Here is a 57,671-nt window from a genome sequence, read left to right on the forward strand (position 1 = left end):
CGGGTTTAACGTTCTTAAAGATGCGTGACTTAGTACCATCTTCGCCATATTTTTCATTCAAAAAAGTGTATTGGATTGATTGATCTAATAATTCAAAATTCATTGTAATTTACCTTTCTTAGTAAGAATTGTTTGCTTTTTGTAATCGGCTGGCGCGCTCAGTTGTCTTACACTATTACTAACGAATTGAACTGGCAAAGTGTATCACTTTAATTAAAATAATTTTTTAAGTAAGAAAATAGCCGTCCGTATCAAGGTATGGACGACTATTTAATTTCTAAATGAATTTTTAAAGCAATTATCCTTAGGACTTACGCACTGGGATTCGCTGCGCCAACTGAGCAAATTGTTGAATCGACAATTGCTCTGGTCGCACCTTGGTTTCTAGGCCTAATTCGGCAAATACCTGTGCGCGCTCAGTAGCTACTGGAAGTAACGGCTTTAGATTATTATTCAAGGTTTTACGCCTTTGGGCAAAACACATTTTAACCACCCAATTAAAATGCTCTGCATCCCCAATAGCTGGTTTATCCACAAGCGGTGTTAAAACCACCACACTAGAGTCAACTTGCGGTATGGGAATAAAGGAGCTACTTTTGACCGATAAGGCAATTTCAACCTGCATCTGTGTTTGAACCGCAATCGTTAATGGCCCATAGGCCTTAGTACCCGGCTTAGCACACAAGCGTTCTGCCACTTCTTTTTGCATCATTAAGGTTAAACTAACAAACTTTAGCTTGGCTTTATTCAAAAAGAAAATAATTGGCGTAGTAATGTAATATGGTAGATTTGCAACTACTTTAATTGGTTTGGTTAAATCGAAGAAATCTCCCAAGTCTGCTGCAAAATCAGCTTGCAAGATATCCTTCATCATTAATTCAAAGCGCTCAGCAATTGGCTCACCATTAACCTCTTTGGGCAATTCATTTTGCAAGATTTCAGGTAAGTTATCATCGACCTCATAAGCAAAAACTTTGGCGCCAGCCATCAGTAGTTGCTCTGTTAACGACCCAATGCCTGGTCCAATCTCAATTACTTGGTCATCAGGCTGAATGTCTGCTGCTTCAACAATTCCCTTGATTGCAGTTAAATCGACCAAGAAATTTTGTCCTAGACTTTTCTTAGCCCGCATAAAATAACGGTTAATAATTGCCTGCGTTCTCACTGGTGAACCAATTGGTATTTCATTACTCATTTTTAATCTCCTCAATTGCCTGCTTGAGTTCTGTCAAAGTAATCCCAAAGGTTTGCAAACGTTTGTAGAATTGTTTGGCATTACCATAACCAATTCGCAATTTAACCCCCACTTGTTCACGCAGCTTACGTGAGTTGGCACCACTAGCCAACCCTAGCTGAGCATAATCTTTGCGAGTTAGATCACTAGGAATATCTTGGGCTTCATGCAAATCCCTCAGTGCTTTAGTTAGAACTTCTTTAGACGCATGCTCAACTCCCAAAGAATTTCCCCGTTTTTGTGGTACTCCTTCTTTGCGAGTAATAAAGGCTTGCTTAGCAGAAGGCACTGCTTGAGTAACAATTCGGCGAATTCGTTCACCATTTAAATCGGGATCAGTAAAGACGATGATTTCACGTTTTGGCGCTAACGCCTTTAATTCCGTTAAGACTTCCTCAGGTACATCAGAGCCATTGGTCTCAATCGTTTCAATTCCCGGAAAAAATTGCTTCAACCTAATCGTGTCATCCTTGCCTTCAACAACCACCACTGCATTAAAATGTTTTTTAATTAAGCCCATAAACTCTCTCTGTATTCATATAAGTTGCCTGGGCAACTTCCGCTAAAGGTAAATCCTTTATTTCAGCAATCGCGCGTGCCACATAGTAAACGTTGGCTGGTTCATTTTGCTTGCCGCGATATGGCTTGGGCGTTAAATATGGTGCATCTGTTTCTACCAATAGTCGATCAAGCGGCGTCTGTTTTACCGCTTCATGAACTTCCACAGCTTTTGTAAAGGAAGCCACACCTGAATAAGAAAAATAAACATTTAAATCTAAGAACTTATTCAGCCACTCTACATTGCCATTGAAGCTATGTAAAACTGCTCCATATTCAAGATTGCTGCGACGTAAAATCTCATAACAATCGGTAAAAGCATCACGCGTATGAATATCTACCGGTAATTTTAACTCATGTGCAAGTTCAACCTGCCTTGCAAAGACTTTTCTTTGTTGATCGCGGGGACTTTCATCCCAATAATAATCTAACCCAATCTCGCCTAAAGCTACTACACCAGGAATTTGCAGCTGTTCAATCAGCTGATCTTCTGCCTGTTGATCGTAGTCTTTAGCAACATCTGGACAGTAACCGACCATTGCATAAACGTTATCAAATCGCTGACTTAAATCAATTGCTCGTCGATTAAAATCTGGATCCTGACCAACACAGATTAGCCGAGTAACACCCAATTTTTGTGCCCGTTCAAGATAAAATTCTTCTTGACCGCGAAACGGTTCATCTTGCAAATGTGTATGATTATCAATCAGTTCCATTAAGCTAACTCGGCCCCAACTTCATGTTCATCGCCAACTAGTGCTAGCTTAACTTGACCGTCTTTTTCACTTGATAAGAGCATACCTTGGCTAATGTGACCAAGCATCTTACGCGGCTTCAAATTAGTAACAGCTAACACTTTACGGTTCAGTAGTTCACTGGCATCAGGATAATATTTGCGAATGCCACTTAAGATTTGTCGTTCCTCGCCATCACCAAAATCGAGTTGGAATTGCAGTAACTTATTTGAACCTTTAACTGGTTCAACTGCCAAAATCTTCCCCACTCTAATCTTCACTTTATCAAAATCATCAATCGTAATTTCCGGATCATGACTTTGTTTTTGACTGCGACTTTGCTTTTTAGGCTTAGCCTTAGCCATTTCAGCCTTAATATACTTAACTTCTTCTTCAGGTTTTAATCGTGGATAAATCGGTGTTGGCTTGTCTGTTACCTGGACATTCCAAGCAAAATTGCCAAAAGCTAACACTTTTTGCTCAGCATTATTCCAATCTAAGCCTAATTGCTTGAACATCTCAACTGGTGTTCTCGTCATAATTGGCGCAATTAATAGTGCAACTAACCGTAAACTCTCGGCTAAGTTGGACATTACTCGTGACAACTCTTGCGTCTTGCCAGCTTTATTTAGCGACCACGGCATCGTTTCATCAATGTACTTGTTAGCCCGACCAATAAACTTCCAGATAACATCAATTGCTTGCGTAAAGTAGAGTTTATCCATATTCTTTTGGTATTCAGCAATCGTTTCGCCAGCTGCGTCAGCTAGCGCTTGTCCCAATTTGTCTTGTTCTTGGGCAATTGGGGCGACATGTCCTGCTTCATACTGATTAATCATTGAAACTGTTCGATTAAGTAAGTTGCCTAGGTCATTAGCCAAGTCAAAGTTGACCCGCTCAACGAAGTCTTCTGGAGTAAAGACCCCATCTGAACCAAATGGCAAAGCCCGCATTAAATAGTACCGCAAGGCATCAACACCATAACGACTGGTAATTGATTCCGGATAAACCGCATTACCTTTTGATTTCGACATTTTGCCGTCTTTCATCAAGACCCAGCCATGACCAATCACGTGCTTTGGCAATGGCAAATCAAGTGCCATTAACATAATTGGCCAATAAATTGTGTGAAAACGTACAATTTCTTTACCAACTAAATGAACATCAGCTGGCCAATATTTTTTGAATAATGAGTCATCATCTGAGCCATATCCTAGGGCAGTAATATAGTTAGATAAAGCATCAATCCAGACATAAACCACATGCTTAGGATCGCTTGGTACAGGAATTCCCCAAGACACAGTAGTCCTGGTAACTGATAGATCCTCAAGTCCAGGTTTAATAAAGTTATTGACCATTTCTTTTTCACGAGAATGTGGCAAAATAAATTCAGGATGATCTTGATAATATTGGTAAAGACGATCCGCATATTTGCTCATTTTGAAGAAATAAGATGGTTCTTTAACTAATTGCACGTCATGACCCGATGGAGCCTTGCCACCAATTACATTGCCAGCATCATCTTTATAAACTTCTGCTAGTTGTGATTCAGTAAAATATTCTTCGTCTTCTACTGAGTACCAACCAGTATATTCACCTAAATAAATATCGCCTTGTTTTAGTAAACGCTCAAAGATTTTTTGGACACCTTTGACATGTTCTTCATCAGTCGTCCGGATAAACTTATCATAAGAAATATCTAGACTTTCCCACAATGTCTTATAGGTTTTAACCATGTTATCCACAAATTCTTGCGGCTTAACACCTTGCTTTTCAGCCTTTTGTTCAATCTTGAGACCATGTTCATCTGTCCCAGTCAAAAAGAAGGTATCGTAGCCCTGACTCCGTTTATAACGAGCAATTACATCAGCAGCAATTGTTGTATAAGCATTACCAATTGTCAATCGGCCAGACGGATAATAAATTGGGGTTGTTACATAAAAAGTTTTTTGCTCAGCCATATTTGTCTCCTTAAGAAATTTTGGTTTTTCATTCCATTATACTACACTAAAAAAGCAGCAGAACTGGATTATTAACTTTTTGAGTAGCTTTTCACTCAATAAATAGTTGATCAAAATAACTTTGAATTTTAATTTTACTTTCGGTAAACTAACAATAGAAGTTGCTAAGATGGTGCTGTTTCAATCAGAAGGTCGTGGTGCTTATGTACTAAATCTTCATGAAAGGAACAGTAAGTATTCTAATAAATACTTTTTTCGCAATTGGTGCGGCAATTATTTTTGGTTTTTATTTGTTGACTGAGATTACCAATTCAATGACTGAATTAGTAATAGCAGCAGACAAATTGCTAAGAGCAATTGTTAAACTGATTAAAGTAATTAAGAAATTAATTGCAAAGAAATAACCATCTTGCTATGGAAGGCGATGGTTTTATTTCTTAAATAAAATTGTTGTCAGTCACCATCTTTGATGGCTTCTTAGAAGAGAGTTATGCGACAACATAACTCTCTTTTCATTTACATGATAACACATTTTTCATGCAGAATTAAATCTTAAAAATTTTTGGCTTTTATTTATTAACTGCGATCATAAATTCAATGACTGAATTTATAACATCAGCGGACAAATTGCTAAACTGATTGAAGTAATTAAAGAATTAATTGCAAAGAAATAACCATCTTGCTTTGACCGGCGATGGTTTATTTCTCTAAATAATTATAAGGTTAGCCACCATCTTTGATGGCTTATTAAAAGAAAGTTATGTTAGAGCATATCTCTCCATTTCTATTTTATCACGATTCACTAAAGAAATAAAAAATTATTTTTCATTCGCTACTTTTTATTCCCATTCAATCGTTGATGGCGGCTTACTCGTCACATCGTAAACTACGCGGTTGATGTTCGGAACTTCATCGACTATGCGCGTTGAGATTTTTTGTAAAACATCCCAAGGTAAATGCGCAAAATCCGCGGTCATTCCATCAACCGAAGTAACTGCACGAATCCCAATCGTATAATCGTATGTTCGACCATCACCCATGACGCCAACTGACTTAATGCCTGGCAGCACTGTGAAGTATTGCCAGACTTCCTGCTCCAAGTCCGCCTTTTTAATTTCATCTCGCAAAACCGCATCACTATCGCGAACAATTTTTAATTTATCCTCCGTAACCTCGCCCAAGACACGAATTCCTAGACCTGGTCCCGGAAATGGCTGCCGCCAGACTAAATCATGTGGAATACCTAGTTTTTCCCCTAATTCACGAACCTCATCTTTAAATAACTTGCGCAATGGCTCAATCAATTTAAAGTGCATGTCTTCTGGCAAACCACCCACATTATGGTGGGATTTAATCGTCTGTGCAGTGTTAGTCCCGCTCTCAATCACATCAGTATACAGCGTGCCTTGTGCTAAGAAGTCAACTTCCTGCATTTTTTGTGCTTCTTGGTTAAAGACTTCAATAAATTCATTACCGATAATTTTCCGCTTTTGTTCAGGATCAGTTACCCCTTTTAACTTGGTCAAAAAACGTTCTTGAGCATTCACACGGATAATGTTCACGCCTAAATCTTGGTTCAAAGCCGCCATGACTTCGTCGCCTTCATTTTTGCGCAGCATTCCGTGATCAACAAAAATAGCAGTTAGTTGGTCGCCAATCGCTTTGTGGAGCAGCGTTGCAGTCACACTCGAATCAACTCCGCCCGACAAACCTAAGATGACTTTTTTATCCCCAACTTCGGCTCTAATCTGTTCAACTTGCATTTCGATAAAATCGTCCATTGTCCAGTTGGCCTTAGCCTGACAAACTTTAAACGCAAAGTTGCGCAGAATATCTAAGCCATACTGCGTGTTGCGCACTTCAGCGTGAAATTGAATTCCGTAAAATTGTTCTGCCTCATTGGCAATGGCAGCAATTGGGCAATTCTTACTTGAGGCTACCGTCTTAAAACCTGCTGGTGCTTCAGTCACCAAATCGCCGTGACTCATCCAGACAAATTCTTTGGCAGGCAGATTATCAAACAAAATCGAATTAGGGTCTTCCACCTGAATATCCGCACGACCATATTCGGAATTAGCTGCTTTTTCAACCTTGCCATCCAAATAATGCGACATTAGCTGCATTCCGTAGCAAATTCCCAAAATAGGAATTCCTAATTTAAAGATTGCTGGATCAACATTAAGCGCACCTTCATCATAGATACTGTTAGGACCACCAGAAAAAATAATCCCTTTAGGATTAATTTGTTTGATCTTTTCCATGCTAATATCATGCGGTAAAAGTTCAGAATAAATACCAAAATCGCGCAAACGGCGCGTAATTAGTTGATTATATTGACTGCCAAAGTCCAGCACGATTATTTCGTCAAAATCTGCCATTGCTTTTTTCACGCTGCACACCCTTTTCATTTTCTAAACGACATATCTAAATTAATTCAACTGTACTAAGAATTAAGCTAACGGTCAACCTTTTTTTCATCCAGCAACAGATTTTAACGAATTATATCTTATAAGTTGTCCCAATAATTCGTTTTTTTGAAAATTTTATTCTTGCACAAGTTCATCTGCTTTGTTAGAATGCGTTCATCAAGTAAATATTGATCTGTATATTGTCGTAATCAGGGCGGCAGTTTCTACTCAGAACCGTAAATTCTGAACTATGGGTCAAGTAGCAATTTGGGCAGTTAAGCTGACTGCTTTAAGGGCTTCTTTGACCGTTTTTAGGTGAAAGAAGCCCTTATTTTTTTCAAGGAGGAAATTGTGAAGTTATTAGAAGATCGCATTCGGCGTGATGGTGAAGTTTTACCCGGTAATGTCCTAAAAATCAATTCATTTTTAAATCATCAGGTTGATCCCGAACTAATGATGGCAGTCGGACAAGAATTCGCCCGCCTTTTTCAAGATAGCGGCATTACCAAAGTCTTAACTTGCGAAGCATCTGGGATTGCTCCCGGCATCATGGCCGCTTTTGAACTCCGCGTTCCCATGGTCTTTGCCCGCAAAAAGAAGCCGTCCACTCTCAATGACGCTGTCTACTGGGCAGATGTGTTCTCCTATACCAAAAAAGTAACTAACAAAATTTGCGTTGAACAAAAATTCCTCAGTAAAGATGATAATCTACTAATCGTCGATGACTTTTTAGCTCATGGTGAAGCTGTCAAAGGGCTAATTAGTGTGGCCGAGCAGGCCCATACCAATGTTGCCGGAGTAGGCGTTGTAGTTGCGAAAAGTTTCCAAGGTGGCAGCGACTGGGTCAAAGACCATGGTTATCGGCTGGAAGCCCTCGCTAACATTACTAACTTTACAGACGGCAAAGTAGTATTTGCGGGTGAAGCATAATGGCGCAAACAGAAGTCAGCCATCAAAAAGCCGCCGTTTTAGGATTACAACACCTATTGGCCATGTATTCTGGAGCCGTGGCTGTTCCTTTATTAATCGGTACTGCCCTCAAGTTCTCTGCCAGCCAAATGACTTATCTAGTTTCGATCGATATTTTCATGTGTGGCTTGGCGACACTTTTGCAGTTACTGACTAACAAGTTCTTTGGCATTGGTTTTCCAGTAATCTTGGGTTGTGCGATCCAAGCTGTAGCCCCCTTGCAGATGATTGGTCAAAAGTTCTCCATCAATGACATGTATGGCGCAATTATTGTGGCGGGGATTTTCGTAGTGCTAATCGCGGGAATTTTTGCTAAAATCAAACGCTTCTTTCCACCTGTGGTAACCGGAACGCTAATTACTACTATTGGCTTAACGCTAATTCCAGTTGCGATCGAGAATATGGGTGGCGGCAACGCTAGTGCTAAAGACTTCGGGAGTGGCCAAAATTTGCTATTAGCCTTTGTGACTATGATTATTATTCTAGCATTTGAAATCTGGGCTAAAGGCTTTTTGCAATCAATCTCCGTCCTAATCGGTCTGATCGCCGGTACCATCATTGCCGCCTGCATGGGCTTAGTATCTTTTGAACCTGTCTTTGATGCTTCATGGTTTCACTTACCGCAATTGTTCTACTTTGGCGTGCCCAAATTCGAGTGGTCATCAAGTATAACCATGATTATTATTGCGCTAGTTTCTATGGTTGAATCAACTGGTGTTTTCTTTGCTACTGGAGATTTAATACACCATAATCTAACCGAAACTGATCTCAAAAAGGGTTACCGCGCAGAAGGCCTTGCCCAAATCTTTGGCGGCTTATTTAATGCCTTTCCTTACACCACCTTTTCACAAAATGTTGGTCTGCTGCAACTGTCTGGAATTAAAACCAAACGTCCAATTTATTGGGCTGCAGGTCTACTGATGACAATGGGCCTCTTACCTAAAATCGGTGCGCTAGTTACGATTATCCCGACTGCAGTTTTAGGTGGCGCAATGATTGTAATGTTTACTATGATTGCTGTACAAGGAATGAAGACCTTAACTAAAGTTGACTTGAGTAATAATAACAACGTATTAATTATTGCCATTTCGATTGGACTTGGCTTAGGAGTAACCATTTATCCACAGCTTTTCCAAAACTTACCTGATACAGTGCAACTTTTTCTGTCTAACGGGATTGTGATTACTAGTCTGTCGGCTACAATTCTAAATGTTTTGCTCAATCATCAGACAACTTCAAATTAATCACAAAGCAACTTCAAACCGAAGTTGCTTTTTTTCAATACTTGGCAATTTTAGTTTGCTAGTTAGTGCCTTTTTTTAATACAATAGTAGATAAAGCAAAAAGAGAGGTAAAATTTATGAAACAAACAGAATGTACCACAATTTTAGTTGGTAAAAATGCTTCAATTGACGGTTCAACCATGATTGCCAGAAGCGAAGATGGCGGTCGAACAATTATTCCAGAGAGCTTTGAAGTAGTAACACCTGAAAAGCAACCCAAGCATTATGAAAGTGTGATTAGCCACCAAAAGATCGATGACGAAGATCTTTTAGCTAATCCGCTGCGTTACACTAGTGCACCCGACGTTTCTGGAGAGAGCGGAATCTGGGCAGCAGCTGGGATTAATTCTGACAATGTTGCTATGACCGCTACTGAAACCATCACTACTAATTCCCGCATTCAAGGGATTGATCCACTAACTACTGAAGGTGGTCTTGGCGAAGAAGACTTTGTTACCTTGACCTTACCATACCTGCACTGTGCCCACGATGGCGTTAAACGCGTCGGCTACTTATTAGAAAAATATGGCACCTATGAAATGAACGGCATGGCTTTTGCTGACAACGACGAAGTCTGGTACCTTGAAACTATTGGCGGACATCATTGGATTGCTCGCCGCATTCCAGATGATGCTTATGTTGTTGCACCCAACCGTTTAAATATCGACGAATTTCACTTTGGTCAAGACGGTTACGAAGCAGACAGCGGCTTAGAAGGTTTAATTGCCAAATATCAACTAAATCCTGACCGTGAAGGTTACAACATGCGTCACATTTTTGGTAGTTCAACCATTAAGGACGCTCACTACAACAACCCACGTGCTTGGTTTGTTCACAATTATTTTGATCCAAACTTTGGTAGTGAGCCAAGTGACCAAGAACAACCATTTATTTGCTATGCTAATCGTAAAATTAGTATCGAAGATATTGAATGGATCGAGAGTTCACACTACCAAGACACTCCTTATGATGTATATGGTTCAGAAGGGACTGAAGCCCAGAAGAAGGCCTTTCGTCCAATCGGTTTAAACCGTAATTTTGAAACCCATATTTTGCAAGTCAGAAATAATGTTCCTAGTGAAGTTGCAGGCGTACAGTGGTTAGCCTTTGGTCCAAATACATTCAATTGTATGGTGCCTTTCTATACTAATGTAGAAACTACCCCAGCTTGTTTCCAAACTGGCCCTAAGTTTGACTTAAAACAAATCTTTTGGCTGAATAAATTGACTGCCCAACTTGGTGATACCAACTTTAAGGTCTATGGTGAATTAGAAAATGATTTTGAGCAAAAATCACAAGCACAATGCCATATGGTGCAACACCAGACTGATGACAAGGCAGCCACTTTAACTGGCAAAGAATTGCAAGCTGCATTAACTGCAGCTAACGAGCAAATGGCTGACCAAGTTTACAACAATACTGTCGAACTACTCGGCAATATGGTTGATGAAGGTCACGGCTTAATGACACTGAAATACGATTTACTCGATTAATTAATGATAAAAATAAAACCGCTCAGATTAATTCCTGAGTGGCTTTTTTAATGCGAAAAATAACTTTTTAGATGTATTATCGATAACAACTTCATTATAACTAAAAAATGTCTGTTACTTAGATTGTTTTAAATATTTATTTTTATCCTTTGCTTAACCTTATTAAATTGACATAAATTCTATCTTTACTTTTTGATTAGTCGCTTGGGCAATTTCACTCAACAACTTTGTAGAAGCATTCATAGAACCACTCTCAATTCGCGCAATTGTAGATTGCGGCTTACCCACTAACTTTGCAAATTCTCTTTGACTTAAGCCAAGACTGTTTCGCAAATCTCTTACTTGTACAGCAACTTCAAGGTTCATATTATCCTGAACTGCTTCTTTGGCAAATTCAGAATCGCGCATACTTCGTTCACGCGCATACTCATCAATTTTACTCATTATTTTTACCTCTTCCAAAATCATTTCTTCTATTCTTAGCCTTACTTATTTCCTTAGTAGGTGTTTTTTGATCCTTTTTAGTAAAGCCATGCATTATAACATAATGATTATTTTCAAAATGAAAATAAATTGCTCTTTGAATGTTCGAGGAATATTGGCTACGAATTTCAAACAAATTACTTTCTAATTTCTTAACCCATTTTTGACGGCTAGCTATTGTAACCCATAAAATTCAATATTATTAATCATTGCATACAACTTAGCCGCTTCTTTAGCTGGTAAACTGTCTAAAAATGATTTGAATTCTTGCCAATCATAGTAATCAAATTCAATTTTCTTCATAGACATATGATAGCATGCTTGCTATCATATGGCAAAATTACTCTATGCAGTTAACCTAAAATCTAAAAAAGCTTGAAGCACCTTAGCTTCAAGCATTTTTTTGTATTAATTATTTTTCTATTACATCTTGAATGGTGACATCTGCACCAAGCTGCTGCATCTTGGTCTCAACCCGATCATAGCCACGCAAAATATTATCTGCGTTGTTGATCACAGTTGTACCATCTGCCATTAAACCAGCAATCATCAAACAAGCACCAGCCCGAATTTCACCAGCCGAAACTGTCGCACCATGTAATTGGTGTGATGGATGAACTAAAATAATGCCATCTTCAGCCTTAATATCCGCACCCATCTTGCATAACTGCTCTATATGACCAGTTCGCTTAGGATAAACTTGATCAATAATGACGCCTTCACCAGCTTTAGCAGACAACAACAACGGAGTTACAGGTTGCTGTAAATCTGTCGCAAAGCCAGGATAGGAATCAGTCTTGATCTGAATCATCCTAAGATCCCCTGCCGGATAAACATAAACTGAATCCTCATCCGCATCAAGCACAACGCCCATCTCTTCAACTTTTGCAAGGTAAGAATCAAGGTGTTCCTCAATAATATTATGAATTCGCACACCATTACCGATACACCCTGCCAAAGCAATGTAAGTACCTGCTTCAATGCGGTCAGGAATAATGGTATGTGGTGTCTGCGCTTTAAGCTGGGCCACGCCCTCAATGCGAATGGAGTCAGTGCCAGCACCACGAATTTGAGCACCCATATTATTCAAAAAAGTCGCCAAATCAATTATTTCTGGTTCTTTAGCCGCATTATCAATAATAGTTTGTCCATGGGCCGTTACGCTGGCCATGATAATATTCATTGTCGCCCCCACAGACGGCATTTTCAGATGAATAGTTGCTCCATGTAGTCCATCTTTAGGAGCAGTAAGTATTATTTGATCATTTTCATTTTTTACACATGCACCCAGAGCTTCAAAGCCCTTAACATGCTGGTCGATGGGGCGAGGTCCAATATCATCCCCACCAGGAAAGCCCACAACAGCCTTGCCAAAACGACCAAGAAGTGCCCCCATAAAATAATATGAGGCACGTAAACTCTTGATCTTACCACTTGGTAGTGGACTCATCTTAATGTTTTCTGGATCAATGCACAAAGTCGTCCCGTTGAATTCACAAACGACATCCATTTCACTCAACAAATCCATTAAGTTGTCGACATCAGCAATCCTTGGAACACCTTCCAAAGTTACCTTTGTCCGTGACAAAATTGATGCTGGAATTAGCGCCACAGTTGAATTCTTCGCGCCACCAATCCAGACATCTCCTTGTAGGGGCTTTCCACCATGAATTATCATTTGCTTCATTGGCGAAAAAATCCTTTTCTAATTTCGATTAGTCATAATAATGTTAAAGGAATTTTACAGAAAAGACAAGAGAAGACCACTATTGTCCCTATTAAAAAATTAAAATTTATTACTATGTTAATTTTTATTAAAACTTCTTAACTGGTAAATCACTAGCTGCGCCAATGAAGGAGCGGAACAAACCCTCTGCCTTTTGTGGTCTACTTAAAAACTCTGGGTGATATTGAGCAGCCACAAAGAATTTATTTTGCGGAATTTCAATGATTTCAACCAAATGATTATCAGGCGAAACACCAGAAAAGATCATACCAGCTTTTTCAAAAGCATCACGATATTCATTATTAAATTCGTAGCGGTGACGATGACGCTCTTGAATAACCTCTTGGTTATCATAAGCTGCCGCGGTCTTAGTGCCCTTTTTCAGTGCTGCTGGATAAAGTCCCAAACGCAAAGTACCGCCAAGGTTTTCTTCATCACGCTTATCAGCCATAATATCAATTACATTATGCTTAGTATTCGGATCAACTTCGGTTGTGTTAGCATCTTGCAAGCCTAAAACATTGCGAGCAAATTCAACGGTTGCCATTTGCATCCCTAAACAGATACCTAAGTATGGCAAGTCATGTTCACGAGCATACTTAATTGCGATAACCATGCCCTCTAAACCACGTGAACCAAAACCACCAGGTACAATTAAGCCAGCAGAATCCTTTAGATAATCAGCAATGTTATCTTCAGTAATATCCTCTGCTTGGACTTTATTAACCTCAATTTTACTATCATATAGATAACCCGCATGTTGCAAGGCATCAGTTACTGAAATATAAGCATCTTCTAGTTCAACATATTTACCAACTAACGTTATCTTAGTAGTATGATGTAAGTTCTTAGCACGTTCATCGAGCTTCGTCCATTCACGCATATCAGCTGTTTGCTTAGGACTAGTAATATGTAAAAAGTCACATACCTTTTGATCCATGCCTTGATCTTGAAAAGAAAGTGGCAAATCAAATAGCGATGGCGCGTCAATTGATTCAATGATTCGGTCAACTGGTACATCAGTAAAAGTTGAAATCTTGTCTTTCAATTCTTGCGCAACTGGCTTCTCAGCACGCAACACTAGCATGTTAGGTTGAATTCCAATACTGCGTAGTTCAGCTACAGAGTGCTGAGTTGGCTTAGTTTTCATTTCTTTAGCAGCATGTAAATATGGAACTAAGGTACAGTGAATGTACATTACATTTTCTTCGCCAACTTCGCGTCGCATCTGTCTAATTGCTTCCATAAATGGTGTCGATTCAATATCGCCAACTGTCCCGCCAATTTCAGAAATAACTACATCTGAATCAGTAGTCAGACCAGCACGCATGATCTTTTGTTTAATCATATCCGTAATATGCGGGATGACCTGAACCGTAGCACCGTGATAATCACCACGGCGTTCTTTTTCCAAAACTTCTTTATAAATCTTACCAGTCGTTACATTAGAATACTTACTAGTGCGCACATCGACAATTCGTTCGTAATGTCCTAAATCAAGATCAGCTTCTGTACCGTCATCGGTTACAAAAACCTCACCATGTTGATAGGGATTCATGGTACCTGGATCGATATTAATATACGGATCAAACTTTTGCATTGTTACTTTTAGTCCGCGATTTTTTAGTAGACGGCCTAAACTTGACCCTGTAATTCCTTTACCAAGAGACGATACCACGCCACCAGTAACGAAGATATATTTTGTCATTAGCCAAACTCCTTTTTAAGAAAATACAGAAAAATAATCAAAAATAAAAAAAGCTCCCATAAAGGGAGCATAGTTGCACATAAGGTGCCCAAGTAAAATACTAGCGATTTTTAACACCAATGTCAAGCTAATTATTCTTCTTCGCCGTCGTCATCTTCATCATCATCTAATTCAGATAATTGACCTTCAATTCCATCCGGCAATTCTTCTTCATCAGGTTCATCATCGATATCGGCTTCAGCATCAAAGTCATCAGCATCATCACTAGCAACAGCATCCAGATCTTCATCTTCTGGATCATCGTTATCATAGTCGATAATATCATCACTGCCAGTAGCATCGGCTAAGAAAGCATTAACCTTTTGATGGTGAGTTCTGGTATCTTCTTGATCTTCATCTTCTGGGTGGTTAACCTCTTCATCAACAGATTCATATGGAAACCATGACCGCAAAGCCCAGATATTCTCCCCCATTGAGATGAATTCACCATTGGTGTTCATATCTGTATAAAATTGTGGCAGACGTTCACGAATCTCTTCGTCACTTTCACCTAAGAAGTTCTGTACCGCATTAACAATATCGGCAAAGGCCATTCTTTTGTTATTATCTTCTAAAATCGCGCGAGCAACTTCGATCATCGATAATTCGTTACGATTTTTATCTTTAAAGTCGTTTAATCCCACAGTTGCATTCCTCTCTTTTAACAATCATTCTTATTTTACTAGGCGTTTAGCTAAAAAGCAACGTGACAGTATAGTTACCTATTAAGTATAGTCCACTAAAGAGGTCATATTCAATCTGAAGTTCTTTAGTAGCAGCATTTTTAGTGAAAAATTTAAGTAATTTGGTCTTACTAGTTAAATCCGTCTGATACCCAGCAGCAATCATTTTACAAGCTTTCGTCTCATAGCTATTGAAATGCAGCAATGAATAGTTTTGCTCATCTTGACTACGCTTAATGATGACATCATCTGCTTTAATAACTAGCTTAACAACGGTTGTCGCATCTTCTTGATAAGTTACCCTAGTAATCCCATTTTGCTGCGTCAATTGACCATTTGCTTGATGAGTAAAAGTTTCTGTTTCTTCTGCCTGCCTAATTGTACTTGTAAAAGTTACCTTAATGTCACTCATTTGCGCTAAAACCCCATCCATCTTAAACATTTAGCTAATTATTTGTTATAATTTTAGTTAGATAAGACTATTTTAACCGATATCTACTTAAAAATTAATGGGCAAGTTCGAGGAATTTCTAATGGCAAGATTTAGCAGCAAAAAATTAGACAAAGAAGTTGTATTACGTGATCCAGTTTACGGCTATATTCATATCGAAGATCAAGTCATCCTTGATTTACTCAAAACCAAAGAATTCCAACGGATGCGGCGAATTAAGCAATTAGGGCCGATCAGCTTTGTTTTTCCTGGGGCAACTCATACTCGTTTTGAACATAATTTGGGCGTATATGAATTAGTTAGACGGATTTGTGATATTTTCGCCAAAAAATATCCGACTCGTACTAGTGGAGATGGTCTTTGGGACGATAATAATCGCTTACTAGTTGAATGCGCAGGAATGTTGCATGATATTGGACATGGTCCTTATTCACATACTTTTGAGCACCTATTCGGCACTGACCATGAAAAAATCGGTCAAAAGATCATTACTGATCCAACTACTGAAATTAATCAAGTTCTTAAACGAGTTGCCCCCAACTTTCCAGAATTAGTTGCCAGTGTGATTGCCAAGACCTATCCTAATGCCCAAGTAGTCAAAATGATTTCTAGCCAAGCCGACGCGGATCGCATGGATTACCTTGAACGGGATGCTTATTATACAGGCGTTAGTTACGGTGAGTTTGATTTATCGCGAATTTTACAAGAAATCCGACCATATAACAACGGAATTTGTTTTACCAAAAGTGGGATGCATGCAGTCGAAGACTATATTGCCTCACGTTACCAAATGTATCAACAAGTTTACTTTCATCGGGTAGGTCGCTCGATGGAAGTCATCTTACAACACTTACTTGAGCGCGCCAAAATTATTTATAAGCATGGTGGTCTGGCAGTAACGCCTAGTTTAGGACACTTTTTGGCCGGCAATTGGACATTGGATGATTATCTCAAACTAGATGACGGCGTTATGGAAACTAATTTTTCATTATGGACAGAATCTACAGATCCAATTTTAGCAGATTTAGCCAATCGCTATTTGTTCCGTAAACCATTGTCTAGTGTGTGTATTAATCAGGAAACTAAAAACTTATTACCGAAACTAAAGGATTTAATTAAACAAGTTGGCTTTGATCCCAATTACTATACGGCAACCAATTCTGCTTTTGACGAACCTTATGATGCATACAAACCCACGGGTAAAAATGCTAATAGCCAAATTGAGATCATGCTACAGGACGGTCAGTTAATCGAATTATCCCAATTAAGTCCACTAGTTCGAGCACTTAATGGTACTTTACAGGGTGATGAGCGTTTCTTTTTTCCTAAAACTATGTTATCTAATAGTGATGAACCACAAATCTTTGACCCACTCTACCAACAATTCCAACGCTACGTTAAAAATGGCGCTCTGCGATATTTACGTAAGCCCAAAAAATAATAGAATCTTTATCCTGCTACAAAAGATACCGTTGGTACACTTTACGGCAGGATATTTTGATTATAAAAAAGCAGCACTTTAAGCAGGATTGCTTAAAGTACCGCGAATTAGTTTTTTTATTAAGTGGATTTAGCAAATTAACTAAAGAACTTATTTAAAATTCCTTAGCAGCTTTCTCCTTGATGGTGTCAGCTGAGTGTTGCAATTGTTGTTCTTCATCAGTAGTCAATGGCAATGTAACTTTTTCAACAATTCCATCTCGACCAACAACTGCAGGATAAGACATATAAGTGTCATACTTTTCTAAGTAATTAGAAACTGGCAATTCAGTTCTTGAATCACTTTCTACTACTTCAACCAAATGAACAGCAGCTGCTGCAATCCCAAAATTAGTGTATTGCTTACCAGCATAAACAGTATAACCACCCTGCTTGATCTCTTCATTAATATCAGACAATTGCCAATTCTTCGCTTGGGCGATTTCTGTCATTGACTGCTCTAATACCTTAACCGTTGACCAAGCCGTGAACTGTGAATTACCATGTTCACCCAAAGTAAAGCCTTGAACAGAGCGTGGATCAACATTCATCCGCTTACCAACTGCTCGTTTCATTCTTGCGGTATCAAGCAAGGTTCCTGTACCAAAAACATGATCTTTTGGTAGTCCCGTTACTTCTTGATATAGACTAGTAATTACGTCAACCGGATTAGAAATACAAATAATGATGCCGTCAAAGCCGCTTGCTTTAATCTTAGCTGCCGCATCACTGACATGTTCCTTATTATATTTAAGTTCACCAAAGCGATCTTTAGCAGACAAAGACACATCACCAACTGCACTGACAATAATTTCCGCATCTTTAAGCGCTGAATAATCATTGACAGTTATATTAGCATGATGATGCAAATTAGCCATGGCGTCTTCAAAGTCCAACGCATCAGCGTTAGCCTTGTCTTCTTTTTCATCAATTAAAACTAAATCATCAACTAAGCCAGCAACAATTAACTGATGAGCAACTGTCGCACCAACATGTCCATCACCAATAACGCCAATTTTATGAGTCATGATTATTCTCCTCCTAAATTTAACAGTTAAATTTCAACTACAATAACAGTATAATTATTAATATAAGTTTCATTATAAACTAAATTTTACTAAAAATAAATTTAATTTTAAAAAAATATTATAAAGAAGGAAATATGGAAACTCAGAGTGAAGCTGATGTTGGCGACTACTTAAAGGTATTCGCTTGCACTGCTGTGATGTTACAATCAATTTTATCATTTATTTTAAACAGTAATTTAACTAAAAGTACTCAAATTACCATTGGCCTAATCTTTAACCTAGTTAAATTCACTGCTCCTGCATTTATTTTTGGCATTCTTTATACGTCAATTAGAACTAGCCAAAAGCAATTACAATTTAATTACCACTCATACCTTAGCCAGCAATTGCATAACCTGTTTATCCCAACTATCTTGTGGACATGCTGGTATCTACTCGTAATGCCGCAATTGCAGCAACATGGCCAGTTTACTAACTGGCAAACTTGGCTGAAGCAATTTTTCAGTGGTAATGCTGCTCCACATTTATGGTACAGCTGTATGATGCTTCAATTTATAATTTTTTATCCATTATTCTTAAAACTGATAACTTGGGTCAACCACTCAAGCAAAAAATGCAGTTTAGTTATTAGTCTAGCAATTATTGGTCAGCTTTTATGGTTAGTAATCTATAGGCAACTAGTTTTTCAAGGTAATACTGTAAGTTCGTGGTATTGGCTTGATCGGTTAGGAATCAGCTTCTTGATTTATGGAATTTTGGGTAGTTTAGCAGGCCATTTTAGGCAACAGTTCTCTCAGCTAATAAAACGGTTTAGTCCAGTCATAATCTTAGTTTGGATCATCGCATATTGGTGGATCAATCACCAATTACTTCAATATGGCATGCCAATCAAACTTGAACACGCGACATATTATCAAGTATCAACGACCCTTTATGATCTCGCAACGATTTGCCTAATTGCATTACTGGCCTTCAATCAGATTAGCCACAGCCGTCCTTGGCTTAGACTAATCCATTTCTTAGCAACCTATGCCTATCGCGCATTTTTAGGACATATTTTTTGGTTAGAACTTTTATGGTTAAATTTAGAGAAAATATTTTCTAAGCTTAATCCATTACTTAATATTCTTATCTTAACAATCTTAACTTGGCTGCTATCTTTTGCATGTGCAATTATGCTCCATGTAATTTCTCAAAAAATAAAGATAGTTTTACAGTTAAATTAACAAAAACAGCCACTATGCTTTATTAACGTAAAAGCCGTATACTAAATTCTAGGAGGTACTCTAAATGAAACAAGTTAAAATTGGTAATTCAAATTTTAAAGGTTCAGCAATTGCCCTTGGCATTATGCGCATGAATAAATTAACAATTGCTGAAGCAGTTAAAGCCTTAGAAACAGCCCAAGAAGTTGGCATTAATTACATTGATTCAGCTGATATATATGGTCATGGTCAAGCCGAAACGGTATTTGGTGAAGCTTTTAAAAAGTCCTCATTAAAGCGAGACGATTTTTACATTCAATCAAAGACTGGAATTGTTGAAGATCCTAACTTAAATTACAAGACAACTAGATATGACTTTTCTAAAAAGCATATCATAGCAGCAGTTGATGGCATATTAGAACGAATGCAAATTGACTATTTAGATAGTCTATTGTTGCATCGCCCAGATGCACTGATGGATCCTGCAGAAATTAGCGCAGCTTTCGACGAACTACAATCAGCTGGCAAGGTTCGCCATTTTGGTGTATCTAACTTCAACCCAATGCAAACAGCTTTGCTTCAAAAAGGAATTAACCAAAAATTGTTGATTAACCAACTGCAATTCAGCGTAATGCATACTGGTGCGATTGATTTTGGTATTCATACTAATATGACCGATGAGCGCAGCATTGACCATGATCGCGGCATTTTTGATTATGCCCGCTTGCACGATATGACTATTCAGGCGTGGTCACCATTTCAATATGGGCAAATTGAAGGTAACTTTATTGGCAACCCAGATTTTCCTGAAGTTAACCAAGCCTTACAAAAGCTTGCTGATGAAAAGGGTGTATCAAAGAATGCGGTTGCTGCTGCTTGGATTTTGCGTTATCCAGCAAATCTGCAAGTCATTATTGGTACGATGAATCCAGACCACATTGTTGATAGTGCCAAAGGAGCAGACGTCACATTGTCTGCACAAGAATGGTATGATGTTTACTTAGCTGCGGGTAATGATTTACCTTAAAAATACATTTAATAACTTAAATAAAGCAACTTGACTAATTTCAAGTTGCTTTATTTTTTACGCGCATAGCTATTAGGAATCCGCAATTTAGCACGATACTTAGCGATCACTCTTCTGCTTAAATGAATGCCTTGGTCAGCTAAAAGAGCAACTATCTGCTGATCAGTCAGCGGCCGAGCAGGATTTTCAGTTTGAATTAACGTTAATAATTCATGTTCAATTTTAGTCTGCGAAATGTTATCAGTCACTTGGCGTGGAAACAAAATCTTTAGACTAAAGATTTTATTCTGACATTGGATATATTTATCTTTAATCGCGCGGCTAATTGTACTTGGAGCTAAATCCAGTGCTTGCGCTACTTCTTTTAAGCCAAGTGGCTTAAGCTCTTCTTTTTTTAGGCTGAGTAAAAAATCATGTTGATAGTGCCCAACATATTTTCCTAGCCGCATCATCGTCTGGTGACGTTGGTTAATTGCATTTTTTAATTCTAAATAACGCTCACGTTGCGTAGAAAAGTATTGCTGCTGATCCGTTTGTGCTTTTAACTTAGTATAGCTTGCTTCATCAAAAATCAATTCGGGTATTTGCTGTTGAAAACTTTCCACAGTTATACGCTGATCTACAACTTTATAAATCAAATCGGGTACTAAATACTGAGTACTATCAGCTGCAACATATTCACTTGCTGGCAAGGGATTAAGTGTTTGAATACTAGCTAAAGCTGCGGTTAATTCTTGTCTAGAATAATTCAGCTGCGACCAACTTGCTGGATCAGCCAATAATTCTAGCTGTTGATCGATCAGGATTCGTAAAGCAACTTGATCGAAATTTGTTATTTGCCGTGCCTGAATTAATAAACATTCATTGAGATCTTGGGTACCAATTCCACAAGGATCTAAACTTTGCAGGCTTTCTTTAGCATGCCTTAACTCAACAAAAGAAAGCCCTGTTTGGTCAAGCAGCTCACTAGTTCCAGTTCGCAAATAACCATCTGCTGCCAAATTATAAATTAATTGCTTAACCGCCGCTTTGTTTTTACTTGTCCAGTTACTTAAACGGACCTGCATTAGCAAATGATCAGTTAAGCTCTCTGCCTGTGGATCGGCCACCCATTCTAACCCTTGACTTTCAGTCTGAGGTTCACGTAATGAAACAAACGGATCGCTAGCCGCCAAATCCTTTATTACATTAACCAAGTCATAAGTACTATATGAAAGAACCGCCAAGTTTTGCTTTAATTTTGGCGATAAAAAAGCCGCGTCACTAACTGCTCTTTAGGTTTTAAAACCATTTTTTGCATCTGCGACATCGGCTTTTTCACTTCCTTACTTTTATTACTATTATAGCAAATTAGTAAGAAAATTTATCTTTTTAATTAAAAAGGAACAAGTTTTATTATGTATGAATTAATTTGGGAGTTTAAGTTTAATTAGTTAGTTTAACCATTAAATTTCTTACTACCTAACTTCATGTGGAAATTAGGATCCTTTGGAGAGTTAGGATCAAAGCCCATTTCTGGTGAAACGATAGAAGCCATAACTTGTAAAATTAGTGGATAAATAAAAGTTTCAAAATCTTTTGGCACAGTTACATCATAGCCGAAATGATTACCATTGTATGCATCTGAAGTATCAACTAAATATAGATTATTTGTCCAATCACCTAAAACTTCAATCATTTTGTTACATCTAGGCTCAGTACCATTGTCCAAGATTAACACGCTGGCTTTTTCATTCATTGCATTGTAAATTCCATGGATAAATTCATCAAAATCATACCCAGTAATTGGTAAGCGGCAAGTTTCTAAGACCTTTAACGAGCCTTCAAGTACATCTCCGTATAACATAGCTGGGCCAACCACACGTAAATTATCAGTCTTAGCTAGTTTTTCCTTGTGTTCTTCAACCCAATCTAAGGCACGTTGATAAGCATGCGGGAACTGCTTCATTGTATTATTGAGGTCTTCAAGATCTTGGTTAAAATCTGCTTGTTGCAAATTACCATTAGCTAAACCAAGATAATCAGCTAAAAGTAATAAATTCAATTTAGTTGCGTAATAGCCTTTGGTCTTGGCACCAGCTTTTTCTTCACCAATATTAACTGTCATTATTTCATCAGCAATGGAATCAATGTATGCATCTTTTTCACCAGCCATGGTTCCAATAATACAACCAGCTGCCTTGGCGTTCTTCATCGCGTCGAAGGTACTAAAACTGCTACCACCTTGAGAGATCCCAATTACTAAAGTATGGGAATTATCACCGATAAAGAAGTCTGGTGTTAACATAAATGGATAAAATGCCAATACTTCAATTCCTGCACGCTTGCGCATTAGACTCTGCATCTGCAAACCTGAGTGATAACTAGTTCCAGAACCAGTAATGATCACTCTTTTAATATCCCTGTTAGCAACACTTGCAAACAGCTCTTTACTGCCTGACACAATTTTTTGTAATTGTGCAGGTGTTTGTGAAATATATTGTTGAATCAAGTTCATTTTTTAGTAACTCCTTTATAAAATCCCAATTACATGTAATAAAATACCTAAAACTAAAATACCAACAGTCAGCTTAGATGTACTTACCTTTTTTCTGATTAACCAAAATACCAATAATGTTATTAATAAAGGCAACATCTTAGGCATAATTTGATTAAAAATCGATTGTACCTTTACTGTTGCACCACTCATCGCAAACTTCAATGGGGTTGTCACTGGTAACATAGTTGCCACCATGCCACCAACTACCATCATGCCGATTATTCCAACAATCTGCATGATCTGATCCATAGCGCCATTTTTTTGCACTTCATCAAGAGACTCGATGCCCCATTTATAACCGTACTTTAATCCAAAGAATCTCAACAAAAAAGCAGGTGTATTGTAAAGAACAAAAAATAAAATCGGTCCTAAAATATTACCTTGTTTTGCAAAAGATACCCCAATACCAGCCGCAATAACTCTGAAGGTACCAAAAAGAATTGAATCCCCAATCCCTGACATTGGTGCCATCAAAGCTGCCTTAACCGAGTTAATCGAATCTGGGTCTACAGCTTCTGGATTGTTAGCATGTTGCTCTTCCATTGCTGATGAAATTCCCATAATCATTGGCGTCATTGCTGGAGTACAGTTAAATAAAGATAAATGTCGCTTTAAAGCATACGCCTGATCATCTTTGTCAGAATACAGGCGTTTAATAACTGGCTCCATGGCATATGCATAGCCAATATTTTGCATCTTCTCATAATTAAAACCACCTTGCAATGCAAAACTGCGCCAAAATACAGAACGTAAATCTTTTTTGGTTAATTTTTTCTTATTCAAAATCAATTTCCCCCTCAGTCAAATTATCTTTAGAGTTATCTGATTTAGTTTCTGGCGAACTGTCATTGCCGCCCTTGTTTCCACCAAATAAGACAATAACTATCGCTATACAAATAGCTAATAAAGCTATACCCGTAATGTCTAATTTCAAATATGCACATAGGAAGAAACCTAAAAAGAAGAAAACAAACAGCTTCTTGGAAAATAACATATCGAGCAATAGCCCAAAACCTACTGCTGGTAAAAGATTTCCGGCGACCGTTAAGCCATCTAAAATAATCTTAGGAATCGCATTGATAATTAGATTAATCTTTGATGCTCCCAAAAGCATTGCTAAAAATGTTGGAATAAAAGCACTAAAGAAAAATAAGATAGTTGGTAATAACAGCATCAAGTTGATGCCTTTAAAGTTAGCCGTTTCTGCATACCTATCTGCCTTATGCGAAAACCACAAATTAACAACTCTAACCAAAGTACCTAAATACGAAGCAAGTACTGCTACAGGAACTGCTATTGTTAACGCAACACCGATTCCCTTATGAGAAATAATTGCTAAAGCAGTTCCGATTACTCCACCTGTAACATAATCTGGTGGAGTAGCAGCACCGATCCCTGCAATTCCCATCCAGATAAGTTCCAATTGAGCACCAATGATAATTCCTTGTTTAACATCCCCAAGTGCCAGACCAACAAACACACTTAAAACAATTGGTCTACCAAATAAGGTAGCACCTAACACTCGTTCATCTAAAATACCGATACCGGCAATTAAGCCGACTAATAACGCCTGTATCATCTCATCACTCTTTCAGTAAATCTGAAAGACTTAATTTTTTATCTCTAGGCAGCATTCTAAAATCTAGCTCAACTCCCATTGATTCAATCTCTTTTAAGTCTTCAATATCCTGATCAGTTACAGCAACATAATCATTTAATTTTTTCTTGCCTTCTTCAAATTTAACTCCGCCGACATTAAGGTTTTTAATGGCACCATTTGAGCCTTTAATTAACTTTAAGGCGTCAGCAATAGTTCTAACCAAAACTAAAACTTGAGCTTTTTTGGCGTCCGCGAATTTTTGAACAATCGGTCCTGATTCCTCAACACTGCGAATGTATAATTTAACCCCGGTTGGTTTGGCCAAATCTAAAGCCATAGCTTTAACCTTATCCTGTTGAGCTTCATCATTTGCTACCAAAATTGTATTGGCCCCAGAATTTGAAGTCCAACCAATTGCCACTTGACCATGTAACAAGCGTTCATCAACTCTAATTAACTTGAGCATTACTTTTCACTCTCCTCTATTATTCTGTTGCTAACATCAACCACTCCTGATTGAGCAGCGGCAACTATTTGCCGCACCAATTCTGCAGTTGTAATATTATCAGAATCACTAGTTAACAAAGTTAGCAACATTGGTAAATTCAGACCAGTTAATAACGTAAACTTGTGTCCTTGCAATAATAATTCGGTACAGATATTATTGGCACTTCCACCAAACAAATCGGTCAAAACTAGCAAGTTACTCTCATCAAACTGACCTATTATGGCTTCAAGCTCCGCTTTGGCCTGAACAGTTGATTTTTCCTTGGTCATACCAAAACAATGAACATTAGGTACCTTACCCACGATCAATTCAGCAGTTTTCTTAAATTCACTACTTAAGTTGCCATGAGTAGCCAGCACAATATCTTTCACACAATGACCTCCTTTACAAAATCTATTTACACTAGCTTATTAGCAAATATCGTGCCAACTACTGTGAATTTTGCTAGCCATGGACAATAATGTCTCTAATATAAGCGGTTTCAGGATCGTTAATATTAATTGAAAAGGCGTTCTCCAGCACACTATTATATTTTTTTAAAACACTAAAGTAATGATCTCGCTCAATTTTACTGTTATCACCATCATACTTTTCAATCTCATTTCCACGAATAATTCTTTCGATCATATTGGCAATATGTACATATAAAGAAATTTGGACACGATTACTAATTCGCTCATTCAGGTCAGTTTGCACACCTTTGAGATACTTACTAATCATGGTCATCACCTTATCAGGCGAAATAATTGTTAGTGAATCTAAAATTCTGTCTAACGAAAAGTTCTCAACAAGTCGTTTCTCCCACAGATCCAGATTTTTATCATTAGAAAATGGCTGCAAGATATTTTTTAACGGTTGAATTTTTTCTCCAGTAATAATCTCTTCCAGACCAAAATATGGTATTTCTGGCACATCTGGGTTATCTATCCCCACAATTGCAATCACATTACGATTAGTAAATAAATCTAGTTCTTGATAGTTGATTAATTCTTTAAATTCAAGTGCTTCTATTTGAACTTCAATCAAGTCATAAAAACTTTGATCTAAAATCTTTTTAATTCGTTGAGCACTACCTAGGCCAGACATACAGGTTGTAATAATTGTAGGAACTATTTTAGTCTGTGCAACACACAATCTGCTTTGAACGGTAGTTTGCGAAATTTTTCCTTGAATTGTTCGTAAATCTTTTTGTAAAACCAGCTGATTACCAATCTCTAAGGCTAAGCCCATACTAAAATTGTTAATTACTAACAAATCACATTCACATTGTGCTTTAAGAGGATCAATAATCGAGTCTAATGACCCCATATCCATTAAAATAATCAGCCCTGACTGTGGACTAATTCTTTTAACTAACTTTTTTAGATTATCAATCATTTCAGAGCGAGAAATATCTGGTTTTAGATCGATTGCAGTGAACACACTACTTTGCAAAAAATGATTACAAGTATCCGCTATACTACTAGCAGTCGCATAACCATGAGCTACAATAATTGCCGGAGTCTTAGGTGAGATGGCTAAATTATCATTAGCAGTTAAAATAGCTAACCACAATTTATCACTGGCAGTTAAATTAATTTCAAAGCGCATTTCTAATAGCTTGGCAATTTGGTCAATTAATTGCAATTCTGTCGCAAACAATTGCTCAAGACCAGTAAAATTATCAAATTCACTAAAATCAGTCTCGAATTCATCTCTCATTAAGCAATAAAGATAGACAGCTATGTCATAAACTGAAGAGTTCTTAAAACTTACTGAGTCAATCTGTGCCACTTCAAAGATATTAACTATTACTTCTGCGTAATCAGAAATTAAGGGGCGCTCCAAGTTATAAGTAGCATATAAAATATTATGCGTCGCATTTTGAACAACTTGATAGTAACGCTTTTTATCTTTTACTTGCTTTCCTTCTAAATTTAACAAGTTTTGCCAAGCAAATTTAATCTTAGAAGTAAATTCATTATTATCTGAATTGATTAAGGTCTTAAGTGTATCGTTTGGATGAAAAACCAACTTTTCTTTACCTTGAGCAATTGAATAATGTTGTACTTGGACCTGTTTTAACAAGTCTTTAGGTAAATCTCCTAGCTTAATTTCTAATTTATCGTTACCTAGGGCTTTACTATATTTTTTGGCAACAATATTTTGCAAACAATTTTTTAGTTGACCGACATTTTCTTGAAAGTGACCATGATAAATTAAGCTTAAGCACTGTTTTGAAATCGCAATCTCACAATTTATTCTTTTGGCTTGCTCAATAATTAAGGCGTAAGTCAACATCCGCTGCTCATATGCACCCCGTTGCTGCAAGGGCGGTAATTTGATTTTAATCGGAATTCTACGTAAAAAAGTTTTTAAAAAACGTTCCTCTTTTTCAGTCGTAGCAAAAAAGAGTCGTGTTTTACTCTGAATCTCTTTTGAATCATCACCAATTGGAGAAAACGTTCCTGTATCTAAGTATTTAAATAACTTCTCTTGACCCTCAACACTTAAACGGTGAACCTCATCCAAAAATAAAATACCATCATTAGCAGACTGCAGGGCTCCTGGCTTATCTTCATTGGCACCAGTAAAAGCATCTTTGACATAACCAAATAACACACTAGATAATAATTCTGGATTATCTGCATATTGAGCACAGTTAATTACTACCAATTTAGACTCATTTTTTAAAATTTCTTGATCTTTGCCATAATCAAACAGCTTTTTAACCAAAAAAGTTTTTCCCGTACCAGATTCCCCGAAAATAATTGCTGGCAAACCAGCAGGTGGATAGATTAACGCTGCCTTTAATTGTTCAATCACTTCTTTTAAGCTACCGTTCCATCCGATAATTTGCTCCCAAATTAGATTCTGATGTTCATTCCTAAATTCGGCAATGCTAGAATAGGTATGATTGGTATTCGTCATACTAACTAACCTTAGATAAATTACCGGTCTAGTATTAATCTTGATTAATTCATTGCTTCTGTATAATTCATTCAACCTTTTACTAATCACTGATCGATCTTGACCAACTTTCTTAGCAATCAAAGATGTCGTTGGTGCTTGCTCAAGGTCATAGTCCTTCATAAATTTGGTTGTTTGTTCTTTTATTAATTGCAGGATATTTATCGCTTGATTTTCCATACCGTTTTCATCCTCCGTATTAATAAATAATAGCACATTTAGTTTTAATTATTTTTTAAAAATATAAGCCTAAGAATAAACCAGTTGAGTAGTCCTATCACAATCGCTACTTTTATTTTTTCGTTAAAAAAGCCAGAAGTCATGCTTTTCAGCATAACTTCTGGCTTTCGAATTTTAATTATTTACAAAAACGTTTTACAATCTCTTGGTTACCGCGGTCTAGCTTTAATTCACTTTGGGCAAGTTTATCCAAAATATCTGCCAACATGATTTTTTTCATTTCGGTCTCAACTGCTATCTGTAATTTTTGATATTCTGTGGTTAGAATTGTTTGAATATTACCACCAACAACACACTTAGGTTCAGTTTTGGCATCGATCTGAAATAAGTATTGATGATCGGTTGCTTGATAAATATCATAAAGCGTAATTTTAGTAGCTAATCGTGTCAATTCCGGGCTTGAACGACCATTACTAGTCGTAATTAATCCGGCTCTTCTTAAATTTCCCATAATCTTGCGTACGTTAGAAGGATTGGTTTGAACGCTTTCTGCAATTTTAACACTGGATACCCAGTCAGTATCTTGGTAAATAGCTATGTAGGAAATGATATGAATTGTATCACTCAACTGGATAGAATTACTCATAGCTGATCTGCTCCTTAACTTTGATAATTTTATAACTAAAGCTTCTTGACTATTATAACTCAAAGGATTATTCTAAACCTGTATTTTTAAAATATACAGGTTTTAACATTATCAGTGAGCAGGAGAAAAATGACGATGAAAATTTTAATTACAGGTGCAACCGGTGGATATGGTAACTACGCTTTGAAAAAATTATTGCAATTAGTTCCCAAAAACGAGATTATCGCATTGGCTAGAAATCAAGAAAAAGCGCAAAAACTGGAAGACCAAGGAGTTGCAGTTAGAATTGCCAATTATGATGATCCACAAACATTGAATACTGCTTTTCAAGGGGTTACCCGACTGCTCTTTGTTTCTAGTAGTGAAATTGACAAGCGCCAGGCACAACATCAGAATATTATTGCTGCTGCACAAAAGAATGGTATATCTTATATTGCCTATACTAGTTTCGGTGAAGCTGACACTTCAACTAGCCCACTAGCAGTAGATCATGCTTATACTGAAAAATTAATTCTTGCCAGTGGCATTGAACACACTTTTCTTCGTAATAACTGGTATCTAGAAAATGAAGCTAGTTTAGTTGCTGCAGCTTTGAAGACCGAAAGATTCGTTCATGCTGGTGGCGATGGTAAAGCTGGTTGGGGTTTGAAACGTGAATTTGCAGAAATCGGAGCCCGTGCAGTTTCTGGCAAGTTTAACTTCCCTAGTATTTTAGAAGTTGGCGGTCCACTACTTACATACCACCAATTAGCTGATGCACTGGCTAACGTAACTGATAAGAAGTTAGCAATTAATGCTACTGATGCACAAGCATCTGCTAAGTTTTTGGAAGATAATGCTGACTTGCCAAAAAATGCAGCTGAATTTTCAGCCTCATCACAAGAAATTGTTAAAAGTGGTAGTTTAGCAATCGAGACTGATGACATGATCAAGTATTTAGGTCATCCATTAACTCCAATTGAAGATGCCGTAAAGGAATTATTTGTCAGCTAATTAGCAGTCTTAAAAATGCAAAAGTCCTAATCATTGCTTAATAGCCGATTAGGACTTTTTAGTATAAATTATTTTATCTTATCTAATGAATCTTTAACAGCTTCTTTAATAGCTTTGCTAGTTTGTGAAGCACCAGAAACTGCATCAACGTCATAAGTATTAGCCGCAATCATTTTTTGTGGTAACTCTTTAACAGCTTTGAGTCCATAATCATCACTTTCAGTCTGCTTAAGAATTTCGATATTTTCAATCTTACCATCATCTTTAACAGTGGTTCTGACAACAACTCCATCTCCCATACCCTGATTACTATAACCAAGATATTGATTACCAGCTGTTGGATATTGATCGCCAGCTTCATCACTCTTAGCATCGAAGTTTTCATTAATCGTTGCTTCATTCAGATTTTGTCCACCAAATACAGGTAAAGCTTGTTTAGTAGCAGCTGCATTTTCACCAGCAATTTTGCCAGAGATCAAACAATCTGCAACATTGCCACCAGTTGTATATTTATTAACAAACGGTGCGCCTAACTCACCAGCTTCATATAAATGCGGAATTGGCTTACCGTCTGGATCAAGAACCTGTGAATGTTCATCGCGGCGACCCCCACCTTGAGTATTAAGCATATTCTGTCTTAACGCAATTGCATAATATGGACCATTAGCACTAAACTTACGTAAAGTTGCTGGGTCACGGTGAAATGCATAGTCCTTGCCTTGTTGTGCCATAAAATCAAATTCAGTGATCGTATTTTTAATTGTTGCTGGATCTTTATCGATCTTTTGAGCCAATTCAGTGATTGTTTCAGCTTCGATCGCGTGATCTAAGAAACCAGGAACTTTAAGTCCATCATCTGGCTCATTCTTAAGTTCATCATATTTTTGCTGATCAAAAATCATGTATGGTCGCTCTTGATTTAATGGTACCACCCAGTTTCCATGATTATAGATATGGCCATGTCGATTCATTTCGGCTTCATTAAAGTACCGTGTACCATCATCACCAACAACGACCACACTACCACTAGAGCTTTCTTGCCAAAAGACATTGAGAGCATACGTTGAACGTTTCCCTTCAGCTTGACGAACAGACAAACCATGGAATTGACCTAGTGATTCAAATGAACGCATATTCCATAACTGCGCATTCACTTCTTCTAGCATTTTAATGCCATCACCTTTATTGTATAAGGTACCAATTGGTGATAAATATGGTGATTGTAAGAAACTCTGAATCATTTCTTTATTATTTTCAAAGCCACCAACTGCCAATACTACACCATTTTGTACCTTAATATTACGCAAAACGTGGTCACGCTCAATTTGTACACCAATTACTGTCTTAGTAGTACTATCTTGAATTAAATGCTTAGCTGGTGAAGCGTACCAAACATCAATTTGATCACTACGATCCAAGACTTTTTGTCGTAAAATTTTCCACAATGCTGCATCATCAATATCCTCATGGACTAAATAGGCATCATATGAATCAGCATCTGGCATTTCTGGATATTCAGTTACATAAGCAGTTGATGGTGTTCCAGCCAACAGCTTTTTCATACTTACCGGCTCAACATCCAGATACTTTTTAAAGTAATCTCCCATATTAGCCATGCCTTCAACAAAAGTATCAAAGGTAGCCTTATCCGGCTTTAATGGAGCTGCCAAATGTTCGTGATAATTTTTCAACCCCTCATAGTCTGTTCCTGCACCAACCATTTGACCTGAATACCGAGTATTACCACCCTCATGGCCTTCTGGTGCACTGTCTACTAACAGAACTTTAGCTCCACTATCTGCCGCAAATCTCGCAGCAGTGGCACCAGCTCCACCAAATCCTAAGACTGCAACATCATAGACTGCATCCCATTGAAATTTTTGATCATTAGTCATAACTTAACCTCCTACTAAAAAACTATTGTTTACGGTTTCATTAAACACTATAATTATCAGTATGTGAAATGCTTAATTATTAAAATTACTATTACAAAATAGGTATAGTTATGAATCGTCAATTACTAATTATCTTAGAAACTCTTGAAAATAGTGACTCTATTTCAGCAGCAGCTCAAAAATTATACTTGAGTCAACCCTATATCAGCCGCTTAATTAAAAAATATGAGAACAAATACAATGTTATCCTTGTCAAAAGGAGCACACGCCCAATTGAATTGACTCCTGCTGGACATCTCCTAATTAATTACTTACGCAAAGATTTTCAATTACAGAATCAGCTTGAAAGTGAGATGGAAGAATACGAACAAAATACTTTTCCAACGTTGCGCATGGGCATTACCCCTCCCTTAGGAGAAAATTTCAACTTAACTGTTTTACCACAATTATTCAATAAATTTCCTAATTTAAGAACAAATACCGTTGAATTTAGTACCACTAACGCGGAAAAGGCCTTTAAAGATGGTCAACTAGATCTATTTGTTGGTAACACAGTACAACTGCCCCATGTAGAAAATTATCCATTGCATTCAGACCAACAAATTTTAGTGTTAGATAAGAATTCACATCTATATCGCGCTGATAGGACAGAGATACTTTTTAAACCAACTATTTTTCAAAAACTAAATCATGAAAAGTTCATTGTTGTTGATAGTGAAATCCGTTATCAAAATATTATCAATAACTATTTTAATGACATTGGCATTCAGTTTTATCCCAGTATTCACGTACGAGATTCAACAACTGCATTCAAACTAGCAGCCTTAGGTTTAGGTAACATGACCACTAGTATCAAGGCCATTAGAAGTTCAAATTGTAAAAATATAAACTATATCAAATTGCCTATAGATAAAGTGTGCATTAACTTTTCTTTATCAATAAGTCGAAATAGAAAACTGGGAAAAGAAATTACCTATGCGAGTAACATTATTAAGAAAGATTTTACCAACAAAATTTTATCTTTATAATTGCATAATAAAACCCTGAATTTTAATTCGAGGCTTTATTTAGAGCAAGTGTCTTATTGTAAATCTTTTTAGTTAATATCACATAGCTCAACACCATAAAGTGTTGCTAAATCACGAACTTGTTCTTCAGTTGCTGCAAACGACATAACTGTATGGTGACCACCACCAGCCTCAATCCACTTAGTCGCTCCATTCTTGAGTCCTGGTTTTGGAGTCCACATCTGTTTAGCAACAGGTAAATTAGGTGTATCCTTTTCTGCTTTATGAGCATCAACAGGATAGGTTACCAACTTAAAGTTATCGCGAAAATCTGCGAGAGTAACATCAATTGCATCCCCTTCATCACCTGAAAAAACAAGCCGTGCAGGATCTGCTTTGCCACCAATATCAAGTGGATGAACTTCAACACGTGGCTTTTCAGAGGCAATTGAAGGATCAACTTCCAGCATGTGGGAACCAAGAATCGCTTCGTGGCCTGGACGCAAATCCAAAGTATAGTCTTCCATAAAAGCTGTCTTAGTATTATGGGTCATGATCTTAAAAATCCGTAATAAACCAGCAGTCTTCCAATCACCTTCACCAGCAAAGCCATAACCATCACGCATTAGCAATTGTGCAGATAAACCTTGTAATTGTTCCATACCATGTAAATCTTCAAAGTTTGACGTAAAAGCAGTATATCCGCCACGCTCAAGGAACTTCTTCATAGCAATATACTGTTTCAGTTGATAACGCACAGTTGCTTGAAATTCTTCTTTACTTTGATTACCTTGAACCATAATATATTTTGACTCTAAGTCAGCATATTGGTCGTCAATTTCTGACTCTTTTATCTTGTTCATTTCAGCAACTAAATCACCGATACCATAGTAGTCAACTGTCCACCCCAATTGAATTTGTGCTTGAATTTTGTCACCTTCGGTAACAGCCACACTACGCATATTATCACCGAAGCGGCAAATTTTAGTCTTAAATGATTCGTCGTATGCAACCGCAACGTCTTCCCAATCAGCAATTTGTCTCTGCACTTCAGAATCTTGCCAGTGTCCATAAATAACTTTATTATGCTTCTGCAAACGTGCATTGATATAACCATATTCTCGATCACCGTGCGCACTTTGATTCAAGTTCATATAGTCAAAATCCATGGTATCATACGGAATATAATCTAAATATTGCGTAGCAAAGTGCAACAATGGTTTCTGTAATAATTGTGTGCCACGAATCCAGTTTTTAGCTGGTGAAAAAGTATGCATCCAAGTAATCACACCAGCTACATTATCATTATAATTAGCTTCCTTCATGAACTTAGTGATTTCATCCGCAGTAGTTAAGACTTCTTTGAAGACAATTTTATACGGCAAATTGCCCTTTTCATTTAAACCAGCAACAATTTTCTTAGAATTTTCTGCCACTTCTTTTAAAGTTTCTTCACCATATAGGTGTTGACTTCCTGAAACAAACCAGAACTCATATTTAGGTATTGATAACATTAGTGTTTCTCCTTATTTAAAAATTTACATAAATAATAATTTTATAGTTTAGCTATGGTATCTAATTGAGACATCACTTCCTAGTCTTTTTAGCATGAGTTTTTGATGCTGCACTATTTTGCCCATAATAAGCATTCTGACCATGCTTGCGATAATAATGCTTATCTAATAAATATTGGGGCAATTGACTATCTGCCCTAGTTAATTGCAAAGTGTGATAATCTTCTTGAGCTACAACTTCTAAAACCTTGGCATTATAAACTGCTTTTGCTGGATCTTCTCCCCAACAAAACGGCCCATGTTGACTAACTAGTGCTCCTGGTGTTGCTGCATAATCAAGACCGCGCTCTTGAAAAGTTCTAACAATTGCCTTCCCAGTATTTACTTCATAATCTTCTGTAATCTCTGCCTCAGTTAAAGCATCCGCTGCTGGAATAGCATTATAAAAGGTATCGGCATGAGTCGTGTTCATCGCTGGAATATCCATTTTGGCAGCCGCAAACGAGACTGCCCAAGGTGAATGCGTGTGAACTATCCCACCAATTTTGGGAAATTCGTTATATAAAACCGTGTGCGTTGGTGTATCACTGGAAGGATTAAGTTCACCTTCAACAACCTCACCTTTTAAGTTCACCACTACCAAGTCGGCCGGCTTCAGTTCTTCGTATGCAACACCTGATGGTTTAATCACAAACAAGCCACTGACACGATCAATTCCCGACACATTTCCCCAAGTAAAAGTCACTAAATCTAGTTTTGGCAATTGCATATTAGCTTGGTAAACTTCCTCTTTTAACTTTTCCAACATACTAATTCACCTCGTCTTCTAAAATATCTGCTTGATTCTCAAGCTTTAATGCCTTTTGATAGCGTTCAAGATAGCTGTTAGCACCTTTAACTCCGTCTGCTTCTGGACTCAAAGTCATTGTTTCCGAATTAATAAATACTTCACTATCAAGAAAATCTGCTAAATTTTTAGTCGTAGTAGACTCACTATATTGAGCTAAAACTGCCATTCCCCACGGTCCACCTACACTGGCATTGACCATGACAGAAATCGGCAAATCTAAAACATTAGCTAAAGTTTGTTGACCGACAACAGGTGTCTTAAATAATCCTCCTTGAGCAATCATGACATCAGTTTTAACGTTTTCTTCTTTAGTTAGAACGTCCATTCCTATCTTTAATGGCGCATAGGCCGAATAAAGTTGTGCTAGCATGAAATTGCCTAAATTAAAATGGCTGTTAGGCGTTCTGACTAGCATTGGCCGACCCTCAGCAGTTTTAGTTACCGGTTCCCCAGAAAAATAGCCATAATTAACGATCTTGCCAGCGTCTGGATCCGACTTAGTCGTTGCCAAAAATAACGTACTGTAGAGTTCTTCTGGACTGAGATTTTTGCCCAGTCGCTCAGCAAATTCCTTAAAAATATCTGACCAGGCATTAATATCAGACGAACAATTATTAACATGAACCATTGCCACAGGTAACCCGGCTGGTGTAGCTACTACATCAATATCTTGATGAACTTTTTGCAAGGCTTGATCCAAAACAACCATTGAAAATTCTGACGTGCCAACAGAGATATTCCCAGTTCTAACTCGAACACTATTGGTACTAATCATCCCCGTACCAGCATCACCTTCAGGAGGTGCCATGATACTACCTGGCTCAAGAGTCCCAGTAGGATCCAATAATTTTGCACCTTTAGCTGTTAAGTGCCCAGCTACCTGACCTGCAGTTAACACTTCTGGTAAGATGTCTTCAATTTGCCACGAATATTTTTTAACTGCTGGCAAAAGGTTAAATTGCTCAATTTTCTCACTATCGAAATGAGCACTTGCATCCACTGGAAACATTCCAGAGGCATCACCAACTCCAATATTTTTTTCACCAGATAGTTGCCAATGAACATACCCCGCTAATGTCGTCATATATGCGATATCTTTGACATGCTCTTCATCCTGTAAGATTGCGTGATATAAATGTGCTACACTCCAACGAAGTGGTATGTTGAAATTAAATAGTTCGGTTAGTTCAGCTGCTGCATCGGCCGTAGTCGTATTACGCCACGTTCTAAATGGAACAAGTAGCTGATCATCTTGATCAAAGACAAGATAACCATGCATCATTGCACTAATTCCTATTGCGCCAATCTTTTTCAGCTTAACATGGTACTTACCATTAACATCTGCAGCTAGTTGCGCATAACTTTGTCTTAATCCAGTCCAAATCTCATCATCGGTATAGCTCCATATACCATCCTTTAAACTGTTTTCCCATTGAAATGTTCCCGTTGCAATTGGCTTAAAGCTATCATCAATTAATACAGCTTTAATCTGAGTCGACCCAAATTCAATTCCTAAAGCCGTTTTACCTGACTGAATTAATTCAGCCGTTTCTGTGATATTCACTAGACCACCTCTATAACTCAAAACTCACTTATTGTGATTTGTTCCTGCTTCTTCAATTTCTTCTAAAGTATGACCCTTAGTTTCTGGCACAAAGAATTTAACAAACAAAACTCCTAAAATACAGATAACGCCAAAAATGCCAAAAACCATTTCTTGTGACATAGAAGCTGTCATCATTGGAAACAATAATCCTACTGCCCAGGAACCAACCCAGTTAAGCGATGACGCTAGGCCAGAAGCCCGTCCACGGATTGCTAACGGAAATATTTCTCCAACTAATACCCAAGTTAATGGCGCCCATGTAAACGAATAGAATGCAACATAGATACATAAAAAGACTACGATCATTATTGGGTTAGCATGTGGATTAATAATATTAATTACAGATGGCAATAAGAATGAAAGTCCCATTACTGTGCCACCTAAGATTAATAGCGTACGCCGATTAAACTTTTCAGCAATAGCAATGTAAACTAGAGAGCCAGTCACTAGAATTATTCCTTGAATAATCGGCCACATTAAAGCAGAACTCGCCTTACTACCAGTAGCCTTTTCAACAATTAATGGAATATAGTAAAATATCGCATTAGCGCCTTGGAATTGTTGGAAAGCTGCTACACCGACACCAGCTATCACTAAGTAACGATACTTGCTACTAAATAACGAACCCCAAGTGGTTTTTTCAGATGCTGAATTTTCTTGCTCAGCTGCTAGCTTGATTTCATTTATTTCTGTTGAAATTTCTTCATCATTTTTTCTGATATATGACAGAACTTGACGAGCTTGTGCCTCCTTACCATGTTTAATTAAAAATCGTGGTGACTCTGGTAAACGCAGAACTCCTAAAAATAAGATAACTGCTGGAACTGCAGCCAGACCCAACATCAAACGCCAATTCCAAGGTTCCGGCAATCCCTTTAATAAAAAGTCCATAATATATGACAAAAGCATTCCAGAAGTTATCATCGTTTGATTCAAACCAGACAAACTTCCACGAGCATTAGCAGGGGCCATCTCTGACATATAAGCTGGAACTAGTGCTGATGCTGCACCTACTGCTAAACCTAATAAAACTCTGATAATTATTAAATAAGTTGAACCATTATTTGGTGATAACATCGACATAATAGAGAATAAGGCAAAGATAACTGCTGAAATTAAAATCATTTTTCTTCTACCCAATTTATCAGACAATTGACCAGCTACAGATCCACCAAAAATTGCACCAAACATAACTGCAGACGTAATCCAACCAACGATTGTGGCATTAGTCAGATTCCAATCATTTTGTAAGAAAGGCAATGCACCAGTCATCACTCCTATATCATAACCAAATAAAATCCCACCAAAAGAACCAAAAAAGTAAACATAGTTACTAGATATTTTCTTATTTTTTTGTTCGACCAAAACTATCCTCCTACTACAAAGTTCTGTTTTTTGTAATCGATTTCATAGTACATTTATTCATCATGATTTACAATAGCAGCAAAAATTCATTCGAATGATTTTTGCAAAAATAAATATTTTAAATTCTTTTAAAACCTGTATTTTATTAAACTTAAAAATTTTATTTATTTTTTTAGAGTATTTACTTAACCAATTTTTCAATCACATATGTGCTATAATTATTGGTAATATAGGTTATTTAATCTATTAAAAGCGACAAAACAAAAGATTCAAACCTAATCAAGTTATTCATAAAAATATAATCGAATAAATTTTGAAAGAAAACTAAATGAAAAGCGACTATCTCATAATCAAAGAAAAAATAAAAAAAGAAATAACTTTTGGCAACTTCAAAGTTAATCAAAAGCTCCCAACAGAAAATGAATTAATGTCACGCTTTGACATGTCACGCTATGCGGTTCGCAAGGCTCTAACTGAACTACAAAACGAACATTTAATTTACAAAGTTCAGGGTAGCGGGATGTTTATTCAAGATTGGAATAAAAAATGGCAGGTTAACCCAGAAAGCAAAACTATTGGGTTAATCTGCACACACATTGCTGATTATATTTTTCCAAAAATCATTTCTCAAATCGATGCAGAGATTGGTGAACAAGAATACTCACTCTTGTTAGCCAATACTCATAATCATCCTGAAAAAGAACGTGAAAGCTTAATTAAATTGCTTGATTCACAAGTTGCTGGTCTAATTATCGAGCCTAGCGAAAGCGCAAAACCTAGTCCCAATCTTGATATCTATCAGCGAATCGCCAAAAGCAAAATTCCATTACTTTTTATTAACGCTGAATATTCCGGCTTGAAATTTCCATCAATTACTAATGATGATCGCTCTGCTGAAAAGAAACTAATTAAATATCTGCTTGATTTAGGCCATCGGTATATTTTGGGTATTTTTCAAGTTGATGATCTCCAAGGAGTTCATCGTATGGAGGGTTTTGCTCAAGCATATCAAGAAAGTAATGCTAATTTATCTAATAGTAATATTATCATGTATAGTTCACATGACTCCTTTCAAACTATTAGCAAGAAAATTGATTTGTATCTGAAAAGTACTGATTCTTTACCAACCGCTATTGCCTGTTATAACGATAGCTTGGCCGTTCAAGTACTTGATATGCTAAGAAAAAGAAAAATTAATGTTCCTCATAATATCTCATTAGTCGGTTTCGACGATTTTGATTCTGCGGCTTATTTAACGCCAAGCATAACTACCATGAATTACGAACGCACTACCGTTGGGAAAGAAGCTGGCCGTGGAATTTTGAAATTGATTCAAGGACAAAAGTTTAATTCAATCGTTCATCAGCCAAAAATGAAAATCCGTACGTCCGTTGATGTACCAGTTAGATAATTTAAAAAGGCCACTAGAATATAGTGACCTTTTTATAGCTATTAATTTTTTATGCATATAAAATTTTAGAAATAAAATCCTTAGTTCTCTCATGCTGGGCATTTTCAAAAATTTCTTTAGGAGTATTTTCTTCTAATACCTGGCCTTCATCAACAAATAAAACTCGATCAGCTACTTGCTTGGCAAAACCCATTTCGTGAGTAACTACAACCATTGTCATACCTGCTTTAGCCAATCCCTTCATAACCTTTAGAACCTCTTCAACCATTTCCGGATCCAAAGCTGAAGTTGGTTCGTCGAATAGTAAAGCTTTCGGATGCATTGCAAGTGCACGGACAATTGCAATCCGTTGTTGCTGACCACCACTTAATGAGGTTGGATAACTATCTTTTTTATCAACAAGTCCTACCTGATTCAACAATTCAATAGCTTCCTTAGTAGCAGTTTCATTATCTTCATGTTTAACAGTTTTTGGGGCATGGATAATATTTTCCATAACAGTATAATGAGGAAACAGATTAAATTGTTGAAATACCATACCAATTTTTTCATGTGTTTGCCTGGTTACTTCAGCTTTTACCTTTCCTGACACAACCTCGCCATCAACTAAAATTTTTCCACTAGTAGGCTGTTCAAGTAAGTTCATCTGTCTAAGCATGGTACTCTTGCCAGATCCAGACGGCCCGATAATAACTACAACCTCACCATCATTAACTGTCAAGTTAACTCCTTTTAAGATTATATTATCACCATATTTCTTAACAACATTACGCAACTCGATCATTAACTTTCAGTTTCCTTTCAATAAATGACAAACCAACATTCAAAATCCATGTCATTAGTAAATATAGCAACGAGGCGATAATCATTGGTTGCAGTCCTAAAGCAGTTGACCCTCTCACGGTTTGCGCACTAAACATTAAATCAGAAATTCCCAATACAGATACCAAAGACGAATCTTTAATATTGCCAATAAGTTGATTGCCTAGTGCGGGCAAAATATTCTTAAACGCTTGTGGCAAGATTATATCAGTCATAACCCGTGACTTGGACATTCCTAAACTCAGTGCAGCCTCTGTTTGTCCTTGTGGCAAAGACTCAATCCCCGAGCGAATAATTTCCGCAATATAAGCTGCTGAATAAAGAGTTAAGCTGATAACTCCCGTCATAAAATCTGGAATATTGATTCCTAAAACCATGGGTAATCCAATATAAACAATATAAATTTGAACTAGTAAAGGCGTATCACGAATAAATCCGATATACATCTTAGCAATTACAGAAACCAGTTTTATTTGGGAACGTTTCATCAATGCAACAATGATTCCCAAGATTAAACCCAAAATAATTGAAATTACCGCCAGTTCGATAGTAACCTTTACCCCAGTAAGGAATAGCACCCAATACTTACTTAAAAATGAAAAACTTTGTAACATATTTTCACATCCACATATCTATTTCTTACTTAACTTTTTTGGCGTAATCAATTACCCATTGTGCATATTGTGCCTTATTTTCAGTAACCACCTTATTAACTGTCTTCACAAGATCTGAACTTGCATTCTTGGGCATTGCAATTGCAGCACCAAGGCTTGAATCTTTATGTCTAAATGAAGTTATCTGTAATTTAGGATTCTTTCTTGCTAAAATCGTTGCTGTTGGCACATCGATCGAACAAGCATCAGCTTTACCATTATTAACTGCTAAGGCTAGATCAGTAACTTTACTGAGCTTCTTAAATTTTGCTTTAGGATAAAGCTTTTTAAGCATTTCCTCTTGAGTTGAATTATTCACAACTGCAATTGTTGCATTGGCAAAATTCTTTGTATTCTCATACTTTTTAGCTTCAGACTTACGAACTAGCAAAGTATTCGTACTACGGTAATATACCTTACTAAACTTTGCTCCCTGTTTTCGCTCTGGCGTAGGGCTCATTGCCGTAATCAGCATGTCAACTTTGTTACCCTGCAAAGCTGGTAATAATCCATCAAAGTCCATCGTCTTTATCTTATATTTAACCCCTAATTCTTTGGCAACCTTTTTTATTAACGGAATATCAGCTCCCTGCACTACATTATCAGAATTTTGAAATTCGTACGGTGGATTTGAGTTAATCATTCCAATCGTTAACGTTCCTTTATCCTTAATTGAACTGACTGATGTTTCATTATTCTTTTTGCTGCAACCTGAAAGCATAACTAATGCCATTCCTAGAGTTACCATTACAATTAATAATTTTTTATAAAATTTATTTTTCATAATTTTATCCTCCTGCTATTAATAATCTTATTTTTATCTAATTTATATAAAATTATAACCTTAAAATCACATTAAGTAAACAACTTTAAGCAATTTACATTCGCAATTTATCACTGTAATATCAATAAATACAGAAAATATTATTAATTTGTATTAAAAAATATATAACGGCTTATTTTTTGTAATATATATTTATATAAAAAAGATTTAACTTGAACTTTACGTGTTCAAATTAAATCTTTTAATTTTATTAATCTGATAATCCTAATTAAAATTTCTAAATATGGAATTCATACCGATTAGAATCAATATACTGTCTTCCTACATGAACAATATTGCCTTTTTCATCAACTACTGTTGCCTTTAACATTAACAATGGAAAGCCAAGTGATTTTTCCAAATACTTCGCCTCATTATAATTAGCTAAAGCAATTGAAATGACCACATCACTTGAAGATAACTTCTTTATCCCATATTTATTATGCAATACTTGATAAAGCGATAAAGTAAGATCTTCATTTCTAAGTTCTCCAAATTTCGGTAACGGAAAATAATTGCACTCAAGCATTACCGGATCGTCTTCAATCAAGTGTACACGTTCAATCATTAATGAACGCTCTGTTTCTAAAACATCCTTTAAATCATCAGGAGTGATTACCTCTTTAATCTCAATTGTTTTCGCACTTGGATTAAAGCCTTCCTTTTTTGCCGTTTTAGAGAAGCTTTCAACTCTAGAAGACTTAACAATTCTTCTAACTGTTTGCGGTTTACGAACAAAGGTTCCTACTCCTTGTACTTTTTCGACTAGACCATCTTTGACTAGTCCCTTAATTGCTTTTCTCAGAGTGACTCGGCTAACACCAAATTGTTCACACAATGCAAATTCATTTGGTAATTTACTATTAATCGGATATTCTCCAGAAATAATTTTCTGTCTGATTTTTTCCATTACTTGTGAATATAAAGATCCTGTTTTTGTCAATTTATTCTCACCTATCACTCAAAAATACAATTTTAGTGCCTTTTAGGACAAACTAAAGTAGTCAAATTCAATTATATTATTAAATATAATAAAAGAGAACTCTAAAAGCAACAGAGTTCTCTTTTACTTAGTTATATTTGAACCTACTAAATTAATAAGTTAACTTCCACATGTAGCGACGCTTAGTCAATGGGTGCTTTCTTGCAATGGCTAATTCTTCAGCATATACCCGCATTACACCTGTCAAAATCATTGGATTGAAGTAGTCAATGACATTTTCACTAGCAATCTCGTTTAGACCATAGTCTTTAGCATCGATATTAGTAATTTTAGCGTCAAATCTTTGCATGAAAGTCAATGCTCTAGCGTCAAGGTGACGTGTACTGCCATCGTTCATAAATAGTAAGTATGGTGCGTCAGTTTCTGTTAGTTCAAACGGACCGTGGAAATATTCACCAGTATTAATTGTAGGAGCAGCAATCCATTGCATTTCCATAAATAGGAATGAGGCAGTTGAATAGGCTGCACCAAAGGTAGCACCACTACTTAAAACGTAAATAGTTTTTTCATCCTTATATTTTTCAGCAAATTCTTTAGCTGCAGGACCAACAGATTTAACTGCATTTTCAATCAAATCTGGCATACCATCAAAGGCTTTAACTGCTTCATCGTAATAATCATATCCTTCAAATTCTTTAACAATTTCAATTGCCAAAGCTAAACAATATGACATCTTTTCTACTTTTTCGGCATAATTCTTGTGGAATCCATGAATAATCTTATATTGAGTTTCCTTAATAATTGGTGATTCTTCACTATTAGAAAGTGATACTACATGTGCACCTAATTCTCTTGCCTTCTTAGTTGCGGCTACTGATTCAGGGGTTGTACCACCCAATGATGCAGTAATAACTACAGTATGTTCACCAATACCTTTAGGTGTATCATAATTAAATTCATTTGCCGTATGAATTGATGTCAACAAGTTTTCACTTTCATGAGAAATAAAGTAATAACCTGGATAAAGATCTGCCATTGAAGCACCACAGCCTACAAACAGGACCCGATCAATTTTAGGTTGATTCTTCTTTATATCCTTAACAATTGTTCTAACTTTTTCAAAATCCATAATTTAAAATCTCCTATAAATACTTAGTAATAAACTATTTAAAGATGCCTAAAACACTTAACAAAATACCACCGACAATACAGATAACCATAATCCAAGCAGTGTTTACCTTCTTTTTAATTAGGTAAAACATTACCATCGTAAATGCTAATGGCAACATCTGTGGAAAAATCGAATCTAACGTCTTTTGCAATACAAAAGATTTACCAAATTTAACAGGCGTTGTAATCCCAATCATGGTAGCAATCATTGCCCCAATGACCATTAATCCAATGACATTCATCAGCGACATAATTCGGTTAATTGTACCGTTACCAATCAACTTTTGAATATTCTTTTTACCTTCAAGATAGCCCCATTTACCGCCCCAATAGGTAACAAGGGCTGACGGGATAATTGAAATCAACATAGCTAGGATCGGACCGAAAATATTGCCTTGTTGAGCCATATTTATTCCCAATCCAAAGGCAACAATCTTAATCGTTCCTTGGAAAAGCGAGTCACCAATACCAGACAAAGGTCCCATTAATGAAGTTTTAACACCATTAATTGAATCTGGGTCAAAAGTATCTGGATTTGCGGCATATTCTTCTTCCATCGCAGAAGATAATCCCAAAACAAATGACGTTAACTGCGGGGTACAGTTAAAGAAAGCCATGTGGCGATGATATGCTTCTTTTTTCTTGTCCAATTTTTCAGGAGTTGCTGGCTCTTTACCATAGATTTCATCAATCGTTGGTGCCATTCCGTACATGAATCCCATATTCATTTGTGCTTCATAATTCCAAGAAGTTTGAATTGCCCATGACCGCCAGAAGAATTGCCAAAACTTATGACGCAATTTTTTATTAGTTTGTTTTTCTTCAGTCATAATTTCCTCCTATAATTCTTCTAAATCATCTAGATCATCGGCTTTTTCAGCCGTAGCAGCTTCTGGATTTGCCGAATTATCATTACCCATAAATTTGTTAAGAACGATTGCTAATAAAACTGCAAAGATAGCAACACCAATGACAGATAAGTTACCATAGGCTGCAATAAAGAATCCTATAAATAAGTAAACTGCATTTTTCTTAGTAATCATCGTTGACATCAGTAATGCAAACCCATATGCTGGCAAAATCTTACTTGCTAAGGTCAACCCATCTGTTAACCAAGCTGGAATCATATGGACAAGGCTAGTAACTATGTCAGTTCCCAGATAAATAGCAAAGAATACGGGAATAAAGTATAACAATCCATAAATAATTGGACCATAGACAATATGGTAATTCCTAGCTTTGCGAAATTTCCCCTGATCAATCGCTCTATTCACCAAACCATTAAATGAAGAAAACAACATTCTAACTACAATAGCTACTAATTGACCTAAAACTGCAACAGGTAATGCCACTGTTAGTGCCACTTGAGCTCTCGTATGTGACAAAATTGCAAATGCTGAAGCAACTACAGAACCTAAAACCCAATCTGGAGGAACTGCAGCACCAACTTGAACTACCCCCATCGTTACCAGCTGCAAAGTGGCTCCAACTAATAAACCTTTAGATACGTCTCCTAATGCTAATCCAACTAAAGTACTAACAACTAATGGCTGCTCAAAATTTTCACGTCCAAGTAGCCTTGAATCAAACATTGCAAATACACCTATCAAGGCGACAACAAATGCTTTCCAGAACATAACAAATCCCTCCTTTTAGAGAATTTTATTTAAAAATTCCTTTCCAGATGATGGAACTTGCTGCATTACGATATCGATGCCTTGATCACACATTTTTTTAGTTAGATCAACTTCTTCTGGTGTTAAGAACACGGCATTACTGTAACGTTTCGCATTGGGACGATCTGGTATACCACCATAATTGATTTCATCTACATGTCCATAAGCCTCAACAAATTTCGCTAGCTCCGAAACTTGTGCAAAGATAAGCATAACATTATCTTTAAGTGCCTTAATTTGTTCCATTTTAGCTATTGCTGCATCAACACTGAAAACATTCAATTTGATATCTTCTGGTTTAGCCAGTTTTAAAGACATCTTCTTAAAATCATCATTTGCGGTTGCTGTATCAATCACAATAATTCGTTCTATGCTAGCAAACTTTGACCATGAAAAGATTACCTGTCCATGAAGTAATCGATGATCGACCCTAATCAGCTTTATCATAATATATTCACCTCATCTTGAATTTTAGAATTTACTTTTGACTAATAAAGACTCCTTTCTCACCAATAAAAGTACTAGATAAGCCTTTTATCAAGCTTTTACTTTTGGAATCATTATTCGATACCCGTTAAAGATACCTCAATAAAATCTTTACTTTTTATGACGTATTAACACGTACACCATTATATTATTACAAAATATATAATTTGTAAACACTTTCTGTGATATTAATTAATTTTAGCGAAGCTTTATTAAAAATATCTTTATTATCTATAGGTTTCTTTCCACATATATCTACGTGTTTCAAAGCTTTCATTAGTTGCATAAGATAATTGGCGCATATAAACATTGTTAAGAATCGAAGAGAAAAGCGAGTGATTAAAATACGGCGAAATGCTTTCTTTCAAATCATCTAAACCAATTTCTTTACCATCTAAAACATATAATTTTTTACCACCAAATCTTTGCTCAAATTTAAGAGCTCGCTCATCCTCTGGTCTAGTTTTTCCAGTCGCTAATAACTGAAAAATTGATTTATTCTTATCAGTAACTTCAAACGGTCCATTGAAATATTCATAACTATGAATGGTCGGTGAATTCAATTGCAACATTTCTTCTAGGTTACAGATCGAAAAGACATAGGCAGCACCCATTGTGGGGCCACTAGCGATTACATAGATAGTTTTTTCAGTTTTATTTAAATCAGCCCATTCTTTAGCAAGAGGAGTTGTATAGTCAACAGCTTTACGATACATCGGATCTAGAACATCAAAGGCTTGCATTGCATCAGCATAATCTTGATAACCTTCGACTTCGTTAACCAAGTTCATTGCTATATCTAATCCAATACTTGCATTTACGCGTTCTAATCTACTTTCATCAAGTGCCAAACTTTCATACTTGATCTTAAAATCTGCAACTTCTACCAACTCCGATTTATCAACATACAAAGCAATTGTAGTTGCACCATGGTCACGAGCCACTTTAGCTGCTTCGATTGTTTCATACGTTCCACGCATTGAACACAAAACCACTAAAGTATTCTGATCAAGATTTTTAGGTGCTGCATAAATAAATTCACCACTTGTGAACATACTTGAAAAAACACCTTGGGATTCCTGCTGCATAAAATAATTAGCACCGTAGAAGCCACCAAATGAGCCTCCAGCACCTACCCATAAAACTTGTTTTAATGTTCCTTTTGAATTAACTTTTGCAATAGCTGCTTTAACAGTTTGCTTAACTTCTTCTTGAATTTTCATATATTTCTCCTATTAAAACAAAACGTGTTAATACATCTATTATAATAAAGCGCTTTAATTATAAAGTAAAGAACTTTTTTGTGTAAAAGATTCATATCTTTTACACAAAAAAGGCTCAATCCTTCTTACAAAGAATTGAGCCTTTTTAAATGCCAAATTTATAATTCGTCGATTTGATCTTCGATATTTAAAACTTCTAAAATATCTGTGGCACAATCAGCACCTTTGTTGCCACCCTTGCCACCTGCACGATCCGTTGCTTGAGCAACTGTATCTGTAGTTAACAAGCCAAACATCACTGGTACTGGACCGGTTGCTGAAGCAGCAGCTAACTGGCTAGTAGTACCTTGGCAAACGTAATCAAAATGAGATGTTTCACCGCGAATAACTGCACCTAAAGCAATTATGCCATCAACCTTACCGCTTTTGGCCAAGCAATTAACCGTTCTGGCCAATTCAAAAGCGCCAGGAACATGAATCACTGTTAGGTTCTCATCTGATACACCAGACTTTTTCAATTGTCCAACAGCTCCGCTAAGCAAGCGATCCGTTACAACACTATTAAACTGTGCAACGACTATACCTATTCTCTTATCTTGTCCTGCCGCAATATTACCTGTAATTTCTTTCATGTTAATCTACCTCATTCAAAATATGATTCATTTGATGTTTTTTAGTTGCTAAATATTTTTCATTTTCTTTAGTTAAACCAACTTCCATCGGTACTCGCTCAACCACTTTAATACCATAGGCCTCTAGCTGAGCAACCTTATCAGGATTATTAGTCATGAGCCGGACTTCAGAAATTCCTTTTTGGCGCAAAATTTTGGCAGCTAAGTTGTAGCGACGAGCATCAACCGGAAAACCAAGCTTTTGATTAGCCTCAACAGTATTTGCACCCTCATCTTGTAATTTGTAAGCACGCAATTTATTAGCTAAGCCAATACCGCGACCCTCTTGGCGCAAATACAAAACAGCACCTGAACCATTAGCTTCAATCTTATCTAGCGATTCTGCTAATTGAGCACCACAGTCACACCGTTTAGACCCAAAGACATCCCCAGTCAAACACTCACTATGCAGCCGCAATAATAATGGTTCATCTGGTTTAATATCACCCTTACTGATTAATAAAGTTGGTTCTTTTTCAGGTTGTTTCTCATTTTCAAAACCCTCAAGTTCAAAATGACCATGCTTAGTTGGAAAATCAACTTTGGTAATTGATTCAACCTTTAAGTCTTCATCTTCTTGACGCTTGCGATATTCAATTAATTCTTCAATAGTCAAGTACGGTAATCCCATACCTTCTGCTAAAGCCTTTAAATCTTTGCGCCGAGCCATTGTACCGTCTTTTTTGATACATTCACAAATAAAGCCAACTGGTGCTACTCCTGCAAGGCGAGCCAAATCCAGTGCTGCCTCGGTGTGACCAGTTCGTTCCAATACGCCGCCTTCTTTAGCAACTAATGGAAAAACATGGCCAGGATGATAAAAATCATCCCAAGTACTGTTGGGATCAGCTAATTTTTTAATTGTCTTAGCACGATCGTATGCAGAAATACCAGTAGTGGTCGTTGTAGCATCAACACTTAACGTAAAAGCTGTCCCAAATTCATCATTTGATCCAGTTTCAATTGGGCTAATATGCTGGCGATCGGCATATTCCTTACTCATTGGTACACATAACAAACCGCGAGCTTTGGTAATCATGGTATTAACCATCTCAGGTGTTGCTTTTTCAGCTAGGCCAATCATATCGCCTTCAGATTCACGTTGTGGTGAATCAGCCACAATTACTAAACCACCATTTCTCATGTGATCAAGGATTTTACGCATTTTTTCATTTAATTGATCTGTCATTTTATTTCCTCACTATAACTTATTTGTTCCAAGCTTGACACTGTTTTACCACATAACGGCCAATCATATCCGTTTCAATATTGACATGGTCACCTAATTTGTAACCAGCTAAAGTCGTATTAGCAATGGTAAATGGAATCAGGCTCACACCAAATTCGGCATTTTGTGCCATGGTGACCGTTAAGCTTATACCATCAATCGCGATTGAGCCTTTTTCTACAATATATGGATCATATTGTTGTGGTACTCTAAACCGCAATTCAATCGAATTTTCTGTTTCAACTCTAGCAGTTAATTCTGCCGTGGTATCAACATGACCAGCTACAATATGACCATCTAAGGTTGCTCCCAAAGCCAGTGATGGCTCTAAGTTAACCACACTTGATACTTGTAAATTGCCCAGATTAGTTCGCTTCATCGTTTCTGGCATCACATCAACAGTAAACTCATCATTAGTCCAATCAGTTACGGTTAAACAAATTCCATTAACTGCAATGCTGGCACCAAGCGGCAAATTTTCTTGGGCTAATTTAGGAGCAGCAATTGCTAACTTAGCATGCTTTTCAGTTATTTCCAAACGAGTGATCTTACCCGTTGCTTGAATTATTCCGGTAAACATTGTTTTCTCCTTGCGCTAATGCGCACATCTTGCTCTAAGGTCTTTACATCAATTAGTTCATATTGTGATGAAGTCGCTCCCAACTCTTGTCCTACTGCGACTGGCAAAGCAGTCCCGCCTAAGACCTTAGGTGCTATATAAGCTATTATTTGATCGGCTAAATCTGCTGCTATAAACTCTGCTTGAACCTGACTACCACCTTCAACTAACAGGGATTGAATCTCATATTTTGCAAGTAATTTAACAATTTTAGTTGGAGTCCATTTAGCTTGCGTAAAAATTTTAACTGCAACTGGCAGTTCTTTCTGCAATTCTTGTTCACTTAACAGCCAAATTTCACCTGGCTGATTAAATAATTCCTGAGTGAAGTCTATCCGATTAGCATCTTTAGTCAAGATTATTCTAATAGGTGGGATTGGCAAACACTTAATTCGCACTGTTAGTTGTGGATCATCAATTCTTAAAGTATTAGCACCTATTAAAATAGCTTGATTCTGACAACGTAATTTTTGGACATCGAGTTGGGCAGCATCGCCAGTTAACAAGGTTCGCTTATTACCCGCTGCATTAAGCTTACCATCAAGAGACATCGCATATTTGAGGGTAACTAGTGGCCTTTGTTGTTGATAAAAGAAGTTATAGGCCTCATTCAAATACTCCGTACCACCAATGACTTCAGTTGTGATGCCATGCTCTTGTAGAAACTTTATCCCTTTACCAGCAACTATTTTATGTGGATCAAGTTGTCCAATAACTACGCGTTTGATTCCTGCTTCAGCCACTTTTTCACAGCAAGGTGGCTGCTTACCATAATGACTACAAGGTTCCAAAGTAACATAAAGTGTAGCACCATCAGCTAATTCGGGTTTAGCCAAGTGAGCCAATGCGTTAACTTCAGCGTGAACTTGCCCATACTGATGATGATACCCAGTAGCTAAGACTTGACCATCTTTAACAATAACTGCTCCCACTAAAGGATTCGTCCAAGTCATTGCCCGCGCCTTTAATGCTTCTTGGGCTGCAAGTTGCAGATAATCCTTATCCTGCATTAATTTCACTTCCTCAACAAAAAGCCTCGCTGATCTTAATCAACGAGGTCTTCATAATCAACTATCATTAGCTCTTAACCAAGCTTATTCTTGAATTGCAAGTTAAATACTAGTCTTTATTTTCTTCTCCCATCCAGACTTTAACTGTCGGTACCAGACTTGCACTAGTTCCACCACCATGATAGTGGGTCACGGACTTCAATTAAGCATTAATTGTTACCGTCGGTATGGAATTACACCTTACCCCGAAGAAATTCTTTAATTATCTTAAGCATAATATACAGATACCCTTACGTCAATAGAAAGCTAGTTAAATTCATTAATTAAAACTAATTTTATCAAAAATAAAAACGTGTGAGTCACAGGGCTACACACGTTTTATTGTAAGTAAACATAGCTATAAATTTAAATAATAATTTTTACCAAATTTGATTCTACAAACCAAGCAAATGGGCAAAAGCTGGAACTAATAAGTTATCAACTAATCCAGTTGCAACTACTGCTACTGCAGCCATCGCCCCTTGCACAGAACCCATCTCTAGAGCGAAAGCTGAGCCAACAGTATGTCCTGCAGCTCCTAAACCTAACCCAGTTCCCATCGGATCTGTATCAAGTTTAAACCACTTAACCATCTGCTTGCCTAGTGCATAAATCATTACGGCATTTAGAATACATGCCATTGCAGTAATTGATGCGTTACCGCCAATTGCTGTTGTCAGTGGCATGGCAATCGCAGTTGTTGCCGATTGACTAAGCATCGATCTAACACCAACTTCATTTAATCCTGCTGCCTTAGAAATAAAGGTAATCAAGATTAAGGAAACAAAAGTACTGATTACCAAGCTAGTTAAAATGATCCCCCAATTTTTCTTGATAACATCATTACGCTTGTATAAAGGAACAGCAAACGCAATTGTTGCTGGTGTAATAAACCAGAAGATAATATCTCCACCTGGTTTGTAGGCTTGAGTGTAGACCTGAGTTGTTGAAACATCAAATACTTTGCCTAAAACTACCAAAATGGCAATTCCTAAGACCATAGCAACAAACAGAGGTTGGAATAAGAAAAAACCATGTGACTTTTTGAAAAGCCACTGACCAATCAAAAAGACAAATAATGATAGGAATACACCAAATAAAGGATTACTTAAATAAGCCATCATTTACTGCCCCCAGTCTTAACATTATGAGCTATCGAATGATGTCCAGATGTGATTCTCTTTTTAAGCCAAACCAAGATTCGAGTTGTGTAAGCAGTTACCACCAATAAAATAATGGTTGCTAGCAACACTACCAAGACTAACTGAACACCTTGCGATTTCATGATATCCAAGTTAGCAGCCAAAGAGATTCCCGAAGGAACAAACATAAAACTAATCAACGAGATTAAGGCACTACCAAAGGAATCAACCCATTCAATTTTAACTACATGTGTTGTCAACAATACATAAAGCAAAACTAATCCAATTACAGGTGTTGGTACTGGGAATGACTTGGGCATCATTTCTGATATCAACTGTGATACAAATAAAATTGTGGCATAAACCAACATTTGAAACAGAATTGGCGCTGATTTAGTTTCTGGCTTTTTCTCTTTCATTACACTCATTTCCTTTCTCTAACTTATCTTTATTTCAATGATTAAGATATACCTAAAGTAAGAATCTGAAAGCGATTTTTTGTTTAAATGCAAAATTTAATGGCTTAACTACCCAATAGCAATGCCGAATTTCTATCCCATTCCAAGTTGCTTACTTAGATCGGCACGATAAGAACGACCCACCTGAACTTTTTCACCATTATCCATAACTAGCAACAACGTATGATTAAACCAAGGCTGTACTTCTTTTACTTCCTCAAGATTTACCAACGTATTTCGGTGAACTTGCATAAATTTAGGCTTAGGCAACCGCTGTTTTAGCCAAGACAAAGTTTTACGAGTTTGGTACTGCTTTTTGGCAGTCGAAACTGTCAAAACACCATCACTGATAGTTGCTGACACGATATCAGACAACTTGATCACGACATTACGATCATCTAGTTCAATCGTTAATAAATCATTAATTGAACTTGCAGCAGGTACTTCTTGCGATAAAACTTTCTTTACCTTAGTCAGAGCTTGGTCAATTCGCTCTTGTTCAAACGGTTTTAAAACATAGTCCAATGCGCCTACATCAAAGGCTTTGACCGCATATTCGTCATAAGCAGTAGAAAAGATAATAATTGGTGAATAATTTAATTGCTTAAGTTCGTTCGTTAATTCAAAGCCGTTTTCTTCATTAAGAGAAATATCTAAGAAGATTAAATCAATTTTATTTTTCAAAAGCTGACTCTGAGCTTCTTTTAAATCCTCTGCTTGATATATAGCCAATGATTCAGTTGCTAAAACAGCACTTTTTTCAATTAAATATTTTAGCTCAGTTCTGGCTAATGGCTCATCATCGACCAATAAAATATTCATTGTAAAAACCCCTTTCGTAAATTTCTCAGTTAGCTTTGTCTAACACTAAGACTGCTTATGGACTTCATATTTAATAGGGATAACCGTTTTGAAAGTTGTTCCTGCTGGACTAGTGCTAATTTGTAATTGACTGCTAGTCCCATAGAGGCCCTGCAATCGCTTATTCAAATTATACAACGCTGTACCGCTGCCTTTAGACTCAGTGACTGGTTTTTTACCAAGCTTTTTTAAAATTGCTGGATCAATTCCGTTACCATTATCACTAACCCTAATGGATAATTGGTTATCATTAAGCCGCTTAAGTTCAACTGTAATCCAATTATCTGTTTTACGTCCCTTGAAGGCATGACGGACTGCATTTTCAACAAAAATTTGTAAACAAAATGATGGTAACAAAGTATTTTCGGGAACGCTAACTCGATAATCAAGAGTAAATTTATCAGGAAAACGGATTTTTTCAATACTCATATAAGCATTAACATGACGCTTTTCTTGAGCCAAAGTTACCTCTTTTTCTTGGCCGCTTTGTAAGCTTGACCTGAAGAAAACACTCAATTGCATTAGAGCTTGATGTGCCTTTTCAACATCAACTCGCATCAGTGCCCCAATGGTATTAATTGCATTAAAGAAAAAATGCGGATTAATTTGCACTTGCAAAGCCTTAATTTCTGCTTCATTAAGTAAACTAGTCTGTTCTTGAGCAATTCCAATTGCCATTTGACCTGAAAAAATCATCGCCAGACCACGTACTAAGTTTTCTTCAACCACCGTCATGTGCCTACCAGCACAAAAATAAAGTTTCAAAGCACCAATCGTTTCATTATTAACTCGCAAAGGAAAAACAACTGCGGATTCTAACGGACAATCAACTTTAGGACAACCAATTTCTGCCTTAGAATAAGCCAGTTTTTCCTTACCTGTAGCAATCACCGTTTTAGACAAATCAGTTAATACTGGTTCGCCACTAATATGGTGATCCTCGCCAGCACCAACATGTGCTAACACATTTACGCGATCAGTTAATCCCACTGCATCAAAATTGGTATACTTCTTAATAATCTGACAAACATGGGTAGCAGAGTTCACATCTAGACCATTACGAAAATATGGCAGTGTCTTATTAGTTAATTCAAGCACATCTTTGGTCTGAACTGCCTTTAACTGTCGTTCATTAGACAGGTATGTCTTTAAAATCTCTATAAATAATGTCGAGCCAATCGTATTTAGCAAAACCATAGGCATAAAGATCAGCTTAATTAGTCCTAAGCCATGAAAGGCAAAAATGAAAGCCATCTGAATTAGTTCAGCCACAAATGCTAAAATAGCTACCCAAATAGTTGATGGATACAATTTACTGCCCTTAACTTTATCACCGCAGGCGCCAACAAAATAGCCAATTAAGACTGAGCTAATAATATAAAAGTAATCTGAAAAACCGCCAAAAACCACCCGGTGCAGTCCACCAACTAAACCAACAAGCATCCCAACATATGGTCCACCAGTTATCCCAGCTGTAGTAATCACTAAAATTCTAGTATTGGCTATCGAATCAGATTGTGGCAACCCTGTAATAATTAATGGCGTAACTACTTCTTTTGAACTAGAAATTTCTACTCCAGTCAGGTTAGCCATAATAACAAACAAACTGAAAATAATAGTTAACCAAACTTGTGATTTTAACGTCCTTTTTTCAAGTAAATTACGAAAAAAATGCATATTGACCAGGATAAAGGCCAACAACATTATAATACCCAAGCGTTCTGTCAATAACACAAATAAATTAAACATAAACTCATACCCACATTAAATAATCGCTCTTAATCAATTATGGCACAAAAGTGGTTCAATAGCCTTTATTTATAAGATACTATTTACCAGTTTTAAAAAAGATAAATAAAAAAAGCAGTCAACTAAGACTACTTAATACAAATATTTTTGAATTACAGTTTTCGGATCAAGCCCCTTGCGAATTTTCAATGATAACTCAATCGCCACATCAGCCATAATTGCCTGAGGATCGATTACCTCATAAGGATGATCTGGAGCCTTAGCTTGTGCTAACGACAGCTCAGTACAGCCGAGTAAGATGACATTACAACCATATTTATCATGCATTAACTGCAAAATATGATGGAACAGTTCAGCATCAACTTGTCCTTGTTCTTTAATATTAGTATAAATCAACTCAGTCACTAAAGGTTGGATTTCAGAACCGCCTAACTCTGCTTTGCGACCAACTTTCTGTAATTCATCAGCATACAAATGATCATAAATTGAACCTTCTGTAGCAATCAGACCAATTTTAGTTTCTTGAGGATACTTTTCCACAAATTTATGCACAGCAATCCGCATCATATGTAAAAAAGGGATCTCAGTTAAGCTCGCCAAATTATCATAAAAGTAATGCGCTGTATTACATGGCATCACAAAAAAATCAGGCTTTAATTTTGCTTGTGCTAAGACATCACTGCGCAAATCAACCAGCGGATTGGGCTGCGTATGATCCTTAATATAAGCGGTTCGATCAGGAATTTGAGCATCATTAACTAAGCTATAATTTAAATAATCCTGATCCTTACTAATTCGGACACGCCTATTAAGTTCGTGAACAAAACTTTCCGTTGCAATCGAGCCCATTCCACCAATAATACTAAAGAAATGCTTCATTTTACTTACTTTTATTAACCTTCTAGTTTTGTAATTGCTTCTTGTGCCACTGTAATATCTGATGGATAAGGTGTATCAACACCGCGAATTTTCTGAAAACCATCAGCACCTTTACCGCAGATTAAAACCACATCAGTTGGCTCGGCACTCTTAATAGCCTCATTAATTGCTTTAGTGCGGTCAAGCTCAATCGTTACTGCCACTTTTTCATGGTCAATTCCAGCATCAATCTCTTGAGCAATCGCTAACGGATCCTCAAATCCTGGATCGTCAGCAGTTAAAAATGCTTGGCTAGCATAAGCGTTAATACTTTCACTAAAGCCTGGTCTTCTAGAAACTCCTTTGTTGCCAGGTGCTCCAACTACCACGATAATTTTAGGATTATTAAACTCACGCTGCATGAAACCCATTAGGGCCATCATCGAAGCCTTGTTATGTGCATAGTCAACTACAATCGTGCCATGATGCTTAGTGGTTTGCGTTTGCATTCTGCCGGGAACCGTTACATTACGAATTCCTTTAGCCGCTGATTCATAATCAACACCTGCTAACCCTGCAGCCATAATTGCTGCAGTACCATTTGACTCGTTAAAGTCGCCTAACATCTGCAACTGATAGTTACCAGTAGTAGAAATATTCTTCGCCTTTTCACTACCAGCAGTTACTACAAACCGCGTCTGTGCCAGATCACTTTCTTGAGAGGCATACCTAAAATCAATCGGTTGCTTTAAAGACGAACTAGTAAACTTTTCATTAGCAAATAGGTAAATACTATCAGGATCCGTTGTCGTTGTTGCTGCCGCATAGATTTCAGCAAAATGGTCACTTTGCGCGTTAATAATACACTTACGTGCATTAACTAACAATTGCAATTTACAATGCAAATAATCTGCAAAGTCTGGATGCTCATTTGGACCAATGTGATCAGGTGTAATATTTAAAAATAACCCAAGATCATAGGTCAAACCAAAGACTCGATTTTTCTTATAAGCTTGGCTAGACACTTCCATCACTAAATGTGTCATGCCATTATCAACAGCATTACGCATATCACGGAATAAATCAAGTGACTCTGGTGTCGTTAAGCTAGACTTAAAAGTATCCTCTGGACGCTGTCCTACTACATCATTGACTGAAGAAATTAGTGCAGTTTTACCGCCATTAACCTGATCTAGCATTCCTTTTAAAAAGTAAGCTGTCGTGGTTTTACCTTTAGTGCCTGTAATTCCCACCACAAACAAATCATCTTGTGGAAATTGAAAAAATGCTGCTGACAAAAGTGCCATTGCTTTAGAAACGTCACGCACAATCAATGCATGCATTCCTTTACCTTCAGGATAAGGCTGCTGTGCTACATAACAATTAGCACCATTATCTTTAGCCATTGATAAATAAGTCGGACGAAAACCTGCCCCCTTGCAGAAAAACAAGGTATTCGTCTTAATGTCACGTGAATCGTATGAAACATATTCCATCTTCGTGGCAACCGTGTCTTGAACAGCACTTGATTTTAACAAATGATGTTCTTTTAAAATTAAAATACAGGTATTTAGGGAAATACTCATTCTATGCCTCTCTGTTTTTTGTCTTATCAAATTATACCACAGCTAGCTAGCAATGCGGGCTTTCTTCGGATCCAAGGGTAAGCGAATAATAAATCTAGTCCATTGCTTATCTGACTCACATC

General features: G+C 37.0%; 55 protein-coding genes, 1 pseudogene and 2 riboswitches (2 of these 58 running past the window's edge). Of the genes and pseudogenes, 10 read left to right on the plus strand and 46 right to left on the minus strand.

Annotated features, from left to right (window positions below; translation table 11 throughout):
- From OZX56_RS07695 to metG, 5 genes are all read right to left on the minus strand, one after another.
- On the minus strand, window positions 1-103 hold the 5' portion of the coding sequence (locus OZX56_RS07695; RefSeq protein ID WP_277139480.1) for a DUF1659 domain-containing protein. 122 nt of this gene lie to the left of the window's left edge; the window shows 103 of its 225 coding nt (coding positions 1-103); the start codon lies at window positions 101-103; the stop codon falls past the left edge of the window.
- Between the two features lie 201 nt (window positions 104-304).
- The gene (rsmA, locus tag OZX56_RS07700) at window positions 305-1,195 is read right to left on the minus strand and encodes a 16S rRNA (adenine(1518)-N(6)/adenine(1519)-N(6))-dimethyltransferase RsmA (RefSeq protein WP_277139481.1); all 891 of its coding nucleotides are present in this window, start codon (window positions 1,193-1,195) and stop codon (window positions 305-307) included.
- Window positions 1,188-1,754 (minus strand): ribonuclease M5, encoded by a 567-nt coding sequence (gene rnmV / locus OZX56_RS07705; RefSeq protein ID WP_277139482.1) that lies wholly within the window; start codon window positions 1,752-1,754, stop codon window positions 1,188-1,190. The genes rsmA and rnmV overlap by 8 nt, the downstream gene beginning before the upstream one ends.
- Window positions 1,741-2,508, minus strand: a complete 768-nt coding sequence (locus OZX56_RS07710) for a TatD family hydrolase (protein ID WP_277139483.1) — start codon at window positions 2,506-2,508, stop codon at window positions 1,741-1,743. The genes rnmV and OZX56_RS07710 overlap by 14 nt, the downstream gene beginning before the upstream one ends.
- Complete coding sequence (metG, locus tag OZX56_RS07715; RefSeq protein WP_277139484.1) at window positions 2,508-4,487, minus strand: methionine--tRNA ligase; 1,980 nt, start codon at window positions 4,485-4,487, stop codon at window positions 2,508-2,510. Before metG ends, OZX56_RS07710 begins: the two co-directional genes overlap by 1 nt.
- 218 nt (window positions 4,488-4,705) lie before the next feature.
- Between metG and OZX56_RS07720 the strand changes: the two genes are divergently transcribed.
- Window positions 4,706-4,891, plus strand: coding sequence for a hypothetical protein (locus tag OZX56_RS07720; protein WP_277139485.1), 186 nt, complete (start codon window positions 4,706-4,708; stop codon window positions 4,889-4,891).
- 435 nt (window positions 4,892-5,326) lie between these two features.
- On the opposite strand, the gene guaA is transcribed toward OZX56_RS07720, so the two are convergent.
- Window positions 5,327-6,865 (minus strand): glutamine-hydrolyzing GMP synthase, encoded by a 1,539-nt coding sequence (gene guaA / locus OZX56_RS07725; protein WP_280923764.1) that lies wholly within the window; start codon window positions 6,863-6,865, stop codon window positions 5,327-5,329.
- A 203-nt stretch (window positions 6,866-7,068) separates the two neighbouring features.
- A riboswitch (purine riboswitch) is annotated at window positions 7,069-7,166 on the plus strand.
- An 80-nt stretch (window positions 7,167-7,246) separates the two neighbouring features.
- Between guaA and OZX56_RS07730 the strand changes: the two genes are divergently transcribed.
- The 3 genes from OZX56_RS07730 to OZX56_RS07740 all read left to right on the plus strand — a co-directional run bounded on the left by OZX56_RS07730 (window position 7,247) and on the right by OZX56_RS07740 (window position 10,640).
- Window positions 7,247-7,825 carry a xanthine phosphoribosyltransferase gene (locus OZX56_RS07730; protein ID WP_277139487.1) on the plus strand — a complete coding sequence of 193 codons (579 nt, stop codon included), beginning with the start codon at window positions 7,247-7,249 and terminating at the stop codon, window positions 7,823-7,825.
- The gene (locus tag OZX56_RS07735; RefSeq protein WP_277125778.1) at window positions 7,825-9,108 is read left to right on the plus strand and encodes a nucleobase:cation symporter-2 family protein; all 1,284 of its coding nucleotides are present in this window, start codon (window positions 7,825-7,827) and stop codon (window positions 9,106-9,108) included. Before OZX56_RS07730 ends, OZX56_RS07735 begins: the two co-directional genes overlap by 1 nt.
- 116 nt (window positions 9,109-9,224) lie before the next feature.
- Complete coding sequence (locus tag OZX56_RS07740) at window positions 9,225-10,640, plus strand: C69 family dipeptidase (RefSeq protein ID WP_277139488.1); 1,416 nt, start codon at window positions 9,225-9,227, stop codon at window positions 10,638-10,640.
- 162 nt (window positions 10,641-10,802) lie between these two features.
- Here OZX56_RS07740 and OZX56_RS07745 read toward each other — a convergent pair whose 3' ends face one another.
- The 6 genes and pseudogenes from OZX56_RS07745 to OZX56_RS07770 form a co-directional block, all read right to left on the minus strand.
- Window positions 10,803-11,084, minus strand: coding sequence for a helix-turn-helix transcriptional regulator (locus tag OZX56_RS07745; protein ID WP_277139489.1), 282 nt, complete (start codon window positions 11,082-11,084; stop codon window positions 10,803-10,805).
- Window positions 11,077-11,426: pseudogene (locus tag OZX56_RS07750) on the minus strand (type II toxin-antitoxin system RelE/ParE family toxin). Before OZX56_RS07750 ends, OZX56_RS07745 begins: the two are co-directional and overlap by 8 nt.
- 109 nt (window positions 11,427-11,535) lie before the next feature.
- Window positions 11,536-12,810: a UDP-N-acetylglucosamine 1-carboxyvinyltransferase gene (locus OZX56_RS07755; RefSeq protein WP_277139490.1), complete on the minus strand. Its 1,275-nt coding sequence runs from the start codon at window positions 12,808-12,810 to the stop codon at window positions 11,536-11,538.
- Window positions 12,811-12,937: 127 nt separating this feature from the next.
- Window positions 12,938-14,557 carry a CTP synthase gene (locus OZX56_RS07760; protein ID WP_277125774.1) on the minus strand — a complete coding sequence of 540 codons (1,620 nt, stop codon included), beginning with the start codon at window positions 14,555-14,557 and terminating at the stop codon, window positions 12,938-12,940.
- A 131-nt stretch (window positions 14,558-14,688) separates the two neighbouring features.
- Entirely contained in the window at window positions 14,689-15,240 is a 552-nt protein-coding gene (rpoE, locus tag OZX56_RS07765) for a DNA-directed RNA polymerase subunit delta (RefSeq protein ID WP_277125773.1), read from the minus strand.
- Between the two features lie 46 nt (window positions 15,241-15,286).
- On the minus strand, window positions 15,287-15,712 hold the full coding sequence (locus OZX56_RS07770) for a DUF1934 domain-containing protein (RefSeq protein WP_277139491.1): 426 nt from the start codon (window positions 15,710-15,712) through the stop codon (window positions 15,287-15,289).
- Window positions 15,713-15,812: 100 nt separating this feature from the next.
- Here OZX56_RS07770 and OZX56_RS07775 point away from each other — a divergent pair, with 100 nt between their 5' ends.
- On the plus strand, window positions 15,813-17,171 hold the full coding sequence (locus OZX56_RS07775) for an HD domain-containing protein (protein WP_277125769.1): 1,359 nt from the start codon (window positions 15,813-15,815) through the stop codon (window positions 17,169-17,171).
- A gap of 154 nt (window positions 17,172-17,325) precedes the next feature.
- On the opposite strand, the gene OZX56_RS07780 is transcribed toward OZX56_RS07775, so the two are convergent.
- On the minus strand, window positions 17,326-18,237 hold the full coding sequence (locus tag OZX56_RS07780) for an L-lactate dehydrogenase (RefSeq protein ID WP_277125768.1): 912 nt from the start codon (window positions 18,235-18,237) through the stop codon (window positions 17,326-17,328).
- A 134-nt stretch (window positions 18,238-18,371) separates the two neighbouring features.
- Between OZX56_RS07780 and OZX56_RS07785 the strand changes: the two genes are divergently transcribed.
- On the plus strand, window positions 18,372-19,463 hold the full coding sequence (locus OZX56_RS07785) for an acyltransferase family protein (RefSeq protein ID WP_277139492.1): 1,092 nt from the start codon (window positions 18,372-18,374) through the stop codon (window positions 19,461-19,463).
- A 64-nt stretch (window positions 19,464-19,527) separates the two neighbouring features.
- On the plus strand, window positions 19,528-20,469 hold the full coding sequence (locus OZX56_RS07790; protein ID WP_277139493.1) for an aldo/keto reductase: 942 nt from the start codon (window positions 19,528-19,530) through the stop codon (window positions 20,467-20,469).
- Between the two features lie 50 nt (window positions 20,470-20,519).
- Here OZX56_RS07790 and rpoN read toward each other — a convergent pair whose 3' ends face one another.
- The 8 genes from rpoN to OZX56_RS07830 form a co-directional block, all read right to left on the minus strand.
- Complete coding sequence (gene rpoN, locus OZX56_RS07795) at window positions 20,520-21,695, minus strand: RNA polymerase factor sigma-54 (protein WP_277139494.1); 1,176 nt, start codon at window positions 21,693-21,695, stop codon at window positions 20,520-20,522.
- A gap of 212 nt (window positions 21,696-21,907) precedes the next feature.
- Window positions 21,908-22,966, minus strand: a complete 1,059-nt coding sequence (locus OZX56_RS07800) for an SIS domain-containing protein (RefSeq protein WP_277125764.1) — start codon at window positions 22,964-22,966, stop codon at window positions 21,908-21,910.
- A gap of 15 nt (window positions 22,967-22,981) precedes the next feature.
- Window positions 22,982-23,791, minus strand: coding sequence for a PTS system mannose/fructose/sorbose family transporter subunit IID (locus tag OZX56_RS07805; RefSeq protein WP_277139495.1), 810 nt, complete (start codon window positions 23,789-23,791; stop codon window positions 22,982-22,984).
- A complete protein-coding gene (locus OZX56_RS07810) occupies window positions 23,784-24,587 on the minus strand; it encodes a PTS sugar transporter subunit IIC (RefSeq protein ID WP_277139496.1) in 804 nt (267 codons plus the stop codon). The genes OZX56_RS07805 and OZX56_RS07810 overlap by 8 nt, the downstream gene beginning before the upstream one ends.
- A 4-nt stretch (window positions 24,588-24,591) precedes the next feature.
- A complete protein-coding gene (locus OZX56_RS07815; RefSeq protein WP_277139497.1) occupies window positions 24,592-25,074 on the minus strand; it encodes a PTS sugar transporter subunit IIB in 483 nt (160 codons plus the stop codon).
- Window positions 25,074-25,487 (minus strand): PTS mannose transporter subunit IIA, encoded by a 414-nt coding sequence (locus OZX56_RS07820; RefSeq protein ID WP_277125760.1) that lies wholly within the window; start codon window positions 25,485-25,487, stop codon window positions 25,074-25,076. Before OZX56_RS07820 ends, OZX56_RS07815 begins: the two co-directional genes overlap by 1 nt.
- A gap of 73 nt (window positions 25,488-25,560) precedes the next feature.
- A complete protein-coding gene (locus tag OZX56_RS07825) occupies window positions 25,561-28,245 on the minus strand; it encodes a sigma 54-interacting transcriptional regulator (RefSeq protein WP_277139498.1) in 2,685 nt (894 codons plus the stop codon).
- 178 nt (window positions 28,246-28,423) lie between these two features.
- The gene (locus OZX56_RS07830) at window positions 28,424-28,891 is read right to left on the minus strand and encodes an Rrf2 family transcriptional regulator (RefSeq protein WP_277139499.1); all 468 of its coding nucleotides are present in this window, start codon (window positions 28,889-28,891) and stop codon (window positions 28,424-28,426) included.
- Between the two features lie 135 nt (window positions 28,892-29,026).
- On the opposite strand from OZX56_RS07830, the gene OZX56_RS07835 reads away from it, so the two are divergent.
- Window positions 29,027-29,884, plus strand: a complete 858-nt coding sequence (locus OZX56_RS07835; RefSeq protein WP_277139500.1) for an NAD(P)H-binding protein — start codon at window positions 29,027-29,029, stop codon at window positions 29,882-29,884.
- 68 nt (window positions 29,885-29,952) lie between these two features.
- On the opposite strand, the gene OZX56_RS07840 is transcribed toward OZX56_RS07835, so the two are convergent.
- Entirely contained in the window at window positions 29,953-31,779 is a 1,827-nt protein-coding gene (locus OZX56_RS07840) for an FAD-binding protein (RefSeq protein ID WP_277139501.1), read from the minus strand.
- Between the two features lie 110 nt (window positions 31,780-31,889).
- Here OZX56_RS07840 and OZX56_RS07845 point away from each other — a divergent pair, with 110 nt between their 5' ends.
- The gene (locus OZX56_RS07845) at window positions 31,890-32,807 is read left to right on the plus strand and encodes a LysR family transcriptional regulator (protein ID WP_277139502.1); all 918 of its coding nucleotides are present in this window, start codon (window positions 31,890-31,892) and stop codon (window positions 32,805-32,807) included.
- Between the two features lie 68 nt (window positions 32,808-32,875).
- On the opposite strand, the gene araA is transcribed toward OZX56_RS07845, so the two are convergent.
- The 4 genes from araA to OZX56_RS07865 all read right to left on the minus strand — a co-directional run bounded on the left by araA (window position 32,876) and on the right by OZX56_RS07865 (window position 38,127).
- Window positions 32,876-34,300, minus strand: coding sequence for an L-arabinose isomerase (gene araA / locus OZX56_RS07850; protein WP_277139503.1), 1,425 nt, complete (start codon window positions 34,298-34,300; stop codon window positions 32,876-32,878).
- Window positions 34,301-34,373: 73 nt separating this feature from the next.
- A complete protein-coding gene (locus OZX56_RS07855; protein ID WP_277139504.1) occupies window positions 34,374-35,108 on the minus strand; it encodes an L-ribulose-5-phosphate 4-epimerase in 735 nt (244 codons plus the stop codon).
- 1 nt (window position 35,109) lies between these two features.
- Window positions 35,110-36,714: an FGGY-family carbohydrate kinase gene (locus OZX56_RS07860; RefSeq protein ID WP_277125749.1), complete on the minus strand. Its 1,605-nt coding sequence runs from the start codon at window positions 36,712-36,714 to the stop codon at window positions 35,110-35,112.
- Window positions 36,715-36,738: 24 nt separating this feature from the next.
- Window positions 36,739-38,127 carry a sugar porter family MFS transporter gene (locus OZX56_RS07865; protein WP_277140369.1) on the minus strand — a complete coding sequence of 463 codons (1,389 nt, stop codon included), beginning with the start codon at window positions 38,125-38,127 and terminating at the stop codon, window positions 36,739-36,741.
- 322 nt (window positions 38,128-38,449) lie between these two features.
- On the opposite strand from OZX56_RS07865, the gene OZX56_RS07870 reads away from it, so the two are divergent.
- Window positions 38,450-39,532: a GntR family transcriptional regulator gene (locus tag OZX56_RS07870; RefSeq protein ID WP_277139505.1), complete on the plus strand. Its 1,083-nt coding sequence runs from the start codon at window positions 38,450-38,452 to the stop codon at window positions 39,530-39,532.
- A gap of 49 nt (window positions 39,533-39,581) precedes the next feature.
- Here the strand turns inward: OZX56_RS07870 and OZX56_RS07875 are convergent, their stop codons facing one another.
- The 20 genes from OZX56_RS07875 to OZX56_RS07970 form a co-directional block, all read right to left on the minus strand.
- Window positions 39,582-40,316 carry an amino acid ABC transporter ATP-binding protein gene (locus tag OZX56_RS07875; protein ID WP_277125747.1) on the minus strand — a complete coding sequence of 245 codons (735 nt, stop codon included), beginning with the start codon at window positions 40,314-40,316 and terminating at the stop codon, window positions 39,582-39,584.
- Window positions 40,300-40,968, minus strand: coding sequence for an amino acid ABC transporter permease (locus OZX56_RS07880; RefSeq protein ID WP_277125746.1), 669 nt, complete (start codon window positions 40,966-40,968; stop codon window positions 40,300-40,302). Before OZX56_RS07880 ends, OZX56_RS07875 begins: the two co-directional genes overlap by 17 nt.
- A 25-nt stretch (window positions 40,969-40,993) precedes the next feature.
- A complete protein-coding gene (locus OZX56_RS07885) occupies window positions 40,994-41,791 on the minus strand; it encodes a transporter substrate-binding domain-containing protein (RefSeq protein WP_277139506.1) in 798 nt (265 codons plus the stop codon).
- A gap of 277 nt (window positions 41,792-42,068) precedes the next feature.
- A complete protein-coding gene (locus OZX56_RS07890) occupies window positions 42,069-42,773 on the minus strand; it encodes a GntR family transcriptional regulator (RefSeq protein WP_277139507.1) in 705 nt (234 codons plus the stop codon).
- A gap of 151 nt (window positions 42,774-42,924) precedes the next feature.
- The gene (locus OZX56_RS07895; RefSeq protein WP_277139508.1) at window positions 42,925-43,902 is read right to left on the minus strand and encodes an SIS domain-containing protein; all 978 of its coding nucleotides are present in this window, start codon (window positions 43,900-43,902) and stop codon (window positions 42,925-42,927) included.
- A 34-nt stretch (window positions 43,903-43,936) separates the two neighbouring features.
- Entirely contained in the window at window positions 43,937-44,773 is an 837-nt protein-coding gene (locus OZX56_RS07900) for a PTS system mannose/fructose/sorbose family transporter subunit IID (protein WP_277139509.1), read from the minus strand.
- Between the two features lie 9 nt (window positions 44,774-44,782).
- Window positions 44,783-45,580: a PTS sugar transporter subunit IIC gene (locus tag OZX56_RS07905; RefSeq protein WP_277125740.1), complete on the minus strand. Its 798-nt coding sequence runs from the start codon at window positions 45,578-45,580 to the stop codon at window positions 44,783-44,785.
- A 15-nt stretch (window positions 45,581-45,595) separates the two neighbouring features.
- Complete coding sequence (locus tag OZX56_RS07910; RefSeq protein WP_277139510.1) at window positions 45,596-46,066, minus strand: PTS sugar transporter subunit IIB; 471 nt, start codon at window positions 46,064-46,066, stop codon at window positions 45,596-45,598.
- Window positions 46,067-46,332: 266 nt separating this feature from the next.
- Window positions 46,333-47,328: a sugar isomerase gene (locus OZX56_RS07915; RefSeq protein ID WP_277139511.1), complete on the minus strand. Its 996-nt coding sequence runs from the start codon at window positions 47,326-47,328 to the stop codon at window positions 46,333-46,335.
- A gap of 158 nt (window positions 47,329-47,486) precedes the next feature.
- Window positions 47,487-47,960 carry a 6,7-dimethyl-8-ribityllumazine synthase gene (gene ribH, locus OZX56_RS07920; RefSeq protein WP_277139512.1) on the minus strand — a complete coding sequence of 158 codons (474 nt, stop codon included), beginning with the start codon at window positions 47,958-47,960 and terminating at the stop codon, window positions 47,487-47,489.
- 1 nt (window position 47,961) lies between these two features.
- A complete protein-coding gene (gene ribA, locus OZX56_RS07925; RefSeq protein WP_277125735.1) occupies window positions 47,962-49,188 on the minus strand; it encodes a GTP cyclohydrolase II in 1,227 nt (408 codons plus the stop codon).
- A gap of 19 nt (window positions 49,189-49,207) precedes the next feature.
- A complete protein-coding gene (locus OZX56_RS07930; protein WP_277139513.1) occupies window positions 49,208-49,807 on the minus strand; it encodes a riboflavin synthase in 600 nt (199 codons plus the stop codon).
- The gene (gene ribD, locus OZX56_RS07935) at window positions 49,792-50,856 is read right to left on the minus strand and encodes a bifunctional diaminohydroxyphosphoribosylaminopyrimidine deaminase/5-amino-6-(5-phosphoribosylamino)uracil reductase RibD (protein ID WP_277139514.1); all 1,065 of its coding nucleotides are present in this window, start codon (window positions 50,854-50,856) and stop codon (window positions 49,792-49,794) included. Before ribD ends, OZX56_RS07930 begins: the two co-directional genes overlap by 16 nt.
- Before the next feature lie 117 nt (window positions 50,857-50,973).
- Window positions 50,974-51,113: riboswitch (FMN riboswitch) on the minus strand.
- 177 nt (window positions 51,114-51,290) lie between these two features.
- On the minus strand, window positions 51,291-52,016 hold the full coding sequence (locus tag OZX56_RS07940) for an LrgB family protein (protein WP_277140370.1): 726 nt from the start codon (window positions 52,014-52,016) through the stop codon (window positions 51,291-51,293).
- Complete coding sequence (locus tag OZX56_RS07945; protein WP_277139515.1) at window positions 52,016-52,456, minus strand: CidA/LrgA family protein; 441 nt, start codon at window positions 52,454-52,456, stop codon at window positions 52,016-52,018. Before OZX56_RS07945 ends, OZX56_RS07940 begins: the two co-directional genes overlap by 1 nt.
- A gap of 132 nt (window positions 52,457-52,588) precedes the next feature.
- Complete coding sequence (locus tag OZX56_RS07950; RefSeq protein ID WP_277125729.1) at window positions 52,589-53,317, minus strand: LytTR family transcriptional regulator DNA-binding domain-containing protein; 729 nt, start codon at window positions 53,315-53,317, stop codon at window positions 52,589-52,591.
- Window positions 53,318-53,362: 45 nt separating this feature from the next.
- Window positions 53,363-55,105 carry a sensor histidine kinase gene (locus tag OZX56_RS07955; protein WP_277139516.1) on the minus strand — a complete coding sequence of 581 codons (1,743 nt, stop codon included), beginning with the start codon at window positions 55,103-55,105 and terminating at the stop codon, window positions 53,363-53,365.
- A gap of 132 nt (window positions 55,106-55,237) precedes the next feature.
- Window positions 55,238-55,984 carry an amino acid racemase gene (locus OZX56_RS07960; protein WP_277125725.1) on the minus strand — a complete coding sequence of 249 codons (747 nt, stop codon included), beginning with the start codon at window positions 55,982-55,984 and terminating at the stop codon, window positions 55,238-55,240.
- 14 nt (window positions 55,985-55,998) lie between these two features.
- On the minus strand, window positions 55,999-57,549 hold the full coding sequence (locus OZX56_RS07965; RefSeq protein ID WP_277139517.1) for a UDP-N-acetylmuramoyl-L-alanyl-D-glutamate--2,6-diaminopimelate ligase: 1,551 nt from the start codon (window positions 57,547-57,549) through the stop codon (window positions 55,999-56,001).
- A 42-nt stretch (window positions 57,550-57,591) separates the two neighbouring features.
- Window positions 57,592-57,671: the end of a HAMP domain-containing sensor histidine kinase gene (locus OZX56_RS07970; protein WP_277139518.1), read on the minus strand. The gene runs 1,072 nt beyond the window's last position; the window shows 80 of its 1,152 coding nt (coding positions 1,073-1,152); its start codon lies beyond the right edge, outside the window — the gene reads right to left on this strand; its stop codon occupies window positions 57,592-57,594.

This window comes from Lactobacillus sp. ESL0684 (assembly GCF_029392675.1).
Taxonomy (GTDB): Bacteria; Bacillota; Bacilli; order Lactobacillales; family Lactobacillaceae; genus Lactobacillus.

Bases quoted from the DNA above. Each gene is read 5' to 3' on its own strand.
- rsmA (WP_277139481.1), bottom strand. From the start codon at position 1,195: ATGAGTAATGAAATACCAATTGGTTCACCAGTGAGAACGCAGGCAATT.
- rnmV (WP_277139482.1), bottom strand. From the start codon at position 1,754: ATGGGCTTAATTAAAAAACATTTTAATGCAGTGGTGGTTGTTGAAGGC.
- OZX56_RS07710 (WP_277139483.1), bottom strand. From the start codon at position 2,508: ATGGAACTGATTGATAATCATACACATTTGCAAGATGAACCGTTTCGC.
- metG (WP_277139484.1), bottom strand. From the start codon at position 4,487: ATGGCTGAGCAAAAAACTTTTTATGTAACAACCCCAATTTATTATCCG.
- OZX56_RS07720 (WP_277139485.1), top strand. From the start codon at position 4,706: ATGAAAGGAACAGTAAGTATTCTAATAAATACTTTTTTCGCAATTGGT.
- guaA (WP_280923764.1), bottom strand. From the start codon at position 6,865: ATGGCAGATTTTGACGAAATAATCGTGCTGGACTTTGGCAGTCAATAT.
- OZX56_RS07735 (WP_277125778.1), top strand. From the start codon at position 7,825: ATGGCGCAAACAGAAGTCAGCCATCAAAAAGCCGCCGTTTTAGGATTA.
- OZX56_RS07740 (WP_277139488.1), top strand. From the start codon at position 9,225: ATGAAACAAACAGAATGTACCACAATTTTAGTTGGTAAAAATGCTTCA.
- OZX56_RS07745 (WP_277139489.1), bottom strand. From the start codon at position 11,084: ATGAGTAAAATTGATGAGTATGCGCGTGAACGAAGTATGCGCGATTCT.
- OZX56_RS07755 (WP_277139490.1), bottom strand. From the start codon at position 12,810: ATGAAGCAAATGATAATTCATGGTGGAAAGCCCCTACAAGGAGATGTC.
- OZX56_RS07760 (WP_277125774.1), bottom strand. From the start codon at position 14,557: ATGACAAAATATATCTTCGTTACTGGTGGCGTGGTATCGTCTCTTGGT.
- OZX56_RS07770 (WP_277139491.1), bottom strand. From the start codon at position 15,712: ATGGATGGGGTTTTAGCGCAAATGAGTGACATTAAGGTAACTTTTACA.
- OZX56_RS07775 (WP_277125769.1), top strand. From the start codon at position 15,813: ATGGCAAGATTTAGCAGCAAAAAATTAGACAAAGAAGTTGTATTACGT.
- OZX56_RS07780 (WP_277125768.1), bottom strand. From the start codon at position 18,237: ATGACTCATAAAATTGGCGTTATTGGTGATGGACATGTTGGTGCGACA.
- OZX56_RS07785 (WP_277139492.1), top strand. From the start codon at position 18,372: ATGGAAACTCAGAGTGAAGCTGATGTTGGCGACTACTTAAAGGTATTC.
- OZX56_RS07790 (WP_277139493.1), top strand. From the start codon at position 19,528: ATGAAACAAGTTAAAATTGGTAATTCAAATTTTAAAGGTTCAGCAATT.
- OZX56_RS07800 (WP_277125764.1), bottom strand. From the start codon at position 22,966: ATGAACTTGATTCAACAATATATTTCACAAACACCTGCACAATTACAA.
- OZX56_RS07810 (WP_277139496.1), bottom strand. From the start codon at position 24,587: ATGATACAGGCGTTATTAGTCGGCTTAATTGCCGGTATCGGTATTTTA.
- OZX56_RS07815 (WP_277139497.1), bottom strand. From the start codon at position 25,074: ATGCTCAAGTTAATTAGAGTTGATGAACGCTTGTTACATGGTCAAGTG.
- OZX56_RS07825 (WP_277139498.1), bottom strand. From the start codon at position 28,245: ATGGAAAATCAAGCGATAAATATCCTGCAATTAATAAAAGAACAAACA.
- OZX56_RS07830 (WP_277139499.1), bottom strand. From the start codon at position 28,891: ATGAGTAATTCTATCCAGTTGAGTGATACAATTCATATCATTTCCTAC.
- OZX56_RS07835 (WP_277139500.1), top strand. From the start codon at position 29,027: ATGAAAATTTTAATTACAGGTGCAACCGGTGGATATGGTAACTACGCT.
- OZX56_RS07840 (WP_277139501.1), bottom strand. From the start codon at position 31,779: ATGACTAATGATCAAAAATTTCAATGGGATGCAGTCTATGATGTTGCA.
- OZX56_RS07845 (WP_277139502.1), top strand. From the start codon at position 31,890: ATGAATCGTCAATTACTAATTATCTTAGAAACTCTTGAAAATAGTGAC.
- araA (WP_277139503.1), bottom strand. From the start codon at position 34,300: ATGTTATCAATACCTAAATATGAGTTCTGGTTTGTTTCAGGAAGTCAA.
- OZX56_RS07855 (WP_277139504.1), bottom strand. From the start codon at position 35,108: ATGTTGGAAAAGTTAAAAGAGGAAGTTTACCAAGCTAATATGCAATTG.
- OZX56_RS07870 (WP_277139505.1), top strand. From the start codon at position 38,450: ATGAAAAGCGACTATCTCATAATCAAAGAAAAAATAAAAAAAGAAATA.
- OZX56_RS07875 (WP_277125747.1), bottom strand. From the start codon at position 40,316: ATGATCGAGTTGCGTAATGTTGTTAAGAAATATGGTGATAATATAATC.
- OZX56_RS07880 (WP_277125746.1), bottom strand. From the start codon at position 40,968: ATGTTACAAAGTTTTTCATTTTTAAGTAAGTATTGGGTGCTATTCCTT.
- OZX56_RS07885 (WP_277139506.1), bottom strand. From the start codon at position 41,791: ATGAAAAATAAATTTTATAAAAAATTATTAATTGTAATGGTAACTCTA.
- OZX56_RS07895 (WP_277139508.1), bottom strand. From the start codon at position 43,902: ATGGATTTTGAAAAAGTTAGAACAATTGTTAAGGATATAAAGAAGAAT.
- OZX56_RS07900 (WP_277139509.1), bottom strand. From the start codon at position 44,773: ATGACTGAAGAAAAACAAACTAATAAAAAATTGCGTCATAAGTTTTGG.
- OZX56_RS07905 (WP_277125740.1), bottom strand. From the start codon at position 45,580: ATGTTCTGGAAAGCATTTGTTGTCGCCTTGATAGGTGTATTTGCAATG.
- OZX56_RS07910 (WP_277139510.1), bottom strand. From the start codon at position 46,066: ATGATAAAGCTGATTAGGGTCGATCATCGATTACTTCATGGACAGGTA.
- OZX56_RS07915 (WP_277139511.1), bottom strand. From the start codon at position 47,328: ATGAAAATTCAAGAAGAAGTTAAGCAAACTGTTAAAGCAGCTATTGCA.
- ribH (WP_277139512.1), bottom strand. From the start codon at position 47,960: ATGAAAGAAATTACAGGTAATATTGCGGCAGGACAAGATAAGAGAATA.
- ribA (WP_277125735.1), bottom strand. From the start codon at position 49,188: ATGACAGATCAATTAAATGAAAAAATGCGTAAAATCCTTGATCACATG.
- OZX56_RS07930 (WP_277139513.1), bottom strand. From the start codon at position 49,807: ATGTTTACCGGAATAATTCAAGCAACGGGTAAGATCACTCGTTTGGAA.
- ribD (WP_277139514.1), bottom strand. From the start codon at position 50,856: ATGCAGGATAAGGATTATCTGCAACTTGCAGCCCAAGAAGCATTAAAG.
- OZX56_RS07940 (WP_277140370.1), bottom strand. From the start codon at position 52,016: ATGGCTTATTTAAGTAATCCTTTATTTGGTGTATTCCTATCATTATTT.
- OZX56_RS07945 (WP_277139515.1), bottom strand. From the start codon at position 52,456: ATGAAAGAGAAAAAGCCAGAAACTAAATCAGCGCCAATTCTGTTTCAA.
- OZX56_RS07950 (WP_277125729.1), bottom strand. From the start codon at position 53,317: ATGAATATTTTATTGGTCGATGATGAGCCATTAGCCAGAACTGAGCTA.
- OZX56_RS07955 (WP_277139516.1), bottom strand. From the start codon at position 55,105: ATGTTTAATTTATTTGTGTTATTGACAGAACGCTTGGGTATTATAATG.
- OZX56_RS07960 (WP_277125725.1), bottom strand. From the start codon at position 55,984: ATGAAGCATTTCTTTAGTATTATTGGTGGAATGGGCTCGATTGCAACG.
- OZX56_RS07965 (WP_277139517.1), bottom strand. From the start codon at position 57,549: ATGAGTATTTCCCTAAATACCTGTATTTTAATTTTAAAAGAACATCAT.